The sequence below is a fragment of the Stenotrophomonas sp. ATCM1_4 genome (assembly GCF_004348115.1).
GTDB lineage: Bacteria > Pseudomonadota > Gammaproteobacteria > Xanthomonadales > Xanthomonadaceae > Stenotrophomonas > Stenotrophomonas capsici.
On record NZ_QPFB01000001.1, the window covers coordinates 139411 to 194652 of the forward strand.

A 55242-nucleotide genomic window follows, 5' to 3' on the forward strand; every position below is an offset into this window, starting at 1 on the left:
ACACGGTGCTGCTGGAGGCCGCGCTGGCATTCACCGATGGCCACCGCGCCGATGCCGCCGCCCGGCTGGGACTGGGCCGTAACACCGTCACCCGCAAACTGGGCCCGGGCCGTCGCCGCGGCAGCTGAGCGCACGACACCGGGCAAACGTTCGTAGCAAGGAGATTCCAATGCGCATCCATCTTCCCCTGACTGCCCTGGCCGCCACCGCGCTGCTGGCCGCCTGTGGCTCCGGCCCCGCGCCCCGGCCGCAGGCGCCGCCGCCGCCACCGTCGGTCAGCACCGCACGCATGGCCGAAGCCAACCTCGCGCCGGCCTCGGCCAGCCTGGTCAGCGGCCGCCTGGCGCTGGTGCCCGAAGCCGGCGGCGTGCATATCACCGGCGTGGTGGGTGGCCTGCCGCGCGGCCGGCCGTCTGCCTTCCACGTGCACGAGAAGGGCGATTGCAGCGCGGTGGACGCCAGCAGTGCCGGCGGCCACTTCAACCCCACCGCGCAGGCGCATGGCCGCGCCGGCGCCGGCGCGCACCATGCCGGGGACATGGACAACCTGCTGGCCAATGCCGAAGGCGTGGCCAATGTCGACATTCACCTGCGCGGCGTCACCCTCGGCGGTGGCGCAGTCAACGACATTGCCGGTCGCGCCCTCGTGGTGCACGCTGCACCCGACGACTACCGTAGCCAGCCTGCCGGCAATGCCGGTGCCCGTGTCGCCTGCGCGGTGATCCGCGTCGTACGCTGAATGCGCCTGTCGCTCTGATCCACCCATTCATAGGGAGCAAGACCATGCGTTTGATCCACACCACGTTGTTCCTCGCCGGCGCGCTCGCGCTGACCGCCTGCAACCAGGGCGCAGAACCCGATGCCGCCCCGGCCGAACCGGCCGCCGACGCACCTGCCGCCGCGGCCCCGGCCGCTGATCCGGCCGCTCCGCCGGCCATGGCCATGGCCGCGCCGGTCGCCGTCGCCCAGCTGGAGCCGACCAAGGACAGCACGGTCAAGGGCAGCATCAGCTTCACCGTGGTTGACGGCCAGCTGCGCGCCAGCGGCGACATCAGCGGCTTGCAGCCGGACAGCGAGCACGGTTTCCACATCCACGAGAAGGGCGATTGCAGTGCGCCGGACGGCACCAGTGCCGGTGGCCACTTCAACCCGGGCAGCAGCGAACACGGCAGCATCGACGCCACCGCCCACCACGGCGGCGACATGCCCAACATCAAGGCCGATGCCCAGGGCAACGCCCACATCGACGGCCCGGTGGCCAGCAACGTCAATGCCGGCAAGGGCGATGCGTTCGACATCATCGGCCGCGGCCTGATCGTCCATGCCGACCCGGACGACTACAAGACCCAGCCGACCGGCAATGCCGGCGCACGCCTGGCTTGCGCGGTGATCAACAAGGCACCGTAAGCGGGCGCGCTGCTCCAAACCCCCTCCCTTGCGCAGCAGGGGAGGGCGGGGGAGGGGTTTGCCTCCGGGCCGAACCGCTCCAGACAAAAGGGCCGCTTGCGCGGCCCTTCTGCATTCACCCCGGCAAGGCGCTCAGTGCGCCAGCAGCGCCTTCGCGTCCTGGCCGGCATGCACATGCACGTACAGCACGTCGATGCCATGCGCCTCCAGCACCGCGGCCATCTGCCGCTGGCGCATCAGGTACTGCTCGTACACCCGCTGCAGGCGGTCGCAGGCATTGCGCTCATGGCCGTAGTGCGCGCACCAGCCGGCCGGGTCGAACAAGGCCATGCGCACTTCGCCACCGACATAACGCAGCAGCGGTTCCGGCGGGGCTTCCAGCCATTGCTCCTGGCCGGGCGCGAACATCGCCGTCTCCAGCAGCGGCCACAGGTCGGCCAGGCCCTGGTTGTCGTACTGCATGGCCATCATCGCGGCCAGGTCGTTGAAGGTGAAATAGCGTGCGTGCTCGATCTGCGCGGCAAACCCGGTCTGCGCCAGCAGCGCGGTGTCCGGCTGCGCCATGCCGTTGGCCAGCAGCACCTCTTCCAGCGCATCACGCGCTTCCTGCAGCAGCCCGGTATCGGTGCCGGTCAACACGAACGGCACCACCCGCAGCCCACCGCCGACCAGGCCCGGATCGGCCTGCAGCGGCAGCGGCACCTCACCGTTGGCATCGGCACCGAAGGCCAGCAGGCGCGGCCCCTGGTTGCGGCCGGGCGCACGCGCCTGCAGCTCTTCCAGGCGGCGATGGATCGGCAGGCCCGGGCGCAACACCTCGGCCGGGTCGAAATGCGCCGCAGCGAACACCAGGTCCAGGCCGCTGACCTGCGGCACCAGCTTGGCCAGGTCACGGCCGACCAGCGCGGCCAGTTCGCCGGCCTGGTCCGAGGACAGCGCGGCCTTGCGTGGTTGCTGGCCACCGGCCAGTTCCAGTGCCAGTACGCCCAGTGCGTTCATGTCGGGGTTGGAATTGCTCATGGTTCGCGGTTGGCCCGTCACGGGCTCGAAGCTACACTCAACGCCATTATGCCTGCTATCGCGTGCAGGCCACGTTGCACTCACATTCCAGTCATCAGGTACCCGCATGACCAGCGCTCGTCCCGTAGCCATCCTCGGTGGTGTCCGCATTCCGTTCTGCCGCCAGAACACCGCCTATTCGGATGTCGGCAACCTTGGCATGTCGGTCCGTACGCTGGGCGCCCTGGTTGAACGGTTCGGCCTGCACGGCCAGCAGCTGGGCGAAGTGGCGATGGGCGCGGTGATCAAGCATCCCAGCGACTGGAACCTGGGCCGCGAGGCCGCGCTGTCCTCCGGGCTGTCGCCGCTGACCCCGGGCATCACCCTGCAGCGTGCCTGCGGCACCTCGCTGGACACCATCATCACCGTCGCCAACAAGATCGCGCTGGGCCAGATCGAGTCGGGCATCGGCGGCGGCTCGGACACCACCTCCGACGTGCCGATCGTCTATGGCAAGAAGCTGCGCGCACGCCTGCTGGCGGCCAACCGCGCCAAGAGCACCGGCGACAAGCTCCGCGCGCTGACCAAGGGCTTCAAGTTCTCCGAGCTCAAGCCCGAGTTCCCCGGCGTGGCCGAGCCGCGTACCGGCAAGAGCATGGGTGACCACTGCGAGGACATGGCCAAGGAGTGGAACATCTCGCGTGACTCGCAGGACGAGTGGGCGGTGTCCTCGCACAAGAAGCTGGCCGCCGCCTACGAGCGCGGCTTCTTCAACGACCTGATCGCACCGTTCCGTGGCGTGGAGCGCGACAACATCCTGCGCCCGGATACCTCGCTGGAAAAGCTGGCCACGCTCAAGCCGGCCTTCGACAGGACCTCCGGCCGCGGCACCCTGACCGCCGCCAATTCCACCCCGCTGACCGACGGCGCCGCCGCGGTGCTGCTGGCCAGCGAGGAATGGGCACGCGCGCACGGGCATGCACCGCTGGCGTATCTGCGTGACGCGCAGGTGGCGGCGGTGGATTTCGTGCATGGCGAGGGCCTGCTGATGGCCCCGACCGTGGCCGTGCCGGAAATGCTCAAGCGCAATGGCTTGACCCTGCAGGATTTCGACATCTACGAAATCCATGAAGCCTTCGCCGCGCAGGTGCTGTGCACGCTGCGTGCGTGGGAGAGCGAGGACTACTGCCGCAACCGCCTGGGCCTGGACGCACCGCTGGGCCGCATCGACCCGGAGAAGATCAACCCGCTGGGTTCGTCGCTGGCCACCGGCCATCCGTTCGCGGCCACCGGTGCACGCATCATCGGCACCGTGGCCAAGGAACTGGCCGAACGCGGCGGTGGCCGCGCGCTGGTGTCGATCTGCACTGCCGGCGGCATGGGCGTGGTGGCCATCGTCGAGCGCTGATCCGGCGCACCCCAACCGGTAGGCACGGCGGATCTGCCCCCTCCCTTCTGCGCCGCAAAGGGGAGGGCCGGGGAGGGGTGTCTTTGCGCCTTCGAGATATATCCCGACTTCGCGGCCAAGGCCTTTTCTGGCTGCCTGGCAAGCCTGTATCTTCGCCGCACCAAGGACGAGGGAACATGGATGAGGCGCATCGCGATCGGGTTGGGGATGATGGTGTCGGTGTTGGCTGCCCCGGCAGCGGCGATGACGTTCATGAAGGTGGACTACGTCTGCCCGATCGGTGGCGAACGTTTCAGCGCCCGCACGATGGGCTCGGGCACCTCTTTCGGACACTTCCTCGATGGCCGCGCCTATGGCGCGATCAAGTCGCCATGGCCGCTGGTGCAATGCCCGGGCAATGGCTTCGTGATATTCCGGGAGACATTCAGCGCCGATGAGGTCCGGGCGCTGGACGCCTACGTGCAGGGTGAGGAGTACCGGCGCATGCGCGAGAGCGAAACCAGTTACTGGCTGGTTTCACGTCTGATGCAGGCGATCGATGCCCCGGCGGACGAACAGGCCGGCGTGCTGCAGCGTGCCACCTGGCAGGCCTCGCCGGCGCAGTATCCGCGCTACGTGGCCGCGGCCGCGGCGGCCTTCGCCGAACAGTGCCCGGACCAACGCCCCGCCGCCCGGCGTGACCAGCGCTGGCTGCATTGCCAGATGATCCTGGGCGAATGGGAGCGCCGCCTGTCGCGCTTCGATGCGGCCCGTGCACGCTTCACCAGCCTGCAGCCGCAGGTGGCAGCGCTGGTGGTGGGCGAGGACAGCGAGCGGAATGCCCGGCAGTTCCGCGCCGAGATCGCCCAGCAGCTGCAGCTGATCGAGCAAGGCGACAACGCCGACACGGTGGCAGTCGATGCCAACGCACCGGCGCACAGGAGTGCTGAGGCCGCCACGCAGGAAAGCGCCGCCGCGGCCCAGGCGGCGGCCCAGGCGGCCGATGCGGCCGCCGCCGCAGGTGGCCGCAGGGATTGAGCGGGCGCGGGGGCGCCTTTCATTGGCCATGACACAGGGGAAAACCCGCAGTGAATGACGACAATCCGTATGCCGCGCCACAGAGTTCGCCGCAGCCGCCACCACTGCAGCACGCGCATGGCGACGACCGCTGCTGGCGCGACGGCGCGGAACTGCTGGTGCGCCCCGGCGCGGACCTGCCGCGTTCGTGCGTGAAATGTGGCGACCCGGCCAGCGAATATCGCAGCCGTACCTTCTACTGGCATTCGCCGTGGCTGTACCTGCTGATCCTGCTGCACATGGTGGTCTACCTGATCGTGGCGCTGATCGTGCGCAAGCCGGCCAGCCACCAGGTGGGCCTGTGCGCCAGGCACCAGGGCCAGCGTCGCAATTTCATCCTGATGGCGTGGTTGTCGCTGGTGCCGCTGATCGGTGGCTTCATGTTCGAGCGCGGCGGCATGATCCTGCTCGGCGTGCTGCTGTTCCTGGTGATGCTGTTCTGGGGCCTGCTCGGCATGCGTGTGCTCAAGCCGAAGAAGATCACCCCGGAACTGGCGGTCTATGCCGGCGTCTCGCCCCGGTTGCTGGCCTCGCTGCCCCGTTATCCCCACCGCCGCGATTGACCGCAGGTGCGTCCGGCCGCGTTGCCGGGCGATGCAGGCCGGATCTCAGCCGCCGCCCGTGGTGGGCGCGTGGTCGAGCAGGAACTGGCTGATTTCGCGGCGCAGCGGCAGGTCGTCGGTGGCGCGCGCGTAGGCGTCGGCCTGCAGCGCGTGATCGCGTGCGGCGTCGAGCTCCTCCAGGTTGGAGTAGCGCTCGGCCAGCGCCAGGCAGATCGAGGCCGCGTAGCCGGCGGCATTGGCCGCCGTCGCCAGTGGCAGGGCGCGCAGGTAGAAGCCGATCGCGGTGGGGTCATCACCGGTGAAATCGGCCAGCGTCTCCCACAGGAACGGGTGGTCACAGCCACTGCGGGCGGTGGCTTCGCAGTAGCGGGCCAGTTCGGCGTAATGCACCTGGACCGCCTCGTCGTCGCCGGCCTGGCCGGCGTCGATGATGGCATCGGTCAGTGCCACGACATGCGCGTGCATGTCCGGAGGGATGTTCATGGCGTCTGGAAGAAGGCGTGGGTACTGGTTTCCATGGGCTCAGCCGGGCAGGCGCGGGAAGCCATGTTCGTCGCGCTCCTCGGCCACGGCCTGGTCCTGGATCTGCTGGCGCAGGTCACGGCGTTCCAGTGGCAGCGGGGTATCGCCACGGCGTTGGTGCAGGGCGTTGAGCAGGCATTGCCGCGCCAGCGCGTCCTCGCCCTGCGCGGCGAAACCCTCGCCCAGGGCTTCCCAGGCATCGGGGCCGGCGCCCTGCGCGATCGCGCGGTGCAGGAATTCCTCGGCCTGCGTCCATTGCCCCTGGCCGCGTGCCAGACGGGCCAGGGTCAGCAACAGCGCCGGGCTGGAAGGGTGCGACTGCAGCCAGCGCTGTGCACTGGCGCGACGCGAGTCCAGCTTGTCCACCGGCAGGGTGCCGTACAGCGTGACCAGCGCCTCGTCCCAGCTGCTGTCCAGCGTCTGTTCGATCACGCGCAGCGCCACGTCGTTCCAGTTCAACGCCACCGCGCGGCTGGCATAGCGCGCCACCGCCTGCGGCGACACGCGCAGCGTCTTGGGCAGCACTTCCCAGCGCGCGGCCAGCGCGTTCACGTCAACGGCCTCGTCCAGCATCTGCAGGGCCAGCCGGGTTTCCAGCGCGGCCACCGCCGGCGGTGGCAGGGCCTGTTGCTGGCGCAGCGCGCCAAGTTGCCCGTAGGCCTCCTCGGCGCGACCGGCGCGGGCCAGCGCCTCGGTGCGCAGCGACAGCCCGCGTGGCGGCAACGGCTGGATGCCGGGCAGGTCCAGCGCAGTGATCGCTTCCAGTGGCTTGTCCAGTTCCAGCCAGCGCTCGGCGCTGTGCAGTGCGTGCAGGGTGGGGTCGACCGCGCCCAGCTGCTGCAGGTGCTGGCCGGCACTGGCGGCATCATCGCGGGCTTCGGCCGCGCGCATCGCCGCGACCAGTGCGATCGGTCGCACCTCCTTCTCGGTGGCCGCGCTCTGCAGCAGCTTTTCGGCACGCTGCCACTGCCCGCCATCGAGCGCCTGCAGGCCATCGATCAGGCGGGCGCGTCCCTTGCCGCGGCGATGCCGTGCCCAGACGCGGAACGGCGTGCTCACCAGGGTCCACAGCAGCCACAGCAGCAACAGGACGATCAGCAGCGCCAGCACCGCCTGCGGCAGCGTGGCGATGTAGTCGTGGTTGCCCGCACGGACGATCACCTCGCCCAGCGCACGCACGGACGCCTGGCCCATCCACTGCGCGCCGAAGATGCCCAGCGCGGCGACCAGCAGGACGATCAGCAGGGAACGGAAGGCTTTCATGGCGACTCCTTGGCCGCGCGCATGCTGCGCAGCTGCTGCAGGGTGCTGCCCAGTTCGGGAAGGGCGGGGCGCAGTTCCACCGCGCGCAGGGCCTTGAGCTCGGCACGATGCTGCTGGCGTTGCGGCGAATCCGGCCACAGCCGCTGCAACCAGCCATCGATGCGGTCCAGCGCCTGCTGCCAGGCGGTGTCGTCGCCGCGTTCAAGGGCGGCACGGGCCAGGCTCAACTCGATCTGCAGCGAGTCGGTGGCGGCCAGCCGCTCGGAGCGGGCGACCAGCACCGAGGCATCGGCCGGGCGGATCTCCACCAACGGGAAAAGCAGCTGCTGCCACCACGGCTGTTCGGCATCGGTCGCCGCGCGTGCCTGCTCGGGCAACTGCTCCAGGCTGGCCGCCCACTGGGTGAGCCGGTTGGCGGTGGTGGTGCGGACGCCCGGACCCAGCGCATCGACCGCGTTGCGCTCCTGGATCAGGGCCTGGCGCAGGTTGAGGTAGGCCGGGTCGTCGATGCTCTCCAGCACGCCGGCGGCCAAGGCATACAGGCGGCGTGCGCCGTCCAGGTCATCGGCATGGCTCATCCGCTGCCCGGCCTGGCTGAGCAAGAGCTCGGCCTCCTCGCGGCGCAGCGCCTGCGCACCCTGGCGCGAGCTGTCGGCCAGGCGAGCCAGGTTTTCCTCCAGCAGCGCATTGCGCTGGCTCAGGCCCAGCACTTCGTCGCGCAGCACGCGGTTGGTGGCGGCCGCGTCCTGGATGCTGCGGGCATTGGCGCGCTGGTCGCGGCGCAGGGCTTCCATGCTGTCCTGCAGGGCGGTCAGCTGGCGCGCGGCGTCATCGCGCGCCTGATGGGCCTGTTGCTGCTGGGCCTGCCAGCCGCGATAGCCGAACCAGCCGGCGGCGGCGAGCACGCCGACCACGGCCAGTGGGATCAACCAGCGCAGCGGGCGCCGGGGCGTGGGAGCGGGGGAAACATCATTCATCGGGGCACAGCATCCTTGGCGGGCTCACCGGGGCCACGGACGGCGCGGCACCGGGTCATGCTGCAACAGGATGGCGGCGCGGGTGGATGCCTGCAAGCCACGCGCCGTACAGGCTCAGGCGCTGGCGTGACCTGCCGCCATCGCGGTGATCGCGCGCTGCGCGGCGCTGGCCAGCTGTGCCGGCAAGGGGCCGGCCGCCACGCTGGCATGCGTGAAGCCATGCGTGCGCGCCAGGGCGGCCAGGCGTTCGCTGGCGGCGACCACCGGCATCCGTTGCCAGCGCCGCAGCACCGCCGCCGGCAGCTGCGGCAACACCGTCTCCAGGGCCTCGCCACTGCTGAGCGCAAGCACGGTCGGGCCCTGCAGGGCTTCAAGCCGCTCGATGACGGCGGTACTGAGCGGCAGGCCGACGCGTTCGTACACATCCACCCGTTGCAGCGTGGCGCCGCGCTCGACGATCTGCGCGGCGATCATGCCGCGGCCACCGGGGGCGGTGACCAGCGCCACGCGCAGGCCCTGCAGGCCCTGCATGCGCGGCAGCGCCAGCAGGCCCTCGCTGTCCATGCGCTGCGGTGCCTGCACGTCGCGTGCGCCATGGCGGCGCAGCACCCGCGCGGTGCCTTCGCCGACCGCGACCACGTGGCCTTCGCCCAGTTCGGGCAGTGCCAGCAGGCGCGCGGCGGCCTCGGCGGCGGTCGGGCTGGTGAACACCAGGCGGTCGGCGGTCGCCGCATGGGCCAGCTGCGCACGGGTCAGGGAGTCGGTACGCAGGGCCACGCGCCAGGGCGAAAGTGCCAGCGTATGTCCTCCCAGCCGGGCAGCGGCGCTACGCAGGGTGTCGTGCTGCCCCTGGGGGCGCAGGGAGATCAGGTGCCAGGCCGTGTCGGCTGGCACATAGGCGCGGCGGTTCATTCCATGCATTATGCGGGCGCTTTCCTGTCCGTGTGTTGCTTACTTCTTCCATGTCCGACGCTTCCGATTCCGCTGCACTGCTCGCGCAGGTGCAGGCCACCCTGGATGCCATGCCGCCGGTGGCCGCGATGAACATCCGCATCGCGGGTTATGAAAATGGCGTGCTGCGCATGCAGGCACCGCTGGCCGCCAACGTCAATGACAAGGGCAATGCCTTCGGCGGCAGCCTGGCCTCGGTGATGACCCTGGCCGGCTGGGCGCTGGTCAGCCTGCGCCTGGCATTGGCCGGCAAGCAGGCCGAGGTCTACGTCGCCGACAGCAACATCCGTTACCGCGCGCCGGTCTACGGCGACCTGCTGGCGGTCGCGCGGGCCGCGCCGGACCAGGATTGGGACGACTTCCTGGCCCTGTTCAACAAGCGTGGCCGGGCACGGATGACCGTGCGGGCCGAGATCGAGGGCGGTGCCGCCGAGCTGGAAGGGCGCTTCGTGGCCCTCGCCAAAGGCTAGGATGAGTGCCGTTACCCGGGGATTCCATGATGCTCAGACGCCTGTTCCAAGCCGCCCTTGTCCTGTCGTTGCTGGTCGCGGCCGGCGCCAGCGCCGCTGACGGCCCCAGCCGCAGCCAGCGCGCCAAGCTGGTGCCGACGCAGGCTGCCTACACGGCCGCGGTGCGCTGGAGCGATTTCGAGGCCGCCGAGGGCTTCCTAGACCCGGTCTACCTGCAGGCCCACCCGCTCGGTGACCTGCAGCGCCAGCGTTACCAGCAGGTACAGGTGTCCGGTTACCGCGAACGCGGCAGCAGCGTCGCCGCCGACGGCAACGTCGAGCGGCGCATGGAAATCAGCGTGATCAACCGCAACACCCAGGCCGAGCGCACCGTGGTGGTCACCGAACGCTGGCGCTGGGACGCGGAGGGCAAGCGCTGGTGGCAGGCGGGCGGCCTGCCGGACCTGTGGCAGGGCCAATGAGCCCGCTGGGCGCCCCGTTGCCGGCATATGCGACAATCCCCGCCCGCTTAATCGACCCGTGACCTGAGTGAATTACGAAGAGTTGCTGGCCTTCGCTGGCCGAAATCCGATGCTGTCGCTGGCCCTGGTCGGCCTTACCGTGGCCATCATCGCCACCGAGGTCGCGCGCCTGTTCCGCGGCTACAAGTCGCTCAAGCCGTCCGAGCTGACCCACCTGATCAATGCCGGTGGGGCCGTGGTGATCGACCTGTCGGCCGCCAGCGATTTCGAGAAGGGCCATATCGTCGGCAGCCGCAACCTGCAGCCGGCCCAGGTGAGCCCGACCCACAAGCTGCTGGCCCCGGCCAAGCAGTCGCCGGTGGTGCTGCTGTGCCGCACCGGCAATGCCTCCGCCACCGCCGCCAAGGTGCTGAAGAAGGCCGGCTTCGAGCAGGTGTACGTGCTCGACGGCGGCCTGCCGGCCTGGCAGGCGGCGGACCTGCCGCTGGTCAAGGGCCGCGGCTGAGCAGTTAATTTGCGTTAAGGCCTTGTGGACGGCGTGGACCGCCCCCATCGCTGGTCTGGTAACAATCCCAATCATTGAACAATCTGTTCTGGAGTCTTGAGAAATGTCCGAAGAGAACACCAACGGCGTAGTCCCGGCTGACGAAGCTGCCAACGGCCCGGCTTTCACCATCGAGAAGATCTACGTCAAGGACGTTTCTTTCGAATCCCCGAACTCGCCGGTCATCTTCAATGAGAACGTGCAGCCGGACCTGCAGCTGAACCTGAACCAGAAGGTGCAGCGCCTGTCCGACACCGCCTTCGAAGTGGTGCTGGGCGTGACCCTGACCTGCAAGGCCGGTGACAAGACCGCCTACGTCGCCGAAGTGCAGCAGGCCGGCGTGTTCGGCCTGATCGGCCTGGAGCCGCAGGCGATCGACGTGCTGCTCGGCACCCAGTGCCCGAACATCCTGTTCCCGTACGTGCGTTCGATGGTGTCGGACCTGATCCAGGCCGGCGGCTTCCCGCCGTTCTACCTGCAGCCGATCAACTTCGAAGGCCTGTACGCCGAAACCCTGCGCCAGCGCCAGGCCCAGGGCGAAGCCTCGCTGGCCGACTCCGAGCCGGCCGGCAACGCCTGATCGGCGTCCGCGACATCGGATGAGTACGACCGACGCGAACAAGATCGCCGTCCTCGGCGCGGGCTCCTGGGGCACCGCGCTGGCCACCTTGCTGGCCCGGCACGGTCACCCGACCGTGCTGTGGGGACGCGATGCCGCCGTCATCGAGGCGATCGACCAGCGTCATGAGAATCCCCGGTACCTGCCGGGGATTCCCTTGCCTGATTCCCTGCGCGCCAGCACCGACCTGGCTGCCACCGTTGCCGGTGCCAGCTGGATCCTGGTGGTGGTGCCTTCGCATGCCTTCGCCGAGACCGTGCGCGCGCTGGCGCCGCTGCGGCCGGCCGGGGCCGGCGTGGCCTGGGCCACCAAGGGCTTCGAGCCCGGCTCGGGGCGTTTCCTGCATGAAGTGGCCCGTGAAGTGCTGGGCCCGGACGTGCCGCTGGCCGTCGTCACCGGCCCGTCCTTCGCCAAGGAAGTGACCCTGGGCCTGCCCACGGCGATCACCGTCCACGGTGATGACGACGCTTTCGCCCAGCAGGTGGCCGATGCCATGCATGGCCCGTCCTTCCGTGCCTACACCGGCGATGACATGGTCGGTGCCGAGCTGGGCGGTGCGATGAAGAACGTGCTGGCCGTGGCCACCGGCGTGGCCGATGGCATGCAGCTGGGCCTGAACGCCCGTGCCGGCCTGATCACCCGCGGCCTCAACGAGATGCTGCGCCTGGCCGCCGCCATCGGCGGCAAGCCGGAAACCCTGATGGGCCTGGCCGGCCTGGGCGACCTGGTGCTGACCAGCACTGGTGACCTCTCGCGCAATCGCCGCCTGGGTCTTGCCCTGGGGCGTGGGCAGAGCCTGCCCGACGCGGTGAAGGAAATCGGCCAGGTGGTGGAATCGGTGCAGACCGCCGACGAGGTGATGCGCCAGGCCGAGCGCCATGGCATCGATCTGCCCATCTCCAAGGCGGTGCAATCGGTACTGCACGGTGAGCTGAGCCCGACCGAGGGCCTGCAGCAGCTGCTGGCACGCGAGCAGAAGCCGGAGTATCCGGACACGCTGTTCAAGTAAGTTGACCGACGTTGAAAGAGAAAGCCCGGTGATTGCCGGGCTTTTTTGTTGGGCCAGTGGAACCTGCTCCTGCCCCAACGGGTGGACAGGAGGAAGCATTTCGCCGGCCCCGGAAAAGGTGAAGCCCGGTCGGGGAGAACCGGGCTTCAGGCGCGGGGGAGAGAGAGCACGCGCCTTTACAACACGTTGTTGCCGCTACGGCTTACCAGGTGAAGCGCGGGCCGACGAACCATTCCTTGTCGCCAGCCTTGGCCAGCTTCACTTCGCCGGTCAGGCCCCAGTTGGCGTTGAACTTGCCGGTCGCGCCGACGCGGCCGTAGAACTCGCCATCCGGGTTGTAGCCGTTCTTCTTGCTGTAGTCCTCGTAACCGGCCAGGGCATAGCCCTCGAAGTTCGGGGTGAAGGCGGTGCGCACGCCGACTTCAGCGCTGTAGCCGTTGAAGGTCGGGCCGTAGTCCGGGTCGAACTTCTGGTACGCGGCGCGGGCCAGCAGGTCGGTGTTCGGGGCCACGGTGTAGTTGTAGCCAACACCCAGGCGCCACTGGTCCACGTCAACCTTGCCCTTGTCGGTTTCCTGAGCGTTGTATTCACCGAAAACATGGAAGTTCGGGTGCACGGCAACCGAGCCCTTCAGAGCCCAACCATCGGCGTCGCCGCCGCGGGTGTCGGTGTTCACGTAACCGCCTTCCACATAGTTGTAGGACAGGCCATCGGCAGCCGAGGCAGCGAACGGCAGGGCGGCCATCAGGCCCAGTGCGATCAGGGAAGTCTTCATTTCGGCATTACCTTTTTTATTGGTTTGATCGATGCGGCGTGATGCTTCGGGCCGTTCGATGGTTGTGAATTATCCGTTAGCCAATGGAACTGACCCTGAATATCAAACTGACCAGTACATAAATTAGGCGGCGAATCGGGGAACTTCCTTGCCGGAACAAGGCCACTTCCCGCTCCGCCCAAGAGACCGGAAGGCATGTAGCGGCGGGGATGGGGTCCTGCGCTTACTCGCCGCGTCGCGCGGCCAGTTCATCCCAGAGGCGGCCCTGTCGCTGGGCCGGGGTGGTGACGTTGATGACTGCCTGTTCGCCCAGGCGATCATGCAGCTGCTGCAGGTACAGGCTGCGCGGCGTTACCACCGCATGCGGGGACTGCACGATGCCGGCCGGTTCCTCCGGGGGGAACCGGCCCGGTGCGCGCTCGCCGATCTGGCCCACGCTCCAGTTCATCGCATGCGGCGGAGCCTGCAGGACGTAGTGGGCGCTGTCGGTGTTCCAGAACATCTGCTGGGCGCCGGGCCATCCATGCCCGGTGGTGCTCCCGCGCCGATGCTGCACGCGCAGTTGGCGGTCGCGGGTGCAGCGGCGAATCTCCTAAACTTCGGGTGGGGTAAACACGGGAAAATCAGTAAATGGACGTCATGCCCAGCGATAGGCCGGCACTGGAACCGCTCCACTACCACCGCCAGTTGGTGGCGTACCTGAAGCAGCACGAGCCGGAGGTATGGCGCTGGGCAGCCTCGCAGCGGATCCGCGATGAACACATCGCGCAGGTACGCAGCGACCTGCTGCGCGATACCTACCGGCTGGAGGCCGAGGCCCACCCGGAGGTGCATGCAAGCCTGCAGTTGGCCATGCAACGGCTGGGCATGCAGGCCCCGGCGACGCTGTACCAGGCCGGCAGCCAGGACATGAATGCCGCGCTGGTGTTCGTGCCCGGCGAAGTGCACATGGTGCTGCAGGGGCCGCTGCTCGAACGCCTGAGCGATGACGAGCGGCTGGCGCTGTTCGGGCATGAACTGGCGCATTACGTGCTGTGGTCGCTGGACGGCGGCGACTTCCACGTCGCCGACCGCATCCTCAATGACGCCCTGGCCTCGCCGCAGGCCAGCCCCAGCCAGGCCGAAACCCTGCGCCGGTATGCCTTGCATACCGAGCTGTTCGCCGACCGCGGCGGCGCGGTGGCCGCCGCCGCCCCCGGGCCGGCGGTCAGCACGCTGCTGAAGGTGCAGACCGGCGTGGCCAACCCGGACCCGGTGGCCTACCTGCGCCAGGCCGCGGAGGTGGATGCCAACGAGAAGCAGGGCAGCACCATGCGCACCCACCCGGAGACCTTCATCCGCGCGCGTGCGCTGGAGCAGTGGTGGCAACGCACCGACCGGCTGGACGGCTGGGTCCGCGACAAGCTGTGCGGTGCCTTGTCGCTGGAGGCACTGGACCTGCTCGACCAGCAGGCCCTGCAGCAGATCACGCGCGGCTTCCTCGGCCACTTCCTCGACGAGGTGCCGCTGCGCAGCGCGCTGGTACTCAACCAGGTGCGGCAGCTGTTCCCGGACTGGAACCCGGGCGAGGCCACGGTTGCGCCCCAGGCCATCGTCGAACGCAACATCGATGACAGCGTGCGTGGCTACCTCAACGCCTTGATGCTGGACCTGGCGCTGGTTGACCCCGACGTGCAGGATGCCGCGCTGCTGCGCGCCAGCACGCTGGCCCACGCGCTGGGCAGCGCGCAGGCACTGCAGGCCAACCTCAAGCGCGATGCACGGCTGGGCAAGCGTGAGCTGGACAAGCTGAAGAAGAACACCGAACGGGCCCTGAGTGCATGAGCGAGATGACTGAAACCCCGGTGCCGGCGGGCAACTTCGCCGCGCTGGTCGATGCCCAGGCCGGCGCGGCGCTGTCCACCGATGACGTGCTGGTACTGGTGTTGCCGTTGTTCGCGCAGGTGGCGTCGCTACATGCCGGTGGCCGCGTCGCCGCGCTGTCGCCCGAAGCGATCGTGCTGGACGCAGCGGGCGGGCTGGCCCTGCGCAACCCGTCCGGCCAGGCGCCGGCGATGGCGCTGGCGGCGATCAGCCGCGTACAGCCCGGTTCGGCATCCACGCTCAACATCGTCGGCACCCTGCGGGTCGCGCATGACGCGCAGGGCTACGAGCGGCTGGACGACCTGGCGGTGCAGGCCGACCTGGAGGCGGCGATCGAGCATCCGGTGTACCTGCCGGGCTATCGCAGCTGGGAACTGGCGTTGGGCCACCATGACGAGCTGACCGACATCTTCCAGCTGGGCATGGTGCTGGCGGCGTTGGCCTGCGGCCTGGACTTCGACGACGTCGACGACCTGCGCAGCTTCGCCGGCAACCGCGAGAACCTGTTCCAGCTGGCCCCCCGCCTGCATCCGGTGCTGGCCAGCGTGATCGTGGAGATGACCGCGCTCAACCGGCACGACCGCAGCACCGAGCTGGACAGCCTGGCCACGCGCCTGCGCACCTGGCGCGACCAGCCGGACGTGCTGGACGTGGCGCGCGCGCTGTCCGGCGTCAGCGGCCTGGCCTCGCGCCGTGGCGCGGTGCTGTCCTACCTGCGCGACCGCCTGTTCGACCTTTCGCGCCGCAACCGCCTGCTGTTCTTCCGGCCCACCGCCGGCTCGGTCAACCTCACCGTGTCCAGCGTGCCGCTGATGCTGCAGGTGGAGAGCATCCGGCCGGAGCACATCTGCACCTGGGGCGGGCCGTTCGCGGCGGACATGACCGCCGGCAAGGCGGTCGACCTGCAGCGCTGGCTGCGCTTCGACGACCAGCCGTTCCTGCCGGCCGCACTGGACAAGCTGATCCAGGAAACCCGCCGTGATCGCGCCGAGTATGGCTTCAGCCACCTGCGCCTGGTGGTCGCGTTCCTGCGTTGGCACAACCTCAAGGAATTCCCGGAAGAACGCATCACCACGCCGTTGCTGTGGTTGCCGGTGGAGCTGGTCCGGCGCAAGGGCGTGCGCGACCAGTACGTGCTGCAGGCCGAGGAAGGCGAGGCCGAGTTCAACCCGGTGCTGCGCCACCAGCTGCGCCAGCTCTATGACATCCAGCTGCCGGAAACGGTGGACCTGCAGAAGACCTCCATCGCGCAGGTGCATGCCGACCTGTTGGCGCAGATCCGCCGTACCGAACCGTCGGTCGAGCTGCGCCTGATCGAGAAGCCGCAGGTGCGGCTGGTCCGGCAGAAGGCCCTGCAACGCCTGCAGCAGTACCAGCGTCGCCGTCCGGCCGGGCGTGGCACGCGTGCCGTGGCCGGGCGCCTGCCCGATTACAGCTACGAGCGCGAGGATTACCGTCCACTGGGCCAGGCATTGTTCGAGCGCTGGGTGCGCCCCAGTGCGCTGCCGCAGCGGTTCGAGGCCGGTGCCGCGCCGGTGGCCGGGCCGCGCCATGCGTGGATGGTGGAGGAGGTGGCCGATGCCGAGCGCGTGGGCTATGCGCTGCAGGAGGCCGAAGGCCATCGCTACGCATGGGACCTGGACCTGACCCAGGTCACGCTGGCCAACTTCAACTACAAGAAGATGTCGCTGGTGCGTGACTACACGCAGCTGCTGGACGACAACACCGACAACCCCGCCTTCGACCGCGTGTTCTCCATCGAGCCGCGCGCCGTGGACGCCGCGCCGCCGGCGCCGTTGCCGTTGCGCGAGCAGTGGAACGTGATCGCCTCCGATGCCACCCAGGGCGCGGCGGTGGGCCTGGCCCGCAGCCAGCGCAGTTTCATCATCCAGGGGCCACCGGGCACCGGCAAGTCGCAGACGATCACCAACCTGATCGCCGACTACGCCGGGCGCGGCAAGCGCATCCTGTTCGTATGCGAGAAACGCGCCGCGCTGGACGTGGTGTTCCACCGGCTCAAGCAGGCCGGCCTGGACGCATTGTGCTGTCTGATCCACGATTCGCAGGCCGACAAGAAGGCCTTCATCGCCGACCTGCGCAGCTGCTACGAGAACTGGATCGCGCAGCCGCACAACAGCGAGCGGCTGGCCCAGCAACGCGATGCGGTGCTGGATACCCTGCAGCGCCTGCAGGCGCGCGTCGATGCGTTCGAGCAGTCGATGTCCGTCGTCCCCGAACCGCTGGGCACCAGCGTGCGCCAACTGGTACGGCGCATGGCCGAGCTGCCCGGTGTGCCGGAGCTGGATGCCGCGCGCCGCGAAACCCTGCCCACCCTGGCCGCGTGGGATGCGCAGCGTGAACTGGCGTTGCGCGTGGAGCGCAACCTGCGCGAACGCTTCGGCATCGACAGCCTGGCCGTGCATCCCTTTGCGCGCCTGTCCGCCGCGCTGGTCGGTGACGAGCGCGCCTATGGCCGCGTGCAGCACCTGATCGACGATGGTGAGGCATTGCTGGAGCAGCTGGACCCGGTGCTGGACGACAGCGCCGGCCTGATCAAGGCCGGGCTCACGCCGGCGCAGGCCCTGCAGCTGGCCGAGCAGGCCCGCTGGTTGCTGGACAATGGCATGGCCGGGCAGTTGTCGTTGCTGGAAGAGGACTCCTCGCAGGCGCTGGAACTGCGACGCGCGCGCGAACGGCTTGAACAGCAGCAGGCAGCAGTGCAGCAGGCCGCGCAGGCCACGACGCACTGGCGCGACAAGCTCGATGCGGGCGACACCCAGGCCGCGCTTGCCTTGGCCCAGCAGCTGGAAGGCTCGCTCATGCGCTGGCTGCAGCCGGCCTGGTGGCGGTTGCGCGGCGAGCTGCGCCGTCGCTACGACTTCGGCAAGCACGCGGTACATCCGGGGTATGCGCGGGTGCTGCAGTCGCTGGCGGCCGAGCAGGCCGCCACCGTGGCGCTGGCCGAAGCCGATGCCAGCAGCTGCAGGCAGTTCGGCGTGCAGAGCATGCGCGGGCTGCTGGATGCGGTAACCCAGTTGCGCGAACGCCAGGCAAGCAGCGGACCGATGCGGGCGATGCTCGACCACCTCCGCGCTGCGCTGGACCCGGTGACCGCCGCCCGCAACGAAGCCGTGGCCGCCGAACCGCTGCGCAAGCTCGGCCAGCGCCTGGACGAGAACGTGGAGGGCCAACCGGCATTGAGCCTGGCGCAGGTCGGCGAGCTGCTGCGCGACCTGCGCGAAGGGCTGGAAGAACTGCCGGACCTGTTGCCGCTGCTGCGTGCCGTGCACGCCGGTGATGCCGCCGTCAGCGCCGCGTTGCGGCAGCTGCCCTTGCCGGCGCTGCAGATCGAGGCGGTGGTTGCCGATGAAGCGTTGCGTCGCCTGGAGCGTGCGCATCCGGAGCTGGCCCGCTTCGATGGCGCGGCACTGGCGGTGGCCGCACGGCGCATCGGCGAGGGCCAGCGCGAGCTGCTGGGCCTGAACGCCAAGGTGGTGCAGGCCACGCTGCATCGGCTGTTCGCCGACCACGTGCAGACCGCGTCGCTGTCGGCGACCCAGCTGGACGCCGAAGGCAAGGCATTCAAGAAGCTCTATTCCACCGGGCGCCGGGAGCTGGAGCATGAGTTCGGCAAGAGCATGCGCCACCGTTCGATCCGCGACCTGTCCGACGACGAGACCGGGCTGGTGGTCAACGACCTCAAGCCGATCTGGCTGATGAGCCCGTTGTCGGTGTCCGACACGTTGCCGCTGTCGCCGGACCTGTTCGACGTGGTGATCTTCGACGAGGCCAGCCAGATCCCCACTGAGGAAGCGGTGCCGGCGCTGAGCCGGGCGCGGCAGATCGTGGTGGTGGGCGATGAGATGCAGCTGCCGCCGACCAGTTTCTTCGCCGCCAACGGCGAGGACAACGAGGAGGTCATGGTGGAGGAGGATGGCGAGCGCATCGCCATCAACATGGAGTCGGACAGCCTGCTCAACCAGGCCGCGCGCAACCTGCCGGCGACCCTGTTGGCCTGGCACTACCGCAGCCGCCACGAGACGCTGATCAGCTTCTCCAACGCCGCCTTCTACGACGGCCGCCTGGTCACCATCCCCGACCGTCGCATCGAGCCTTCGGCCGACGCGCCGGCATCGATGCCGTCCACCCAGGACGATGCCGGCGCGATCGGCGCCGATGCCCTGCAGGAGCGTGCGGTCAGCTTCCACCACATCGCCGACGGTGTGTACGGTGCGCGTCGCAATGCCGCCGAGGCGCGCTACATCGCGCAGATGGTGCGCGAGCTGCTGCGCCGGGGCGGCGGCCAGAGCATCGGCATCGTCGCCTTCTCCGAGGCACAGCAGGGCGAGATCGAGACCGCGCTGGAAACGCTGGCCGGCGAGGATGCCGAGTTCGCGCTGCAGCTTGAACGCGAGTACGTGCGCGAGGACGAGGACCAGTTCAATGGCCTGTTCGTGAAGAACCTGGAGAACGTGCAGGGCGACGAGCGTGACGTGATCATCCTGAGCATCTGCTACGCACCCGGTGCGGACGGCCGGATGCTGATGAACTTCGGCCCGATCAACCAGCGTGGCGGCGAGAAGCGCCTCAACGTGATCTTCAGCCGTGCCCGGCTGCGCATGGCGGTGGTGTCCAGCATCCATGCCGAGGCCATCACCAACACCCACAACGACGGCGCGGCGGCGTTGCGTGCGTTCCTGCAGTTCGCCCAGGCCAGTGCGCGGGGGGATTTCGAGCGCGCGCAGCTGGTGCTGGGTTCGCTCAATGCCGGCGCACGGGAGGCGTTCGCGGCACCGCCGTCGGCCGATGCCATCCGCCAGGCCATGGCGGAGGCGTTGCGCCAGCGTGGGCACATCGTGCACGAGCAGGTGGGGCGTTCCCAGTTCCGCTGCGACCTGGCGATCGTGGACCCGGCCGGCGGCGACTACCAGCTGGCGATCCTGCTCGATGGGCCGGACCAGGCAGTGGCCGATACCCGCGAACGCTACGTGTTCCGTCCCGGCGTGCTGCGCGGCTTCGGCTGGCAGGTGATCGACGTGCCCGGCCGCGATTGGCTGCGCGCGCCCGAGGCGGTGCTGGCGCGCATCGATGCGGTGTTGCAGGGCCGGGAGGTCGATGCGCAGACGGCGCTGGATGCACTGGAGTCATTGCCGGTGATGGAGGCGGCGGTGGTGGAGGCCGCGCCCGAGGTGCCGGCGGCGCTGGCCGAGGATGTGCTCAGCCGCGAACTGGTGTTCAAACAGGGCACCTCCAACAAGTTCTGGCGCGTAGCTGTCAGCGGCGGCGAACTGGTGGTGACCTACGGGCGCATCGGCAGCGCCGGACAGCGCAACGTGAAGCAGTTCGACAGCCCCGCGCGCGCGCGTCGCGAGATGGACAAGCTGGTTGCCGAGAAACTGGGCAAGGGCTATCGCGACGCGTGATGCAGGTGCGTGGCCACCGGCTTCGCGGCTGAAGGCGCTCCTGCCATGGGAGCGGCCTTGGCCGCGAAGCCGGCGTCGTGACCGACGGCCTGCTCAGCAGACCAGCACGAACCGGCCGAGGAAGAGCCCGAAGCCGAGGATCCACAACGCAAGCATCGCCGGGAAGCTGGCCGCGCGCAGCCACCAGCGCATCACCCGCGGCGCCTGCCGCGTGGCGCGGAACATCAGGATCGGCAGCAGGATGCCTGCGATCACGAACAGCGCGAAGATCGTCCAACCCAGCAGCCAGAAGCCGGTCGATTTCTCGCCGAACTCCGGTGGGCATTGCCGCATCGCCCAGGCCAGGCCCGGCCAGGACAAGCTGATGACTAGCAAGGTGATGGGTAGGCAACGCAGGTGTCGCAACGCCAGGTTCCCGCAAAGTCGTGGTTGGCGAGCATCCTGCCATGGAAATGCCGGCCATGCGTTGCGGCGCCCGGGCACGCAGGCACCCAACCGATGCTGTGCAACCCCGCACGCTGGCGTGATGCGGCGGCGGGCGAGGCGGTCGATTGCCTTACCGGACACGCCACGGGCCACCGCGCCCGCCTCCCGCCGAACGCGGTGAAACCGGGCACTTCTGCGCCGCCGGCTGATCGCATAGGCTGTGCGTCCGATCATTGCTTGGGGGTTGTGATGGGGATCAGGAGCACGATGTTCCTGTTGTTGGCCGTGTTGGGAAGCACGGCACCGTTGCCGGTCATGGCACAAACCGTTCCAGTGGAAGCCTTCGCCAAGGCCAGTCCGTTCTCGATGCCGCGGCTCTCGCCCGATGGGCAGTACCTGGCATTCGCCACCGACTTCGGCGAAGGCAACCATGCACTGCAGGTGGTGCGACTGTCGGACATGCACCGCACCGCGGTGTTGCGCCTGCCGCGCTACGAAAGCCCGTACCAGATCATCTGGGTGGGCGACCGTCGCCTGGTGGTCGCCAAGGGTCGTCGGTACGGCTCGCTCGAGAAGCCGATTCCGACCGGCGAGATCATCGCCAGCGACTTCGACGGCGAGAACCAGCGCTACATCTATGGGTACGAACAGCAGAACGCTGCGGCAGGCCTTGACCGTGGCTTCGGCTTCATCGAGGGCATCGGCCAGGGCAACGATGGGCGCTTCTACATGCGCCAGCTCAAGCGCAGTCCCACCAACTCGATGTTGTACCTGGTGGATGCGGGGCTGCGTCCTTCGTTCAAGCTGGTCGCCAGCGTCAACGTGCCGAACCTGGAGTTCGTGATCGATCGCAACGGCGTGGCGCGTTATGCGTGGGGGCGCGATGACCAGGACAACTACCAACTGTTCGCCTCCGGCGATGGACAGCACTGGCAGCCCATCGCGCAGGAACAGGTGGGCGGCGTGTGGACGCCGATGGCCTTCAGCGACGACAACCAGCGCGTCTACGGGCGCTTCAGCCGTGCCGATGGACCCTCGGCGCTGGTGCTCAGCAACCCGGACGGTGGGCAGCGTGAGGTGCTGGTCGAGGATGGGTTCGGCAGCATCGGGCTGAGCCAGTGGACGCGCACGCCCGCCACGCCGTTCGCGGCCGCGCCGTTGGCCGGGCGCCCGCAGCTCCGGTACTTCGATCCGGGCCGGCCGGAAGCCGAGTTGCACAAGGCGCTGGCCGACCTGCTGCCGCAGCAGCACGTCACCTTCGACGATGTCAGTCGTGACGGCCAGACCGTGCTGGTGCACCTGGCCAGTGACCGTGACCCAGGCAGCTGGTACACCTTCCGGCGCGGCACCAACAAGCTGGAGAAGGTGCTGTCCCCGCGCGAGGGCATTGATCCGACGCAGATGGCCGAACGCCGTCCGGTGCGTTTCAAGGCCAGTGATGGCCTCGAGCTGGAAGCGGTCTTCACCGTGCCGAAGAACGCCCAGGGCCCGCTGCCGACGGTGATCCTGCCGCACGGTGGCCCGCATGGGGTCCGGGACGACTGGTTCTACGACACCGATGCGCAGTTCCTGGCCAACCGTGGCTACCTGGTGGTGCAGGTCAACTACCGCGGCAGCGGCGGACGCGGCCAGGCGTTCGAGGAACGGGGCTACCTGCAATGGGGCACGCGCGTGCAGCAGGACCTGGTCGAGGGGCTGCGCGAAGCGGAGAAGCAGGGCCTGGCCGACACCTCGCGGGTCTGCAGCTATGGCGCCAGCTTCGGTGCGTACTCGGCGATGATGCTGGCCGCGCGCGAGCCGCAGCTGATCCGTTGCGCGGTGGGACTGGCCGGCCTGTACGACCTGAAGATGATGTACAAGAAGGGCGACATCAAGGACAGCGCCTACGGCCGCAATTACCTGGGCCGGGTGATCGGGCGCAGTGACGAGGAACTGGCGGCCAACTCGCCGACCGGCGTGGCCGCGCGCATCACCGTGCCGGTGTTCCTGGCCCACGGCGAGCGCGACGAGCGCACGCCGATCGCCCAGGCCAACGCCATGCGCAGCGCGTTGACCGCGGCGGGCAGGCCGCCGCAGTGGATGGCGGTGGCCGGTGAGGGGCACGGTTTCTACAACGACAACAACAGCATCGCCTTCTACCGTGCGCTGGAGACGTTCCTGCAGGAAAACATCGGCCAGTAGGCGCCGATGGCTGGGCCAGCGGCTGGTGCCGCTGGCCCTACTTCTGCTGCGACAGGTACTCGATCACCGCCTGGCGACGGGCGGGGTCGGAGGTGGCATTGAGCATGCGCGTACCCGGCACCTGCCGGGTCGGGGATTTCAGGAAGGCATCCAGCGTCTGCGCATCCCAGGTGATGTCGCTGGCCTTCATCGCATCGGAATAGTGATAGCCCGGCGCGGTGCCGGCCCTGCGGCCGATCACGCCCTGCAGGTTGGGCCCGACGCGGTGGCCCAGGTCGGCGCGGGTGTCATGGCAGCCGGCGCAGATCGCGAAGGCGCGCTCGAGCTGCTGCTGGTGCGGGTCGGCGTTGGCGGTGTGGTTGAAGGCGTCGCGCTGGCCACAGGCGGCCAGCAGCAGGCCGAGGCACGACAACGACAGCGGGCGGAGCATCAACATGGGGTGGTCGTCCAGGGGCGGCAGGTGCTGCCGCAGGTGCCCCGCCCATGCCAGGTGCTGCCCGGCACGGCGAAGCACCTGCAGCAGGGGCTGCTTACATCGCCGGGTAGTTCGGGCCGCCGCCGCCCTGCGGGGTCACCCACACGATGTTCTGGGTGGGGTCCTTGATGTCGCAGGTCTTGCAGTGGACGCAGTTCTGCGCGTTGATCTGCAGGCGCGTGTCGCTGCCTTCGCCGACAAATTCGTACACGCCGGCCGGGCAGTAACGCGCTTCCGGGCCGGCGTAGGTGGCCAGGTTGACCGTCACCGGGATGGACGGGTCCTTCAGCGTCAGGTGGCTGGGCTGGTCTTCCTCGTGGTTGGTCGAGGACAGGAACACCGAGCTCAGGCGGTCGAACGTCAATACGTTGTCCGGCTTGGGGTAGTTGATCTTCGGCTGGGTGGCGGCCGGCTCCAGGCACTCGTGGTCGGCCTTGGTGCGGTGGATGGTCCACGGTGCGTTGCGGATGCCCAGCTTGGGCAGCAGCCACTGTTCGATGCCGGTCATCAGCGTGGCCAGGGTGCGGCCCTTCTTGAACCACTGCTTGAAGTTCTTGGACTGCAGCAGCTCGGCCTTCAGCCAGCTGTTCTCGAACGCTTCCGGATACGCGCTCAGTTCATCGCGCGAACGGCCGGCGACCAGCGCGTCGAACGCGGCCTCGGCGGCGAGCATGCCGGTCTTGATCGCGGCGTGGCTGCCCTTGATGCGGCTGACGTTGAGGTAGCCGGCCTCACAGCCGACCAGCGCGCCGCCCGGGAATACGGTCTTGGGCAGCGACAGGATGCCGCCGGCGGTGATCGCGCGTGCGCCGTAGGCGATGCGCTTGCCGCCTTCCAGGTGCTTGCGGATGGCCGGGTGGGTCTTGAAGCGCTGGAACTCCTCGAACGGGCTCAGCCACGGGTTCTTGTAGTCCAGGCCGACCACGTAGCCGATCGATACCTTGCCGCCCTCGGCGTGGTACAGGAACGCGCCACCGTAGGTGTCGTTGTCCAGCGGCCAGCCGGCGGCGTGCACCACCAGGCCCGGCTCGTGCTTGGCCGGGTCGATCTGCCACAGCTCCTTGATGCCGATGCCGTAGGACTGCGGGTCCTTGCCGGCGTCGAGCTTGAACTTGCTGATCAGCTGGCGACCGAGGTGGCCGCGCGAGCCTTCGGCGAAGATCGTGTACTTGGCGTGCAGCTCCATGCCGCGCTCGAAGTTCGGGCCCGGGGTGCCGTCCTTGTGGATGCCCATGTCGCCGGTGGCCACGCCCATTACCGCGCCGTTGTCGTCGTACAGCACCTCGGCGGCGGCGAAGCCCGGGAAGATCGCCACTTCCAGCGCCTCGGCCTGCTGCGCCAGCCAGCGGGTCACTTCGCCCAGGCTGATGATGTAGTTGCCATCGTTGTGGAAGCACTCCGGCAGCAGCGCGTGCGGGGTGGCCTTGGCGCCGGTCTCGTCCAGGAACAGGAACTCATCGCGGGTGACGGCCTGCTTCAGCGGCGCACCGCGCTCGGCCCAGTCCGGGAACAGCTCGTTGAGCGCACGCGGGTCCATGATCGCGCCGGACAGGATGTGCGCGCCCGGCTCGGAGCCCTTCTCCAGCACGCAGACCGACAGCTCCTGGCCCTTCTCCACGGCCAGCTGGCGCAGGCGGATGGCCGTGGCCAGGCCGGCGGGGCCGGCACCGACGATGACGACGTCGAACTCCATCGCTTCGCGCGGCGGCAGGGCGGAAGTGGCTTCAATGTTCATGCAGGGGCTCTTGGGTAAAGGCCGGCGCACGGGGCGACGACGGTTGCCTGGAACCGCCACCTCGACACGAGGCGGCGACGATCTCCGAGGGCGCAGTATTCCAGATCGGCCCGGCGCGGTTGCCCTGCTGGGCGGACCTGCGTTCCAGGTGGCTGATGCGGTGTCGCTGGCCCATCACCCACGCGGGGCGGTGGGCGCGAACAGGCGACCGGGTCAACTGCGCCGCGTTTCCTCCGCTGGGAACTCGCGGGCATTGACCCTCGGACGCGCATGCTCGGCCTCGGCCCGTGGATTTTCACCGACGTTGACGCGATCTTCCAATGCCGGTGGCAACGGCGGGACGATCAAGGGGCCCTCGGCGGGCGGGAAAGCGCGCGCAAGGTGTCGTTGCCGCCACGCGCAAACCACGCCAGGCCGGCCTTTGCCACGTTTCGGGCCCGTTCCCGGTTTGCCGGCGGGCAGGGATCGGGCGGTCGGCGGGAGCCGGACGAAGGCCGCGTCGGCTCGCCCGGAATGCGCGGGAGGCATTCAGTTGCGCGACGAGGCGACGCTGGCCGGCAGGCCGACCATACGTTTCCCGTGCATCGGGTATGCGCAAGCGGCGGGCTGTACGCCGGAGAGGATGGCGATGCCCGCGCTCCCCCGACAGGTCCTCAGAAGGCCCGTCCGTCCACGGCGATCCGTTTCACCGTTTCCAGATCAAACCCTTCCAGGCAGCGCAGGTTGATCGCCGCCGTCTCGGTCCCGTCCGGCTGCTTGCCCAGCCCGAACGGCTGGCATCCGCAGGTCGGGCAGAACTGATGTGCAATCACGTGCCGGTTGAACAGGTACGTCGTGAGCGCACCTTCGCCGGCGGTGACCCGCAAGGCCTGCCGCGGCACGAACCACAGCACGAACCCCTTGCGGCTGCAGTGCGAGCAGTTGCACTCGTAGCCTTCGGTCGGCACGCCATCGCACTCGAAGCGCACCGCACCACAATGACAGCTGCCGTTGACCATGGGCCTCTCCACGACGTTGGATGCTGTCCAGCCTAGCGCCTGCCGGCGGGAACGCACGCTGCACAGCGCAACTCAGCGCCGGCGCAGCTCCTGGCCATCGACGGTCATCTTCCATACGCCGCCATCCTCATGCGGCGGCGCCGAGACCACGAACCGCGTGGTCAGCGGCCCGACGCCGACCACCAGGTCATCGCCCTCGAAGGACTTGATCGGCGCATCCAGCGACTTGCTGACGTTGGGCGTGGGCTGGTGCTTGTAGCGCACACGGCCACTCGGCTCGATGACCAGCAAGGTGGTGTCCGATGCCCAGCTACCGACGTAGTCGCGCTTGGCCGCGGGCACCGGCATGCCGCAGGCGGCCAGCATCATCGCCAGCACCGCGGCCAGGAGCATGGGGCGCGCGCTCATTCCCGACGCCCGTTTCATCGCCGGAACTCCGTGCGCTGCTCCAGCTGGTAGATCGCATCCTGCAGGTCTTCCATGCGCGCGCTCAATGCGGCCTGTGCATCGTACAGGCCATGGTTGTAGTAGTACGCACCGATCTCCTTGCCGATGAAGTCCAGCAGGAACTCAGCGTCAAACTGCCCGATCTTCTGCTGCAGCTCTTCGGAAAAGTACCCCTGCAGCTTGCGGACGAGGATGGCTTTCTCGTCCTTGTTGAATTCGATGTTGGCCATGCTGTCGTACACATCAACGGAGATGGCCGGCAGTGTACCGGTCCGGCCGCCGGCACCCACTTCCCGGCGGCGCCATTCAACCGCTCGTGAATGAGGCACCACACGACGGAGAGCACCGGCAGCTTGAATCCGTGAGGGGCGCGGGGCTGGCATCCGGCCGAGCTGCTGCCCATGCCTACGTCAGGAGATCGCGAACACGTTGAGTCGATTCGTGAATGACGTACGGCGGTAGCGCACGACGAAGCCAAGGCGGGGCGCGGTCACGGGGAAGTCCGGCATCCGGTTCTCCGCAGCTAGACGTCGGCAAGCCGGAACAATGGCAGGTAGATGAGCAACAGGGCGACAGGAACGGCAACGAAGGGAGCGACCAACCCCAGCACGCCGGCAATGACCGGGGCATTGGGGCGCGGCCAGCAGCGGCCGATGGCGAGCACGCCTGCCGGCAGCAGCCAGGCCAGGCCGAAAAAACGCATGAACAGCTGGGAGGTCGCGGGCATCTGCGCGCCGAAGCTGCGGTAGACCGACTCGAACTGCGGCACGACCGCCAGCCCGATATAGCTCACCACCAGCGCCGCGGAGACGCTGCCGGCCAGGCCGATCAGCAGCCACACCCGTCGATTGGGTGCAGGCGGTTGTGGACGGGTCAGTGGCGGGGGAAGGGGGCCGGGCATGTGGATCTCGCGTCGAGGGCACGGAGCTGCGTTTTCATCCGCCGGCAAACATCACCACCACCGCGAGGCCAGCCAGCAGTGGCAGCGAGAACACCAGCAATTCGGCCAGCCGCCACCCCGAGCGCGGGCGTGGCATCGCCCGGTACGCCAGCCCTCCCAGCAGCAGTGACGTCAACGACAGCAGTGCCGCCAACATCAGCCCGAACAGGAACAGCCCCAGCACCGACATGCCGCAGGCCCAGCCTCGTTCGGCTACCTGGGCCGCGGTATCGGCGCGGCTCTGGCTGCCGACCCACAGCGGAATGCCTATCAACGCAATGGCGGTCAGCAGCCAGGCAAGGCAGCGCTTGAGGAACGTACCGCGCGGCGGGCGGGCGGTGGCAGGTGAGGGCGAGATGTCCGTCATCGGGCGACAGCGTGCGCTCACTGGCCCTGCGGCGGTTGCCACAGTTCGACCTTGTTGCCTTCCGGGTCGATCACCCAACCGAACTTCCCATACTCCGAATCCTCGCTGCGCTCGAGCACCTGGCAGCCTTCCTCGCGCAATGCCGCCAACAGGGCATGCAGGTCATGCACCCGGTAGTTGATGACGAACGGTGCGCTGCCGGGGGCGAGCGCCTCGCTGCCGGCAGCGTTGACCGACCAGACCGTGGTGCCAGCGAAGGGCTGGCCATCGGTGTCGGTCCAGGTGAATGCAGCGCCGCCCCAGGGCTGCACCTCGATGCCCAGGTGGCGCTGGTACCACGCACGCAGCACGGCGGGGTCCCGCGCCTGGAAGAAGATGCCGCCAATACCGGTCACGCGCTTCATGGGCCGCCTGGGTGCTTCATGGGAAGGGAAAGCAGAGCATGCGCGCGGTGATGGGCGCGTGTCATGCGAATCCGGGTGCGCGCATGACCGCCGCGATGCTGCTGCGATCACTGCGCAGGCGCGTCGCATTCAGTTGCGGGAAGCGGCCGATGATGCGGCTGGCTTCGTCCCAGTGGTCTTCCAGCGATGCATCGTCGATGGGCGCGAACACCGCCGGCGCGTCGCCGAAGCGGAACTCGATGCCGCGCGCGGGGGCGAACCGGCGCGTGATGATGGTGGGCACCCGGCCATGCCGGAGGTGCCAGACCAGCTCGTCGATCACCGTGTTCCAGGCTTCGTTCTCAAGCTCGTTGATCCATTCCATGCACACCGCCGCCCGAACAGCGCCGTGCCCCGGGGGAGCCGACGTGAGTGAAGGGTCAGGCGAGCCATGGCCAACCACCGAATTCCAAGCCGAAGCCGCCCGGTCTGTGTTGCGCAAAGCGAGCCGATCATGCCACACCCGGTAGTGCCGGGCCACGCTCGGCGCCACCCCATCGGTGGCCATCCCTGCGTCACCGCAGCGGCTCCCCCTTCAGCCAGCAAACCACGAGCAACAGCAGGATAATGCCCCCCGTCGCTCCCATGAACGGGCCCGGGGCCCGGGTCGGCGGCACCACGAAGAACAGTGCCGCCAACGAGGCGAAGGTGATGCCGTACGCCAGCCAGCCCTGCCATCTCAGTGGCCATCCCCAGCCATGTTGCTTGGCCTCGAACCAGTACCGTTCATTGCGCATGTCGTTTTCGATCTCCAGGAGTAGGGCGATCAACCAAGGCTATTGTTGCCCGCGTTTTTTCAGGAAGTGCAGCGGCTTCCACTACCAGACCAGCAGCACACCGTCGGGCCAGTCCCCGGACCAGCCGCACGGGAAATGCCCGGCGCGATACACCTGGAGCAGCTGGAGGAAGAACGTCGGGCGCCCGGAGCAGTCCCGATACGCGTGTTCCATCACGGCGGCCAGGACATCCCAGGAGACGGCGTCCGTGAACGCCTTGCCAAGCCCCTGTTGCTCTGCGAACGGGCGCCAGATCAGATCGCACACCGGCGCATCGATGCGTGTCTTCGCAGCGGCGGCGATGTGGTTCCATTGCTGGTACGCATCACGATGACGCATGTGCAGGAACTCCGTCAGCCGGTTCCTGGCCTCGAGGGTGACGTCCTCCCACGCTTGGTCACTGCACAGGCTGAGGGCGTGTGACCAGCCCGAGACCTGCGCGACGGGAAAGGGCAGTGACTGCGGGAGTGGTTGCCCGCAGGACTGGAACCAATGGATGTCTTCGAGTTCCCTTGCGAATGATTCGTCCATGTCGCTGTAAGTACCAAGGCCTCAGCCTATCCGCGCTGCGGGATCGGCCTGAATGAATTGCTAGGCCAAGGCCTATGGATGTGCTGCATGATGGATGCGCAGGGCTTCATCTTTGTCACTCAATGGACGCATGAAAACACCGGGCTTCACACCGACAAAGTCGTTGCCTTCAAGGAGCACGAGCCGGGCAGCCGTATCGCCGTCATGTGCGTCAGCGATCTGTCCGAGCCGGTAATGCAGATGGCTTGCCAGTGGCACCGGTAGAACGTTCGGCACAGTGGCGACATTTGTGACAAGAACCTCATCCACCGCAATGAGGAGCCTGATGGTGTTGTCGAGCCCGTGGCCAGTCGCCGCCTCTCTGTCCAGCACGGCCTCGCCTCTGCTGTTGATCATGTCAACGCCGATGATGCGACCAATCAGAATGTGATCCGCGCCCTCCGCCATCTCCTGAAGCGTAGCCTCGAAGGGAAGCCCGGCGAAGGAGGTGGATGGAATCAACACGGCAAGCAGAACAGAAAGTATGCGTTTCATGCTTTTCCTCGGCCTGGCTCTGGTATCACGCTGCGCCGCGGAGTGGCGTCGACCTGACTGATCCGTCAGGCGTCGTCCTCGTCTGGTGGGGTGTAGCCAACGGCGTCCTCCCATTCCGGGCAAACATTGAAGATCACTTCGCAATCGCAGCCCGCGCCGTTCTCCCCAAGCCATTCGAGCGTCGCCTCGACGGGCAGATTGTTCTTCTGCAGGAAGGTACTTGTGAGCGCAAAAGTATGATCACACTCGTAGCCGGTCATGCTCGTACGGTCCAGGTGATCGAAGATGTCCCCGAGGGAAGAGAGAGGGATGGGGGGGCGTCTGTCATGTGATGTGTCCGATTGCGAGTTGCGAGTTGCCGGAACCATGTCCGGCCACGAAGCAGCTTTGGTCCGACTGAACTGCCAAGCCTTGGTCCATGAGAAGCATATTTCAACAAGGCGACAGCACGTGTGATGCCCAGGTACAGAGCCTGCCGGCACCGTGAAGCGGTGTCGGTTTGAATGAGCTGTCAGGCCGCTGCCCGCGACAACTACCAAACATGGGCCGAATCCTCGATGTAAAGCGGGAGGTCATTCTCTGCGCACCATTGGCTGAGTTGTGTCTGGAGTGCGGTCCAGTACCCTTTCGTCCAGGTCGGTGCTTTGACGGGCCATTGATCCTGTGATGGCAGATATACCGAGACAATTCCCATCGGCATCTCCAGGACGAACGAACCTTCGGAGCATGAACATAGTAGCTCCTCTTTCCAGCGGGGTTGGAATGTAAAGACTGGATCGCTCATGGGGATGACTATTTTTGTCTAACGCCTGAGCTAAGTCGGCACTGCGAAGCGGCTTCGGCTTGGAGGAAGTGTTAGGGCGCGCGTCAGTCACTCGACAACGCCCGTTGCAACGTGGAACACATAGGAAGGCAATCCGGAGCTGAGAGCGAGTTGCCCCGTGACCTTGACCCGAATGCCGCCTCGATTTGGCGCGAGAGTACCCCAAAGCGCGCCCGAAAAATCAGAGCTACCTCCGTTGCCCTCAAGGCCAAGGCCCAAACTTGGGCAAGCTGGGTCGGAGAGCGTGGTCCCATGGCGGGACACCTTGGCCGTCCCGGAAATTGTGAGGGGAGTTCCCAGGAAGCGATCCGGAGCGCGCGCAACGTTACAGAGGGACTCGGGCATAGGGGCACCAGAGCAAGAAATGAGCGAGACAAGCAGAAGCGTGACAGCAACTCTCATGGTGTCCCAACTCTTGAATTTAGCCGCGCCGCGAAGCGACGTCGGTTTGAATGAGCTGTCAGGCCGGTTACCCATGGCCATGGCTAAAGGAGCCTTTGGCATCAGAAGTTGGATCGCTCAGCTCATCATGGAGCGATTCCATGATTGCGGAAATGGTGTCAGATGCAGGCTGCCCATACTGCTCTTGAAGCGCATTAGCGATGTGTCGAATGGTATCTGCGAGGAAAATACCCCATGCAGGGGCCTCATCACGCCCGTTGTCCTGCCAAAGCCCCACCTTGATCGTGCAGTGCTGGCCATGCTCAGCAATCCAAGCACTGAGCATCTGGATCGCTTTGTCGTCACGTTGCGCTGCAGGTGGGATTACTAGTGGCTTCATAGTAGGCCTAGCTCCGGAATTAAGCTGGCGCGCGTAGCGGGATCGGCTTGAATGAACTGCTAGGCATCGGCCGCAGACTCAAAGTGCTGGTCGAATGCCAAAACGGCCGCCTCAATCGTTGATGGCGCCCCGAACCGGTGATGTGGATCCTGCTCTATCAACAGTTCCAAGAATTGTGCTTCCAGCGATGCCGCAGCACCAGTCGGTGCGTCCGCGTGGAAGAAGTCCTTGCTTTGAACAGTGAATCCACTGCCGATGACCTCAAAGACACGATAAAGAACTGCGCCGCTCTGTACACGACGCCAGATTGGTATGTAGCGATACAAATGGGTCATATAGGCTGACGGTAAGTTGGTCTGTTGTGTGGCGGGAACGCTTATGCGATGCCCAATTCTGGAAGTAAGCTAACCCGCGAAGTGGCTTGAATGAGTTGTCATGGGGTACTTTTGGGCCACTTTGAGAGAGCGCCGACAAGCTTGACGCGCTCCAGGAACGTGCCGGCTGGATTTCGTGGGACGAATACGCGGATGCTGTTGTGGGGACTCGCGTCAGGGAAGATCTCTGCTTGGTAGTCACGGTCGGAACCTTGCTCATACCACCTTACGGGCTGCCCAAAGGCCATGCCAACTTCCGCTCGGGTTAGGCCTTCTGACACGAGAGGTGGTGTGCTTCCGCGAAATAGAATGAACGCAGAAGTGCCATCTGCCTCCACGGCGAGGCATACAACCTCATCACCCGGTCCATAGTGGCCTTCCCAGTGAACTCGAACACTTGGAGGCAATTCCGGGCATCGCAGCTCGGCGGCAACCGTGAGAGGATATAGCGCAAGCGCAAAGAGAGCGAAGATGTTCATGTGAGCCCTAACGCCAGAGTTAAGGCAAGCGCGAAGCGGCTTCGCCTTGAACGAATTGTTAGCCGCCATATGGACGGTATCCATCGAACTCCCACTGCAACTCGTGATTGAGAGTTTGGGCAACCTCCTGCCAACTTGAGCGAGACGCTTGTGCGAGCAGGCGGTTGAGCGAGTGCTCCACCTGGAGCCAAGAGAACGAATCCACAATTAATGTGCCACGCCCCCAGCCAAATCGCTCTGATTCGGCCAATGCGCTTGGCGTGGCAACGGTAAAGGAAAAATCGTCACCAGCATTGCCTGTGTCTGGCCCGACCGTGGCAAGCATATGAACAAGGCAGTGTCTTGGATTCGCAGGAGGCTCTCCTCTGGCCAAGTCGGAGCATGAGAGGTTGAGCAGCTTAGGAACGATCATTGACGGCTAACTCCGGAATTAAGCAGACCCGCGCAGCGGGGGCGGCTTGAATGAATTGTTAGCGCTCAACCCGTGCACTCGCGACTGTCCGAGTACAGGTAGTAAGTGTCGAGATCTAGTCGCAAACCGTAGAAGGCGAGCCGAGACACGGTAGTCTTTGAAACACGGAGTCCCGCGCCAATGTCATTGAAGTTGCCAACTAGTTGCATGGTGCCGCCTAAGCGATGGCTGACAGCGGCAAAGGCGCCTGAGTTGGCGTCCATTTGAAGAAGAACGTCCTCCAGATGCTCCTCCAAAGCCGCGGTACGCTCAACCCTGGAATAGAGCGACCATTTACCCGTCCGCCGTTCCCGGCGCCGGGGGTCTAGGTCTCCCTTGCGCCAAGCGCGTGTCGGAGTGGCGCCAAGCTCAGCAGACACGGCCGAAGGGTCAAGGTCGTCGTCGTACACCGCGAAGTAGGCATAGCAGTTGTTGGGATCTGTCATTGAGCGCCAACTCCGGAATTAAGCCGAGCCGCGAAGCGGCTTCGGCTTGAATGAGTTATTAGACGCGCCTGCAGGAAGACTCAACTTCTGCCTCTTTGTACATTGAGTCGACGGGGATATAGCGCGAAGTGTTGCCGTCAAAATCCAGTATGCGGGATCTATAGACGGATTTCTTCTTGAGCTGGGCCTCCTGGATCTGTTGCCCGAGTTCATTGCTGAACGTGGGGTCCGAGGAGGAAAGGAACTGAACTCGCTCGACTGAAGAAGTAACAATGTCAGCCTCCAAGCGCCAAGATCCATAGGAAATGTCCTTGTTTGTCACAGCGGACTGGCCATGAGGAGTGATTACTGACGTGGTGAGGCTTGAATAGGTGTGATCAGCGTTGTTGGTGGTGCGAGTAATAACCACCAACTCAAAGTTAGGGCCTTGCATAGTGGTGGAGTCGCACTCCCAAGTGCCAACAAGTGACTCCTCGGACAAAGAGGCGCGAGCAGTAGCGCAGCTTGTGAGGAGTGCGGCTTTCAGAAGTATCAGTCTCATTGCAGCTCCGTGGCGAGTCTAACTCTGGAGTTAAGCCACGCCGCGAAGCGGCGTCGGCTTGAATGAATTGTTAGGTGGCAGCCGATCGCTTGAGCGCTACCACCGGAAGCAGGGCGAGCTTGCCACAAGACTTGCAGAATGCATCAGGACTGTTCCACCAGCGACGCTCAGTGGCGAGCAGATGACGGCAGGATGGGCAGAGGAGCTGATAAGACGCAAGCACAGACCATTGCAGTTGGCGCACAGCTAAAAGGGCGAGTACGGGCGCCGCAATAACAACTAGAGGAAAAAAGCTGGATAGTCCTAGGCGAGGGAGCGCAAAGAACGCAATTACCAAGCAGCCAAGGAGGCAAGCGGCGATTGCGACGAGCCCGCGGTGGAGTGAGGCTCGTGCGGCGATCTGGGTCGCTACGTCCTCTCGGCTGGGTTGGATGGAATCTTCTTTCACGTCGCGACTCACTTTTCCTGCCACCTAACGCCAGAATTAAGCCGACGCTGCGAAGCAGCGGTCGGCTTGAATGAATTGTTAGGTGGCGGCGCATGGTGGCGCAACTGCCGCCAGAACATCCGTGCCACAGTTTGTGCAACAGAACCTAGGCCTGCCAATCGTGTTGTAAGCAACTCCGTCTATAGCCAGACGGCAACGAACGCAATGAAATGTCTCCACAGGCGTTTGGCCGGCCGCCGGAACATGTCTAACTCCTTGTTCGTCAAACTCAACCACCCACCATCGACGCTTGTGGTCGTACTGCGCGCTGCCGTGCCCCTCTAGGTCCTCAGTCTCATCGGACGCATCGTAGGTTACGAGCGGCAAGCCAACTGACAGGACGGTCCCAGCATTAGATAGATCCCGAATGCTACCGAACGTGTCCAATACGACGGCAGTACGACTGGGGTCAACAACGCCGCAAGCGAGGCCGTTGAAGTCCGCGTAGATCCGCACTTTCATCGAAGTTTCCATCGCCACCTAACGCCTGAATTAAGCCGACCCGCGAAGCGGGTTCGGCTTGAATGAATTGTTAGGTGCCATCTCTGGTAGCTCCGGCGCGATCGTACCAAGACTCAGAGTGAACCTCGGTTTTGGCGGCCGCAATTGCGTCCTCCAGTGCCCGGACTGGGATCCTCAAGCACTGACCAGCTCGGTATAGCTCGAGGAAGATCTCCTCGGTGCGTTCCTTGGCCAGGAATGTTCCGATGTGAAGTCGGGTCTCCTGAAGCGTGCACCAGAGCTCGAGTTGCATCCCTCCCTCATGGACGCTAGCCCATACAGCGGTTGGCTCCACCTCTATCGCGGGATGCTTTCCCATGGCACCTAACTCTAAGTAGACCGCCGAACAGCGGTGTAGCGCGAGTATCGCCTGTTCTTGGCGGGTTTCAAGCCAATAAATTTCCCCATGGAATCAATCAATTAAACCATTCCGGCGGCGCCTTGACGGCCCCAAGCTCGCGGAAAACTACCGCTTTGGAGCCGTGATATGGATTACGCCCCTGTTTCATCCGGCATAACGCAAGGTCTGCCCCCCAGGTTGTTGGAGCAGGTGCGCCGCCAGATCCGGGTCCTGCACTACAGCCGGCGTACCGAGCAGCCCTATGTCGGGTGGATCAGGCGCTTCATTCTGGCTAACGGCAAGCGGCATCCTCGTGAGATGAGAGCGGATGAGGTCGCCGCGTTCCTGACCGCACTGGTGATGGAGGGCAACGTGGCCGCGGCGACACAGAACCAGGCCTTGTCCGCGTTGTTGTTCCTGTATCGGAACGTGCTGGGGGTCACGTTGCCGTGGATGGAGAGTGTGGTCCGGGCCAAGCGGCCCAGGCGTCTGCCAGTGGTGCTTTCCAAGGAGGAGGTGAGTCAGCTTCTCGGCGCGATGCCGGACGGTACCCCCGCGATGATGGCGCGGTTGCTGTACGGGACCGGTATGCGGTTGATGGAATGCCTGCGGCTGCGGATCAAGGACGTGGATTTCGCCCGCGCTGAGATCTGCGTGCGCAGCGGCAAGGGCAACAAGGACCGGCGTGTGCCGCTGCCGATGTCCTTGAAGGCCGCCTTGTTGCGGCAGCGGCACTGGGCGGTGTCACTGCATGCGTCCGATCTTGCCGGTGGAATGGGGCAGGTGCATCTGTCGCATGCACTTGCACGCAAGTACCCGAACGCGGATACGGCGCCGGGTTGGCAGTATCTGTTCCCTTCGCGGATGCATTCGCGCGACCCGCGCACGGGGCGTCGTGGCCGGCATCACCTCAGCGAGGAGGTACTGCAGCGGGCGGTGAGTTGTATACGCATGTGTTGGGGCGCGGCGCCGGCGGTGTCTGCAGCCCGCTGGACCTGTTGCCCGTGCCGCCATCGCAGGCGGAGGGGATGGCGGCCGACGCTCAGCGGCCCCCGATCGGCCTGAAGCGGGCCACGCCATAGCGGTCACTTTCAAAGGTGTAGTGCGCCGGGTTCACTACGCTGGCGATGCGCGCGCGTGCATGGGCTTCGTCGCTGCGGCCGCAGGCGATCGTGCCGAAGTCCAGCGGTGCATCCAGCACGATGCGCGCCGGGCCGTGCATGCCATCGCAGTGTCCGTGCAGGTGGATCCACAACCGGCCGTCGATCTCGCGCAGCTCGAAGGCGCCGTCGGTCAGGCCGAGATGCTCGCCGGTGTAGACCAGCACTTCCGGTTCGTCCTCGCCGGTCAGCGCAATGTGCTTGCCCGCGATGTCATTCCAACGCGTCACTTCGCCCGGGCCGCTGTGGAAGGCGGGGCAGTCGTGGATGCGCAGGTGCAGGCTGTCCGGTGGCAGGTCGTCTTCGTCCAGCAGCACGTCATCGGGGTCGATGCGTTCGGCCTGGATGTCGAAGTCCCAGATCAGGGCAGGGATGTGCTCATCGACGAACGCACCCAGCTGCGCCTCCGTCAGCCGGTAGGGCTGGTCGTTCCAGTGGCAGATCGCGCGGGGTATCAGCGGGGGCGGGGCGGTGTCCATCGCACCAGTCTGCCGCCCCCGCGCGGGGCGTCAACCGTCGAGCAGGGCCTTGTCACGCACGGCGCCCTTGTCGGCGCTGGTGGCGAGCAGGGCATAGGCCTTCAGTGCGGTGCTGACCTTGCGTGGGCGGGCCTGCGCCGGCCTCCAGCCCTTGGCCTCCTGCTCGGTGCGGCGACGGGCCAGCTCAGCATCGTCCACCAGCAGGTTGATGCCGCGCTGCGGGATGTCGATCAGGATGCGGTCGCCGTCGCGGACCAGGCCAATCGTGCCGCCGCCGGCTGCTTCCGGCGAGCAATGGCCGATGCTCAGGCCCGAGGTGCCGCCGGAGAAGCGGCCGTCGGTGAGCAGCGCGCAGGCCTTGCCCAGCCCCTTGGATTTCAGGTAGCTGGTCGGGTACAGCATCTCCTGCATGCCCGGGCCGCCCTTCGGCCCTTCGTAGCGGATCACCACCACGTCGCCGGCCTGCACTTCGTTGCCGAGGATGCCCTTGACCGCGGCGTCCTGGCTTTCATAGACGCGGGCGTTGCCTTCGAACACGTGGATGGATTCGTCCACGCCGGCGGTCTTGACCACGCAGCCATCGGCGGCGAGGTTGCCGTACAGCACGGCCAGCCCGCCTTCGCTGGAGAACGCATGCGCCACGTCGCGGATGCAGCCCTCGGCACGGTCGGTATCCAGCGACGGCCAGCGGGTGGACTGGCTGAAGGCCACCTGGGTCGGGATGCCGGCCGGGCCGGCCTTGTAGAACTGGTGCACCGCCGTGTCCTGGGTCTGGGTGACATCCCAGTCGGCGATGGCCGCGCCCAGCGTGCGGCTGTGCACGGTGTGCACGTCGGTATGCAGCAGGCCGCCGCGTGCCAGCTCGCCGAGGATGGCCATGATGCCGCCGGCACGGTGCACGTCCTCGATGTGGTACTTCTGCGTGTTCGGCGCCACCTTGCACAACTGCGGCACGCGCCGTGACAGGCGGTCGATGTCGCGCTGGTCGAAGGCCACCTCGGCCTCCTGCGCGGCGGCCAGCAGGTGCAGGATGGTGTTGGTGGAACCGCCCATGGCGATGTCCAGCGTCATCGCGTTCTCAAACGCCTCGAACGTCGCGATGCCGCGCGGCAGCACGTTGGCCTCCTCGCCGCCGTACCAGCGGTGGCACAACTCCACGATCAGGCGGCCGGCGCGCTTGAACAGCGCCTCGCGGTCGCTGTGCGTGGCCACCACGGTGCCGTTGCCCGGCAGCGACAGCCCCAGCGCCTCGGTCAGGCAGTTCATCGAGTTGGCGGTGAACATGCCCGAGCACGAGCCACAGGTGGGGCACGCGCTGCGTTCGATCACGGCCACCTGTTCGTCGCTGATGGCCTCGTTGCCGGCGGCCACCATCGCGTCGATCAGGTCGAGCTTGTGGTCGGCCAGCTTGGTCTTGCCGGCCTCCATCGGGCCGCCGGACACGAACACCACCGGGATGTTCAGGCGCAGGGCGGCCATCAGCATGCCGGGGGTGATCTTGTCGCAGTTGGAAATGCACACCAGCGCATCGGCGCAGTGCGCGTTGGCCATGTACTCCACCGAGTCGGCGATGATCTCGCGGCTGGGCAGCGAGTACAGCATGCCGTCGTGGCCCATCGCGATGCCGTCGTCCACGGCAATGGTGTTGAACTCCTTGGCCACGCCGCCGGCCGCCTCGATCTCGCGCGCCACGAGTTGGCCAAGGTCCTTCAGGTGCACGTGGCCGGGCACGAACTGGGTGAAGGAGTTGACCACCGCGATGATGGGCTTGTGGAAATCGCCGTCGGTCATGCCGGTGGCGCGCCACAGGGCGCGGGCGCCGGCCATGTTGCGGCCGGCGGTGGAGGTTTTCGAGCGGTATTCAGGCATGGGGGCGAGCAGGTACGGGCTGGCAGAAGCGTGTGTGGGCGATTCTGCATCAAGATCCCGGTTGCTGTTGCAACCATCCGGCGGGGTGGAACGGTTGGACGACACCGAGGCGGCGCAGGCGCGCAGGCGCGCAGGAGCGGCTTCAACCGCGAAGCCAGGAGCCCTTCCGTATGCCTGGCGCCTGCAATTGCAGTCATGCCTTCGACCGGTACCTTCACCAGCCTCGCGGCAGAGGCCGCTCCTGGCCGGGCGCACCTGAAAACCGGTTCAGTTTTGGGACTGCGCCGATTTACGCCTCCCAGGCCGGATCAGGCATCATTCGGAAACAACTTTCACGGGGAATCGACCATGAAGCGATCCAGGACCACCGCGCTGCTGCTGATGAGCGCCGCGCCGCTGCTGTTCACCGCCTGCCAGAAGGAAGAAACGGTGCAGGTCAAGGAAGGGCTGTACACCTCGGTGGAGGCCTGCAGCGAGGCCACCGGTGACCCGTCCGCTTGCCGCACGGCGTTCGCCACCGCGCAGCAGCAGTCGGCCGATGCAGCGCCCAAGTACGCCAGCAAGGAAGAGTGCGCCAAGGAGTACCCCGCCGAGCAGTGCGTGCAGCAGCACACCAGCGCCGGCACCTCGTTCATCGGCCCGATGATGATGGGCTTCTTCATGTCGCAGATGCTCAACAGCGGCCGTGGCGCCGTGGCGGCACCGCCGGCCGCACAGCCGGCCTTCAAGGACAACGCCAATGGTTGGGCCAAGCCGGCCGGTACCGGGGGCCTGAACACCGGTAGCGGCATCGGTGCCGGCAAGGCCGGCCTGGCCCCGGTCACCAGCGAGCCGAACCGTGCCGTGACCGCCAGCCGTGGCGGCTTTGGTGCACGCAGCGGTGGCCGCAGCAACAGCGTCGGCGGTTGATCAGGTGCGGCGTGTAGCAATCGCCGAGCGCGACAACTGGCGAGCACGTGCCGCCGAGGCAGGTTTCCGGTTCCACACCATCGACGGTGCGCCGTACTGGGACGAAAGCGCGTATTACGCCTTCACCCTGCGGCAGATCGAGAACGACCTGGAAGACCCCAGCGCCGAGCTGCATGCGATGGCGCTGGACCTGGTCGGCGAGGTGGTGGCCAGCGAGGCGCTGATGGCGCAGCTGGCCATTCCCGAGCCGTTCCGCGACTGGATCGCCGAGAGCTGGCGCCGCCGCGACCCGCACCTGTACGGCCGGCTGGACTTCGCCTATGACGGCAAGGGCCCGGCCAAGCTGTACGAGCTGAACTATGACACGCCGACCTCGCTGTACGAGGCGTCGTTCTTCCAGTGGCAATGGCTGGAAGACCAGCGCAACCGTGGCGTCCTGCCGCAGCAGGCCGACCAGTTCAACTCCCTCCACGAGACGCTGGTGGAGCGCTTTGCCGAACTGTCGGCGCGCCTGCCGCCGCCGCTGTACTTCAGCGCGGTGCGTGAGTCCGAGGAAGACCAGGGCACGGTGGCCTACCTGCGTGACTGCGCGGCGCAGGCCGGCCTGCATGGCGCGGCCATCGCCATCGAGGATATCGGCCTGTCGGCCGACGGCCGCTTCACCGACCTGGACGACGTGGTGATCGGCAGCCTGTTCAAGCTGTACCCGCTCGAAGACCTGATGCAGGAGGAGTTCGGTGCGGCATTGCCCCGTTCCGGCGTGCAGCTGCTGGAGCCGGCGTGGAAGGCGGTGTTGAGCAACAAGGGCATCCTGCCGCTGTTGTGGGAACGCCATCGCGGCCATCCCAACCTGCTGGAATCGTACTTCGACGATGGCAGTGCCCTGCCGGCCGGCTGGGTGCGCAAGCCGCTGCATTCGCGCGAGGGTGCGAACGTGGCCATGCATATGAGCGACGGCAGTTGGCAGGAGAGCGAGGGCCCGTACGCGGGGCCGAACATCCGCCAGGCGTTCCACGCACTGCCCATGTTCGAGGGCAACTATCCGCTGGTCGGCAGCTGGGTGGTGGGTGACCGCGCCTGTGGCATCGGCGTGCGCGAGGACAACAGCCGCATCACCCGCGACAGCGCCCGTTTCCTGCCGCACGCCATCATCGATGACGCGCCGCAGGGGAGCACGCGGATCTACGTCTGACATGGCATTGCGCCGCCCCCCGGGAAGCCAGGGCCGCACGCAGGCGGTGCCCGGCCGTCATTTCGACGATGGCCGGCATCTGGCGGCCTATGCCGACCGGATCGCGGTGCGCTGCCATCGCTGTGGAACGGCAGGCTGGGTGTTGGCGCAGTGGCAGCCCTACCGTTGGACGGCGCGCTTCCGTTGCGCTGGCTGCAGCCTGTCGCTGGATAGCGCCGAAGGCACATGGGTGGGGCAGGTCAGGTACAGCGGGCGCAGTCCCTGTGGCTATTGCGGCCACCAATGGGTTTCGGTGTGCGAACAGCGCGCCTGCGCCGCCCATGCCGGGCTGACCCATCTGCCCGGTACCTGCAGGCAATGTGGGCGGCAAAGCGATGTGGCGGTCGGCATGAGCCGCGTGCGTGACGGCTCGCCGGCGGACCCGCATTTCGGCCTGCCGTTGCACCTGGTCGAATCCACGCGCGCCGGTGTGGTGTGGGCGTACAACGCGGCCCATGTGCAGGCGCTGCAGGCATTCGCGGTATCGAAGCTGCGCGAACGCGGTGGCGTGCACAACGCCTCGATGATCTCGCGCCTGCCCACCTGGATGAAGCTGGCGCGACACCGTGCCTTGCTGCAACGTGCGCTGGAGAGGCTGCTGCAACGGCTGCCGGAGTGATTGCCGGCGCACGCCAGCAGCGGCCTCGGCCGCGAGGCAGCAATGGTTTCTACGTGCGGTGGTTCCCCTCAGTGGAAGCGCTATCGGCTTCGCGCCTGAAGGTGCTCCTACGGCGTGGGCGTAGGCGGAGAGGCGACCCCTCCCCAACCCTCCCCTTGGCTGCGCCAAAGGGAGAGGGGGCAAGAGCGGCATGCCTCGCATTCTGAAAGGCCATGCATGACCGCCCCCTCCCTTTGGCGCAGCCAAGGGGAGGGTTGGGAAGGGGTGCTCTTCAGTGCCGGTGACGACACCCACTTCGCGACCGGAGCCGCTTCTACCGGCTACAGCAGGCCGTCGCGCTTGACCGCCAGGTAGCGCTCGACCAGCGCGGCGGGCAGTTCTTCGGCGGTGACGTCCAGCACCATCACGCGGTGGCTGCGCAGGGCTTCGTGGGCGTCGGCGCGTTGTTGCAGGTAGCGGGTGTTGGCACCGGCCTGGATGGCATCGGACACGGTCTCCACGTCGCGGGCCAGCGCGTCGTCCAGTTCGCTTTCGCGCAGGCTGGCCACGCAGACCAGGTGGCGCTTCTGCAGCAGGCGTACGGCGGCAAGCAGGTCCTCGATGTCCTCGTCGCGGACGTTGGTCACCAGCATCACCAGGGTGCGCCGCGAATGGCGCAGGCTCAGTTCGGTGGCAGCGGCCAGGTAGTCGGTGGCGACCGGCCGCGCCTGCAGGTCATAGCTGGCGCGCAGCAGCGTGTCGATCGCCCCCAGGCCGCGTTGCGGCGCTACCCAGCGGCTGTCGCCGCCGGTGGCGAACAGGCCCACGCCGTCGCCCTGGCGCAACGCCAGGTAGGACACCACCAGCGCGGCGTTGAGCACATGGTCGAAATGCGACAGGCCACCTTCGTGCGCCATCATCCGGCGACCGGTGTCGATCATCATCACCAGCTGCTGGTTCTTCTCGTCCTGGTACTCGCGCGAGATCAGCTTGCGCGCGCGCGAGGTGGCCTTCCAGTCGATCTGGCGCAGGCTGTCGCCGACGCGGTACTCGCGCATCTGGTGGAAGTCGGTGCCTTCACCACGGCGGCGCTTGAGGTGCGCGCCGACCAGGCGCGAGGCCATTTCCGCGCTGAGCAGGGCCAGCCGGGTGAGCGGGGCGAAGTTGGGGTAGACGCGCACGGTCTGCGGCGGCCCGGCGATGCGCGATTGACGCCACAGGCGCAGCAGCGAATGCAGGCGCAGTTGCACGCCGTCGAACACGAACGTGCCGCGGTTGGCCGGGGTGAGGTGGTAGCTAAAACGGGTTTCGCTGGCGCGTGGCAGGGTCAGGCGACGCGGCAGGCCCGGCGTTTCCCAGCCATCCGGGACCAGGTCGTACACGTCCACGCGTTGCCGCCCGAATGCATCGATCTGCAGCCAGGTTTCGCGTTCGACGCCCAGGGCGAGCGAGTCGGGCAGTTCACGCCGCACCTGCGGGGTGGGGCGGCGCCACAGCAGCAGGGCATCGATCAGGGCCAGCACCGCGATCGCCGCCGCCGTCAGCGTCCATGCCTGCAGCGGCAGGTAATGCAGGGCCACCGGCACACCCAGCAGGCCCCACAGCACCAGCAATGTGATCAGCAGCGGTGACGGTCTCACTGATGGGGTTCCGTGGCGGGGCAGGGGGTGGAAACAGCGGGAGCAACGGCACCCCTCCCCATCCCTCCCCTACGCACTGCGTGCGCAAGGCAGGGGGCAACGGCGTGCGCGGTGGCCGTGCGTGGGCTCACTTGCGCGGGGCCTCGACCTTGGCGAGCAGGGCGGTGAGTGCGTCATCGGCGGACTGGCCTTCGATCTGCAGCTCCGGGGCCAGCGTGATGCGGTGGCGCAGGGCCGGCTTGGCGATCTCGCGCACGTCGTCGGGGGTGACGAAATCGCGGCCGGACAGCACCGCCTGGGCGCGTGCGGCGCGTACCAGCGCGATGCTGCCACGCGGGCCGGCGCCCAGCGCGATGCCCGGCCACTTGCGGGTGGCCGCGACGATGCGCACCGCGTAGTCGATCACCTGCGGGTCGACGGTGATCTCGGCCACGGCCTTCTGCAGCGCGACCACGTCGCTGCCGCTGAGCACGCGCGGCACCTGCGACAGGTCGAAGTCGCCGGCGGTGCGGCCGACGGTGATGGCCTGGACCATGCGCTTCTCGTCTTCCAGCTGCGGGTAGTCGATCAGCACCTTCAGCAGGAAGCGGTCCAGCTGCGCCTCGGGCAGCGGGTAGGTGCCCTCCTGCTCGACCGGGTTCTGCGTGGCCAGGGTGAGGAACGGCGGGTTCAGCGGGAAGGCCTTGCCCTCGATCGTGACCTGGCCTTCCTGCATCACTTCCAGCAGCGCCGACTGGGTCTTGGCCGGGGCGCGGTTGATTTCATCGGCCAGCAGCAGGTTGGTGAACACCGGGCCGCGGCGGATCTTGAAGCTCTCGGTCTTGGGGTCGTACACCGCGTGGCCGCTGACGTCGCTGGGCATCAGGTCCGGGGTGAACTGCACGCGCGCGTAGTCCAGCTCCAATGCCTGGGCCAGGGCGCGCACCAGCAGCGTCTTGCCCAGGCCGGGCACGCCTTCGATCAGCACGTGGCCACCGGCCAACAGCGCGATCAGGATCTGCTCGAGCACATCGGCCTGGCCGATGAAGGCCTGCCCGACGGCTTCGCGGATGCGCTCGACGCGTTCGATCACCTCGGCGTTGCCCGGTGCAGGCGCGGGTGCCGCGGCAGGTGCGGGCGCGGCGGCGGGAGCCTCGCCGGGAAGGGCGGGCGGAAACGGCGTCTCGTTCATAGCTGGTTTCTCATCTGGATGAGCAGGCGGATGCGTTCACGCAGGGCGTTGTCGTCCCGCGAGGGGGGAACCTGGAGCGCGCTCTGCACGCGGGCGAGCGGCCATTGCAGGTGATCGGCGATGGCCTGGGCCTGGGCGTCGCCAACCAGGGCCGCGGCCACCGGTGCGCGGCGGCGCAGGCGGGCCAGGAAGGACTGGCGAACCGCGTCGTACAGCAGCGGTGACTTGCCGTAACGATGCAGGTGTTCGCCGGAGGCGCGCACGTGCTCCAGCAGCGAGCGGCGGTCGCCGCGCGGGGACGGCTGCAGCGCGCCGAAACGCTGGCTGCGCGCCCACAGCCACGCCAGCAGAGCGAGCAGCAGCGGCAGCCAGACCGGCCAGCCCTGCTTGAGCAGGGTCCGCCACAGCGACGGCATCTGCATCTCGTAGACCAGGTGCGTGGTGCCCTTGCCGTAGTTGGGCGCCAACACCAGCCGGGCCAGGTCGCGGTGCGGGATGTCGCGCAGGCCGGTTTCATATTCGCCGCGCCCGTTGCGCAGGAAATCGGTGCTGCCCAGCACGTCGACGCGGCCGGTGCCGTAGCGCAGCCGCGCCCAGGCCAGCGTGGCATCCGTGCCGTCGCCCCAGCGGCGTTCGACCCGGGTGCTGCCATCCACGGTGAAGCGGTTGCCGGAGCAGAACTCCTGGTGCTCCTCCTGGCCGTTCACGCGCCATGGCAGGCAGCGTGCCGGGACCTCGCTGGTCTCCACGCCCAGCTGCTCCAGCAGGCCCGCGTCGTTGCCATCGAGTTCCTCATCGGCCCCGGGCATCTGCAGGACCAGGTGCCCGCCGAACTGCACCCAGTCGAGCAGGCCGCTGACCTGCGGCGGCGAGAGCAGGCGCGGGTCGTCCAGCATCACCACGGTGTCGCCGGGCTGCAGCTTCATGTCGGCCAGGTCGAGCTGGCGCCGCGATTCGGCCTTCTGCCCGTCGCGGCGCAGGGTCTCGCGCAGGGCATACAGCGGGTTGTAGGTGGGCTCGCCGTAGGCGGGCAGGATGATCTCCTCCTTGCGCCGTTCGACGGCGGAGAACACCCATGCCACCACCAGCGCGCTGACCAGCACGCCGATGCCCGCGATCAGCCCGTAGCGCAGGCGCGCGCTCACGTGCGCCACCCGTACTGCCGGTGCAGTTCACCCATCAATGCCTCGAACTCGTCTTCGCTGGGCAGGCGGCCGGCATAGGCGGCGTACTGCCAGGTGCGCACCATGCGCGCGAACAGGGTGCGGTCGGCTTCCTGCGGCATGCGCCGCGAGGCGCGCAGGCACTGCGCCTCGGTGGCGCCGGGTGGCAACACGATGTCGGCACGCTGGCCCAGCACCTCCACCGACGCGCGGTACAGCAGGGCCAGTGCATGACGCGGCTTGCCTTCGCGCCACAGGCGGCGCGCGCTGCCCAGGATGTCCGGCGGCAGCACTTCGGGCACCAGCAGCGCGTCGTGCTGCACCGGGGTCTGTGCTTCGCGCGTGCGCCGGCCACTGCCACGCAGCCACGGCAACCACCAGCGGGCGGTGAGCGCCAGCACAATCAGCAGTGCGGCCAGCACGATCCACAGGATGCTTTCGCCGATCAGCGCGAGCACCTGCGAGACGAACGTCATGAACGACGGGTCACGCGTCTGGTCGCTGTTGTCCTGCGTGGGCTTGTCCCGTTCCTTGAACACCCACTTGTCCACCGTGCGCTTGGCGCCCAGCTGCGGATCCTCGTAGGCGCGTGCGGCGGCCTGGCGGAAGCCGTCGGTGTCGGCGTCGCCCTGGCCGAACACCGCATGCGGCGTGGCCGGGATGATCGCGTTCGACGGCGCGGCGGTTTCCTTGTGGTTGCTCAGCACCGAGTCGGGCAGGGCGTTGCTCTGCTGCGCGCGCAGCGGCGCGATGCCGACCAGCAGGAACAGCACCATCAATGGCGCCAGCCGGGCCAGGCGCTCGCGCAGGCGGCGGAAGGCGATCTCCACGTCCCAGGCTTCCAGCTGGGTGCGGCGGTTGAGGTACAGGCCGAAGCCGGCACCGCTGTAGAACGGGCCGATCAGGGTCATCGCGCCCCAGGCCAGCAGGTTGAAACCGATCCACGCCCACGCGGGCGTTTCGTCGCCGATCAGCGACCAGGACGCACGCAGCGATTCGGGCAGGTCTTCCACCGGCATGAACATGAAGATCAGGGCGATGCCGGCCAGCTGCAGCATGGCCTCGAAGTGCCAGCACACCGAGGTCAGCAGCGTGGCGTGGCCATAGCTGGCACCGCCCAGTGCACGCCGGCGCATGCCGCGTTGCGGGCCATCGCCACCTTCCAGCAGGTCCACCGGCATCAGCAGCGAGCGTGCCGGGCTGAGCCGGCGCCAGCCCAGGTAGGCGCCGATGCCGCGCCAGCCCCAGCGCAGCTGCGCGCGCAGTGTCTGAGTGGTGGTCGGCACCGCGCCGAAGGCACCGCGCGAGATCACGTACAGCGGGATCCGCTCGAATGCCGGTTTCAGCCACCACATCACCAACGCCGGCAACCAGAAGTTGTCCAGCCACAGGCCGAGCAGGTTGAGCAGCGCGAACACCGGCAGGGTGATCAGCAGCCAGGGTTTCCAGATGGCCCAAGCATGCCGGCGCACCAACGCCGTGCCCAGCTCCATCGCCTCCCACTGCGAGCGGGCGCGCAGCACCACGTCGAGCTGGTCAATGCGCATGTGCGCTCCCGCGTCCACCGCGCCACAGCCAGAGGATCACCAGCGTCCACAGGATGCCGGAGACGGTCAGCTTGCCCCACATCGGCACCCATGCGATCGAGGACCAGAACGCCTCGATGAACGCGGCCACCAGCAGCATGAAGGCCACGCCCAGGCACAGCCTGGCGCCGACCCGGCCACCTTCGATCAGGGCATCGATGCGGCGCATGCGGCCCGGTGCCAGCAGGCGCAGGCCCAGCTGCAGGCCGGCGCCGCCAGCGATCACGATGGCGGTCAGCTCGAACGGCGCATGCCCGACCACGAAGCGCCAGAAGGGCTCGCCGAAGCCGGCCTGCTGCAGGTGGCCGGCCACCGCGCCGATGGTGATGCCGTTGAACAACAGCACCAGGACCGTGCCGATCCCCGCCAACAGGCCACTGGCAAAGGTGCGCAGGCCGATGCTGATGTTGTTCATGATGTAGTGGCCGAACATCGCCCAGTCGGTGCCGCTGTCGCGGCCCAGGTGGTCGGCGGCCGGGTCGTACATCTTTTCCATCTGCGCGATCTGGGTGGTGCTCAACAGCATGTGGACCAGGTCCGGCTTGAGCTGCAGCAGCACGAAGATGCCCACCAGCGGCACCGCGAACAGCGCCAGCGCGGTCCACATCGCGCCGGCCTGGCTGCGCACGGCCAACGGGAAATCGGCGAACAGGAACTCCACCGCGCGCGACCAGCGCGGCGGCGGGGTGCGGTAGAGCAGGTTGTGGCCGTTCTGCGAGAGCTGCTGCAGGCGTTCGACCAGCTGCGGGCTGTAACCGCGGTGGCGGGCCAGCGCCAGCTGCTGGCACAACCGCCGGTAGCGCTGCGGGATGGTCTCATCGCCGGGCAGGTCGGCGTCCACGGTGCCGCGCACGCTGCGGGCATGGCCCCCGCGCCGCTGCAGCCACTGCTCGAACTGCTGCCACTCATGCTGGTAACGGGTGACGAACTGCTCCTGCTTCATCGCCGCCCCAACAACCAGTTGGCCATGGCATACAGGCGCAGCACGCCGGCCGCGCCGCTGGCCTGGCTCAGGCCCGAGGCGATGTCGGCCAGTTCGTTCTGGCGCGGCCCGGACAGGGCCGGCGCGCGGTCGGCGAAGGCGATCAAGGCGATCTGTTCACCGGGTTGCAGCGGCACCGGCGGGGCAAGCACGGTCTCGATCCGCGCCGGCGGTTCAGCCGCGCGGGGCGGGGCATGCACCACCAGCGAGCCGGCGACCAGGTCACCCAGGCGCCGGCCATAGGGGTCGCACAGGCAGCTGATCAGGCCCACCGCGTAGCCGAACGGCAATGCGTCCACGGTGCGCAGCAGGTTGCGCACGATGGCCGGCATCCAGCCCAGCGGCGCACCGTCATTGGCGACCACGCGCAGGCCGAGCACGCGCTTGCCCAGTGTCTGGCCGAACCAGACTTCCAGCACGATCGGGTAGGCCCAGAACATCAGGAACATCAGGCCCAGGTACAGGCCCTGGCCGAAGTCGCCCAGGGCCAGCAGCACCGGGCTCATCACCATCAACACGCCGAAGCGGACCAGCAGGTCGATCAGCCAGGCCAGTGCACGCGGCACCGGGCCGGCGGCGGGCAACTGCAGCGGCACGCCTTCGGGCGTGATCACTTCGCGATAGGTATCGAGCATGGGCGCGCCCGCGGGCATCACGGCACCGCCTGCGCAGCGTGCTGCGTTGGCCCTGGCTGGCGGGAAGTCCGGTGTCCGGCCCGGACGGATGCCTGTGGCATTCGTGTCTCGACTGCGTCCTGTCAGGGTGCAGACTTTAACTGGCGCCCATGTGAAAGCCCAGCCTGCTGCCCGTGGCGGCAGGCTGGACGGGGGCGGCTCAGCGGACCGTGCCGCCTTCGCGCTTGCCGCTGAACAGCTTGCGGACGCCGGCCCCCAGCGCGATCACGCCGATCAGCAGCAGCTTCCAGAACTTGGCCAGCAGCAGGCCCACCTTGGCGAACAGACCGGCCTTGGCGGCCAGGCCACCACCGATCAGCGTGGCCACGCCGTAGGCGGCCACCTTGTCGGTGCTGGCGTTGTGGTCGGCGTAGCGCGCGCCTTCGTTGAACTCGGTCATCGGCAGCAGGCGGTCCATGCCGGTGCGCACCGCCGACAGGTCCGACATCGCCGACACCGCGTTGAGGCTCAGGTAGCCATAGCGGCCGAGCACGCGGATGTCGTAGTTCAGCGAGTGCGCTGGCTCGTTGTTGAAGGCCAGCTCACGCGCCCAGTACAGCTTCTTGCTGTCGGCGTCGTAGCGCGGCGGCACGGCCCAGCCGATCAGGTCCAGCGAGCCATAGCCGGCCTTCACCCGCTCCGGGTTGGCCTCGCGGATGCTGGTCTGCATGGTCTCCAGCAGTTCGCTGTAATCGATGTCCTTGGCGTCGCCATCGGACACGTAGCCGTCATCGGAGTAGGTGACCACCACCGCCCAGCTGCCGTCCTCGAGCAGGCCGGGGCTGCGCGGCACGATCAGGCCGAGCACGCTGTCATCGGGCGGGTTGCCCCACATGTCTTCCAGCACGCGGCGGGCGTCGGCCTTTTCCAGGTACTGGAACTCATCGCCGAGGTTGAAATGCGCCTTGGCCGCCGGCACCGCGATCGGGCCGGTATGGAAGTCCAGCGACTTCACGAACTGCTCGGCGCTCATGCCCTGCTCTTCCTGGGCGGCGGCGGTGGCGGGCAGCAGGCACAACAGCGACGCAGCGGCCAGCAGGCCGAGCGCGACGGATTTGATCGACTTCATTTCTTGATCCTTCAAGGGGGCGTCCCCACGCCCAGGGCGCGCAGTTTGCGCGCCATCGCAACTGACGGCAATGGGCCGTTGGTCAGCCCTGCATGCCGCGGTACTGGTCCTTGACCTTGACGTAGTGGTCGGCCGAGTAGCGCAGGCCTTCGATGTCCTTTTCGCTGAGCTGGCGCATCAACCGCGCCGGGTTGCCCGCCCACAGCTCGCCGCTGCGCACCACCTTGCCAGGGCCGACCACCGCACCGGCGGCGATGAAGGCGTTGGCCTCGATCACCGCGCCATCGAGGATGCATGCGCCCATGCCGATCAGGCAGTAGTCGCCGATGGTGCAGGCGTGGATGATGCAGCCATGGCCCACGGTGACGCCTTCGCCGATCAGGGTCGGGTAGCCGCCCTTGTTGTAGGGGCTGTCATGGCTGACGTGGATGATCGTGCCGTCCTGCACGTTGGTGCGCGCACCGATGCGGATGTGGTTCACGTCGCCACGGATCACCGTGCCCGGCCAGACCGAGGCGTCATCGCCGATTTCCACGTCACCGATGATGGTGCACGCCGGGTCCACGTAAACGCGCTCGCCGATGACGGGCATCTTGTCCAGGAAGGGGCGCAGGGCGGTCATGCGTGGTATCCGGTTCTGAAAAGCGTGACATGCATGATACCGCGCGCTCCCGCGGCACGCGGCGGCATGGCATCAGCGTGGTGCGTGGCGTTCCAGCATGCCTCGGAACAAGGCATCGAGTGCTTCGCCATCCCCTTGTCCTGCCGGCAATGACGGAGCACTGCCGCTGCGTTGCTGCAACTGCTCGTCGATGTAGTCGCTGATGGCGGCGATGCGCGGCCCGTCCGAGACCTCGGTGCTGCGACGCTTCACCTGCAGCAGCTGGTCGATGGCGGTTCGCACCGGGCCATTGGGCAGCAGCCGATCAAGCAGGGTTTCGAAGGCCATTGGTGGCGGCGAGGGATCGCTCTCGATCCATTGGCAGGCGAGCAGCGGGCGCAGCACGTACAGGTACTTCTTGGTGCGTACCCGCTCGCCCTTCAGGTAGCCGCGATGGTTGGTGGTGGCCATGTTGAAGTAGTGCCACCAGCTGCCGAGCGGTGAGTGGAAGGTTTCCACCGCTTCGCGCAACGACGCGATGGCCTGCATGTCGCCGCGGTACAGGATGGGCGAGCGCAGCCACTCGGAGAGTGTCGGATTGGACTTGGAGACCAGGCGTAGCGCCTTGCGCAGGTCCCAGCCGCTGATGTCGAGTTCGTCGTCGATCGGCAGCTCGATGACGTCGCGCTGCGGTTCGCCGGGACCGGTGCGTTCGTTGACGCTCAGGTACCACGGTTGCCGATGCACGTAGATGAAGCGTGCGTCGTAGTCGCTGTCCGGAGAGGAAAAGCCCCAGCCCCGGCTGCCGGACTCACAGGCCATCAGCACGCGGACGTCATGCTGGCGCTCGATCTGCTCCAGAGCGGCGAGCACCGCTTCACGCTTGTCGGGGTCGATCGGATGGATATCCATATCCTGCAGTACTCATCGTCGTGGGGTGATGAGTGTAGGCGGATTCTGCTTCTGGCTCCGTCCCTTGCGCCGAAGCCGGCGGGGACGGGCAACGCCCCTCAAGCCACCTTGCCGCGCCGTGCCCGCTCCAGGTGCACCAGCAGCAGCGAGATCGCCGCCGGGGTCATGCCCGGGATGCGCTGTGCCTGGCCGATGGTCTGCGGGCGCACGCATTCGAGCTTCTGCAATGCTTCGGCGGACAGGCCGCGCACGGAGCCGAAGTCGAAGCCTTCGGCGATCACGGTGTTCTCGTGGCGCTGCTGGCGCTCGATCTCCTCGCGCTGGCGATCCAGGTAACCGGCGTACTTGACGCTGATCTCCACCTGCTCGGCCACCCGCGCGTCGGCCACGCCCGGGCCCAGCGAGGGCACCCGCATCAGCTTGGCGTAGTCCAGTTCCGGGCGCTTGATCAGGTCCAGCACGTTGGTTTCGCGGCTCACCGCCACGCCGGTGGCCTGTGCCACTTCGCGGCCCAGGGCATTGGCCGGCGTCGCCCACAGGGCGCGCAGGCGCGCGCTTTCGTTGTTCACCGCTTCCTGCTTGGCCTGGAACGCCGACCAGCGACGCGCATCGACCAGGCCCAGCTCGCGGCCGGTCGGGGTCAGGCGTACGTCGGCGTTGTCCTCGCGCAGCTGCAGCCGGTATTCGGCGCGGCTGGTGAACATGCGGTACGGCTCGCTGGTGCCGTGGGTGATCAGGTCATCCACCAGCACGCCGATATAAGCCTCGTCGCGGCGTGGGCACCAGCCGTCGCGGCCCTGCACGAACAGCGCGGCGTTGATGCCGGCCAGCAGGCCCTGCGCGCCGGCTTCCTCGTAGCCGGTGGTGCCGTTGATCTGCCCGGCGAAGAACAGGCCGGCGACCTGGCGGGTCTCCAGCGTGTTCTTCAGCCCGCGCGGGTCGAAGAAGTCGTACTCGATGGCGTAGCCGGGGCGTGTGATATGCGCGTTCTCGAAGCCGCGGATGCTGCGCACCAGCTCCAGCTGCACGTCGAACGGCAGCGAGGTGGAGATGCCGTTGGGGTAGATCTCCACCACGTCCAGACCCTCGGGCTCGACGAAGATCTGGTGGCTGTCCTTCTCGGCGAAGCGCACCACCTTGTCCTCGATGGACGGGCAGTAGCGCGGGCCGATGCCCTCGATCTGGCCGCTGTACAGCGGCGAACGGTGCAGCGCGTTGCGGATGATCTCGTGGGTGCGCTCGCTGGTGTGGGTGATCCAGCAGCTGACCTGGCGCGGATGCTCGCGCACGTCGCCCAGGTAGGACATCACCGGCAGCGGGTCATCGCCGGGCTGTTCCTCCATCACGCTGTAATCCAGCGAGCGGCCGTCGATGCGCGGCGGCGTGCCGGTCTTCAGGCGGTCGATGGCGAACGGACGCTCGCGCAGGCGCGCGGCCAGCGTGGTGGCCGGCGGGTCGCCCATGCGGCCGGCGGTGTACTGGGTCTCGCCGATGTGGATCTTGCCGGCCAGGAAGGTGCCGGCGGTCAGCACCACGGCGGCGGCATGGAAGGTCAGCCCGGTCTGGGTGATGGCGCCGCGCACGGCGTCGCCTTCGATCACCAGGTCGTCCACCGCCGCCTGGAACACGGTCAGGTTGGGCTGCGACTCGACGATGCCGCGGATCGCCATGCGGTACAGGTTGCGGTCGGCCTGGCAGCGGGTGGCGCGCACGGCCGGGCCCTTGGAGGCATTGAGGGTGCGCCACTGGATGCCGGCGCGGTCGGCGGCATGCGCCATGGCACCGCCCAGGGCGTCGATCTCCTTGACCAGGTGGCCCTTGCCGATGCCGCCGATGGCCGGGTTGCAGCTCATCGCGCCGACGGTCTCGACGTTGTGGGTCAGCAGCAGGGTGCGGGCGCCGCCGCGGGCCGCGGCCAGTGCGGCCTCGGTGCCGGCGTGGCCGCCGCCGATGACGATGACGTCGTAACGGTAGAAGGAGTCGCTCATGGGCGTGAGATTGGTCGAGAAGTGTGAAGTCCGTTGCCGGGCATGCCTCCGGTGCCAGGGCGGCCCGGTTGCTGATTTTACCGCCAACGAAAATTCTTGAGACGAAGGCCTAAAGTTGGCACGCAACCTGCAGCTAATACATTGCACCCAACGTGGCATGCGACACAGGCGCAACAAGGTCGGAATTGGAACAGGGGCCGACCGAAGCGCACGTTGGGGTAGCAGGGGCCGGTAGTCGGGGGACTACCGGCTCTGGTATCCGACAATGCCTTGCAAGGCATTGAAAGCAGCAAGGCAGTAAAGACGAAGCCCCGGCCTAGGCCGGGGCTTCGTCTTTTTTAGGCGCCGATGCCCGACAGGGCCGGAACAGGGGGGATCCAGATTTCCTGGCGGACATCGACATTGAGGCGGTTGGGCGGGACCGGTTTAGGTCAGTTTGCGACGCAACCGGTCACCCGTGGGACAAAGGATGCCTGCATTTTCCGCAAATGCAACCTTTTTATCTCTCCACATTCCTGACTTCGCGCGGAAGGCGGTTCTGTGACGGCTGTCGGGCCGGCATCGGCCGGGGCTGCATGGCCGGCCGGGACGGCATGGCCTGGGCACGCGGCACCGCGCGTGGCTCGGTCATCGCGCGGGGCTGCGGACGCTGCAGGCGGTCCATGTCCCGCCAGGGCGACTTGCTGCCACCGCCGTTGGCCGGCGGCATCGGACGGGTCGGCGGGTTGGGGCGGTTGTCACCCGGACGCGGCGGACGCGGACGGTTGTCGCCATGGCCATGGCCGTTGCCCGGCGGGGGCGGCCGGTGGCCGTGCGGCGGACGCTGCGGGTACGGGCGGTAGTACGGGCGATAGACCGGGTAGCCACCCCCGTAGTAGCCGCTGCCGTAACCGTAATAGCCGGAGCCATAGCCGCCGTAGGCACCGTAAGGGTAGCCATACGGATAGCTGTACTGCACCGACGGCGAGCCATGGTAGTAGCCGCCACCGCTGCCGCCGACGTAGTCATACGTGGCGCAGCCGGACAGGGCCAGCAACAGGCCGGTGGAAACAATCAGGCGCTTGATCATGTGTCGTCCCCCCCAATGGGTATGGCGCCAGCTTCGTGCTGGTGGATTGAATCGGCCCTTAATCGGTACCGATTTGGCTGAACACATTCCATGCGCGAATGAGATGGTCCAAGGCAGCGAGCCTACGCTAACCTTCCACCATGAACGAACATTCCTTGCCCGGGTTCGCTGACGTACTGGCCGCCGCGGCGCGTATCGCATCGCACGCGACGGTCACGCCGGTACTGCGTTCGCGCGAGCTGGACGGGCTGGCCGGTGCAAGCCTGCACTTCAAGGGCGAGCACCTGCAGCGCGGGGGCGCATTCAAGTTCCGCGGCGCCTGCAATGCGGTGTGGTCGCTGGATGCCGAGCAGGCGCAGCGTGGCGTGGTCACCCATTCTTCCGGCAACCACGGGGCCGCGCTGGCACTGGCGGCACGTTCGCGAGGCATTCCCTGCCACGTGGTGGTGCCCGAGGGCGCGGTGGCGACCAAGCTGGCCAACATCGTGCGCAATGGCGCCACGTTGTGGCGCTGCGCGCCGAACCAGGCCGCGCGCGAGGTCGAATGCGCGCGCGTGCAGCGCGAGACCGGGGCGACGCTGGTGCACCCGTATGCCGATGCCAAGGTGATCGCCGGGCAGGGCACGGCGGCGTTGGAGCTGGTGCGGCAGGCCGGGGCGACGCTGGACGTGCTGGTGGTGCCAGTGGGCGGCGGCGGGCTGGCCGCGGGGACGTTGTTGGCCCTGCAGCAACTGCTGCCCGACTGCGCGCTGGTG

55 protein-coding genes and 1 pseudogene (2 of these 56 cut by a window edge) are annotated in these 55242 nt (G+C 67.3%); 19 read left to right on the forward strand and 37 right to left on the reverse strand.

Translation table 11 applies throughout. The annotated features are described in order from the left end of the window. The 3 genes in view from ntrC to ATCM_RS00610 are tightly spaced (at most 44 nt apart) and all read left to right on the forward strand, a layout consistent with a single transcriptional unit that may run on beyond the window. Positions 1-128 carry the 3' portion of a nitrogen regulation protein NR(I) gene (gene ntrC, locus ATCM_RS00600; protein ID WP_132862365.1) on the forward strand. 1315 nt of this gene lie to the left of the window's left edge, so the window shows 128 of its 1443 coding nt (coding positions 1316-1443); the start codon falls outside the window, past its left edge; its stop codon occupies positions 126-128. A 41-nt stretch (positions 129-169) separates the two neighbouring features. Continuing rightward, entirely contained in the window at positions 170-739 is a 570-nt protein-coding gene (locus ATCM_RS00605; RefSeq protein WP_132862366.1) for a superoxide dismutase family protein, read from the forward strand. A gap of 44 nt (positions 740-783) precedes the next feature. After that, positions 784-1407: a superoxide dismutase family protein gene (locus tag ATCM_RS00610; RefSeq protein WP_132862367.1), complete on the forward strand. Its 624-nt coding sequence runs from the start codon at positions 784-786 to the stop codon at positions 1405-1407. Positions 1408-1539: 132 nt separating this feature from the next. Here the strand turns inward: ATCM_RS00610 and ATCM_RS00615 are convergent, their stop codons facing one another. Then, positions 1540-2427 carry a hypothetical protein gene (locus ATCM_RS00615; protein ID WP_132862368.1) on the reverse strand — a complete coding sequence of 296 codons (888 nt, stop codon included), beginning with the start codon at positions 2425-2427 and terminating at the stop codon, positions 1540-1542. Positions 2428-2533: 106 nt separating this feature from the next. Here ATCM_RS00615 and ATCM_RS00620 point away from each other — a divergent pair, with 106 nt between their 5' ends. From ATCM_RS00620 to ATCM_RS00630, 3 genes are all read left to right on the forward strand, one after another. Further along, the gene (locus ATCM_RS00620) at positions 2534-3814 is read left to right on the forward strand and encodes an acetyl-CoA C-acetyltransferase (RefSeq protein WP_132862369.1); all 1281 of its coding nucleotides are present in this window, start codon (positions 2534-2536) and stop codon (positions 3812-3814) included. 180 nt (positions 3815-3994) lie between these two features. Further along, positions 3995-4831 carry a hypothetical protein gene (locus tag ATCM_RS00625; RefSeq protein WP_132862370.1) on the forward strand — a complete coding sequence of 279 codons (837 nt, stop codon included), beginning with the start codon at positions 3995-3997 and terminating at the stop codon, positions 4829-4831. 50 nt (positions 4832-4881) lie between these two features. Beyond that, positions 4882-5433: a hypothetical protein gene (locus tag ATCM_RS00630; protein ID WP_132862371.1), complete on the forward strand. Its 552-nt coding sequence runs from the start codon at positions 4882-4884 to the stop codon at positions 5431-5433. Positions 5434-5478: 45 nt separating this feature from the next. On the opposite strand, the gene ATCM_RS00635 is transcribed toward ATCM_RS00630, so the two are convergent. From ATCM_RS00635 to ATCM_RS00650, 4 genes are all read right to left on the reverse strand, one after another. Then, positions 5479-5916, reverse strand: a complete 438-nt coding sequence (locus ATCM_RS00635; protein WP_132862372.1) for a hypothetical protein — start codon at positions 5914-5916, stop codon at positions 5479-5481. Between the two features lie 39 nt (positions 5917-5955). Next, positions 5956-7218 (reverse strand): heme biosynthesis HemY N-terminal domain-containing protein, encoded by a 1263-nt coding sequence (locus tag ATCM_RS00640; protein WP_132862373.1) that lies wholly within the window; start codon positions 7216-7218, stop codon positions 5956-5958. Beyond that, a complete protein-coding gene (locus ATCM_RS00645; protein WP_132862374.1) occupies positions 7215-8195 on the reverse strand; it encodes a uroporphyrinogen-III C-methyltransferase in 981 nt (326 codons plus the stop codon). The genes ATCM_RS00640 and ATCM_RS00645 overlap by 4 nt, the downstream gene beginning before the upstream one ends. Before the next feature lie 114 nt (positions 8196-8309). Next, complete coding sequence (locus ATCM_RS00650) at positions 8310-9116, reverse strand: uroporphyrinogen-III synthase (RefSeq protein ID WP_243693931.1); 807 nt, start codon at positions 9114-9116, stop codon at positions 8310-8312. 41 nt (positions 9117-9157) lie between these two features. Here ATCM_RS00650 and ATCM_RS00655 point away from each other — a divergent pair, with 41 nt between their 5' ends. The 5 genes from ATCM_RS00655 (at position 9158) to ATCM_RS00675 (ending at position 12249) form a co-directional block, all read left to right on the forward strand. Further along, positions 9158-9616 (forward strand): YiiD C-terminal domain-containing protein, encoded by a 459-nt coding sequence (locus ATCM_RS00655; RefSeq protein ID WP_132862375.1) that lies wholly within the window; start codon positions 9158-9160, stop codon positions 9614-9616. A 26-nt stretch (positions 9617-9642) separates the two neighbouring features. Then, positions 9643-10077, forward strand: coding sequence for a hypothetical protein (locus ATCM_RS00660; protein WP_132862376.1), 435 nt, complete (start codon positions 9643-9645; stop codon positions 10075-10077). Positions 10078-10144: 67 nt separating this feature from the next. Then, on the forward strand, positions 10145-10582 hold the full coding sequence (locus tag ATCM_RS00665; RefSeq protein ID WP_132862377.1) for a rhodanese-like domain-containing protein: 438 nt from the start codon (positions 10145-10147) through the stop codon (positions 10580-10582). A gap of 103 nt (positions 10583-10685) precedes the next feature. Then, positions 10686-11201, forward strand: coding sequence for a protein-export chaperone SecB (gene secB, locus ATCM_RS00670; RefSeq protein WP_132862378.1), 516 nt, complete (start codon positions 10686-10688; stop codon positions 11199-11201). Positions 11202-11220: 19 nt separating this feature from the next. Beyond that, positions 11221-12249: an NAD(P)H-dependent glycerol-3-phosphate dehydrogenase gene (locus tag ATCM_RS00675; protein ID WP_132862379.1), complete on the forward strand. Its 1029-nt coding sequence runs from the start codon at positions 11221-11223 to the stop codon at positions 12247-12249. Positions 12250-12451: 202 nt separating this feature from the next. On the opposite strand, the gene ATCM_RS00680 is transcribed toward ATCM_RS00675, so the two are convergent. Next, the gene (locus ATCM_RS00680; protein WP_132862380.1) at positions 12452-13024 is read right to left on the reverse strand and encodes an Ax21 family protein; all 573 of its coding nucleotides are present in this window, start codon (positions 13022-13024) and stop codon (positions 12452-12454) included. Positions 13025-13247: 223 nt separating this feature from the next. Beyond that, a complete protein-coding gene (locus tag ATCM_RS00685) occupies positions 13248-13526 on the reverse strand; it encodes a hypothetical protein (protein WP_132862381.1) in 279 nt (92 codons plus the stop codon). A gap of 128 nt (positions 13527-13654) precedes the next feature. Here ATCM_RS00685 and ATCM_RS00690 point away from each other — a divergent pair, with 128 nt between their 5' ends. Together ATCM_RS00690 and ATCM_RS00695 are read left to right on the forward strand one after the other, a co-directional pair. Further along, entirely contained in the window at positions 13655-14848 is a 1194-nt protein-coding gene (locus ATCM_RS00690) for a M48 family metalloprotease (RefSeq protein ID WP_132862382.1), read from the forward strand. Next, positions 14845-20310, forward strand: coding sequence for an AAA domain-containing protein (locus tag ATCM_RS00695; protein WP_132862383.1), 5466 nt, complete (start codon positions 14845-14847; stop codon positions 20308-20310). Before ATCM_RS00690 ends, ATCM_RS00695 begins: the two co-directional genes overlap by 4 nt. A 93-nt stretch (positions 20311-20403) precedes the next feature. Here the strand turns inward: ATCM_RS00695 and ATCM_RS00700 are convergent, their stop codons facing one another. Further along, positions 20404-20970 carry a hypothetical protein gene (locus ATCM_RS00700; RefSeq protein WP_132862384.1) on the reverse strand — a complete coding sequence of 189 codons (567 nt, stop codon included), beginning with the start codon at positions 20968-20970 and terminating at the stop codon, positions 20404-20406. A gap of 33 nt (positions 20971-21003) precedes the next feature. Between ATCM_RS00700 and ATCM_RS00705 the strand changes: the two genes are divergently transcribed. Then, positions 21004-22917, forward strand: coding sequence for a prolyl oligopeptidase family serine peptidase (locus tag ATCM_RS00705; protein WP_225591935.1), 1914 nt, complete (start codon positions 21004-21006; stop codon positions 22915-22917). 37 nt (positions 22918-22954) lie between these two features. On the opposite strand, the gene ATCM_RS00710 is transcribed toward ATCM_RS00705, so the two are convergent. The 16 genes from ATCM_RS00710 to ATCM_RS00790 all read right to left on the reverse strand — a co-directional run bounded on the left by ATCM_RS00710 (position 22955) and on the right by ATCM_RS00790 (position 33517). After that, on the reverse strand, positions 22955-23353 hold the full coding sequence (locus ATCM_RS00710) for a c-type cytochrome (protein WP_225591934.1): 399 nt from the start codon (positions 23351-23353) through the stop codon (positions 22955-22957). A gap of 94 nt (positions 23354-23447) precedes the next feature. Further along, the gene (locus tag ATCM_RS00715; RefSeq protein WP_132862385.1) at positions 23448-25127 is read right to left on the reverse strand and encodes an electron transfer flavoprotein-ubiquinone oxidoreductase; all 1680 of its coding nucleotides are present in this window, start codon (positions 25125-25127) and stop codon (positions 23448-23450) included. Between the two features lie 653 nt (positions 25128-25780). After that, on the reverse strand, positions 25781-26125 hold the full coding sequence (locus tag ATCM_RS00720; RefSeq protein WP_132862386.1) for a GFA family protein: 345 nt from the start codon (positions 26123-26125) through the stop codon (positions 25781-25783). Between the two features lie 72 nt (positions 26126-26197). Continuing rightward, entirely contained in the window at positions 26198-26533 is a 336-nt protein-coding gene (locus tag ATCM_RS00725; RefSeq protein WP_243693932.1) for a hypothetical protein, read from the reverse strand. A 14-nt stretch (positions 26534-26547) separates the two neighbouring features. Further along, the gene (locus tag ATCM_RS00730) at positions 26548-26802 is read right to left on the reverse strand and encodes a DUF2164 domain-containing protein (protein WP_132862387.1); all 255 of its coding nucleotides are present in this window, start codon (positions 26800-26802) and stop codon (positions 26548-26550) included. Positions 26803-27095: 293 nt separating this feature from the next. Beyond that, positions 27096-27473, reverse strand: a complete 378-nt coding sequence (locus ATCM_RS00735) for a hypothetical protein (RefSeq protein ID WP_132862388.1) — start codon at positions 27471-27473, stop codon at positions 27096-27098. 34 nt (positions 27474-27507) lie between these two features. Further along, on the reverse strand, positions 27508-27900 hold the full coding sequence (locus tag ATCM_RS00740; protein WP_132862389.1) for a hypothetical protein: 393 nt from the start codon (positions 27898-27900) through the stop codon (positions 27508-27510). Further along, positions 27897-28283 (reverse strand): VOC family protein, encoded by a 387-nt coding sequence (locus tag ATCM_RS00745; RefSeq protein WP_132862390.1) that lies wholly within the window; start codon positions 28281-28283, stop codon positions 27897-27899. Before ATCM_RS00745 ends, ATCM_RS00740 begins: the two co-directional genes overlap by 4 nt. A 61-nt stretch (positions 28284-28344) precedes the next feature. Further along, positions 28345-28647 (reverse strand): hypothetical protein, encoded by a 303-nt coding sequence (locus tag ATCM_RS00750; RefSeq protein ID WP_132862391.1) that lies wholly within the window; start codon positions 28645-28647, stop codon positions 28345-28347. 190 nt (positions 28648-28837) lie between these two features. Next, positions 28838-29092 carry a hypothetical protein gene (locus tag ATCM_RS00755; protein ID WP_132862392.1) on the reverse strand — a complete coding sequence of 85 codons (255 nt, stop codon included), beginning with the start codon at positions 29090-29092 and terminating at the stop codon, positions 28838-28840. A gap of 48 nt (positions 29093-29140) precedes the next feature. Further along, a complete protein-coding gene (locus ATCM_RS00760; protein ID WP_132862393.1) occupies positions 29141-29629 on the reverse strand; it encodes a hypothetical protein in 489 nt (162 codons plus the stop codon). A 72-nt stretch (positions 29630-29701) separates the two neighbouring features. Then, positions 29702-30163 carry a hypothetical protein gene (locus tag ATCM_RS00765; protein WP_132862394.1) on the reverse strand — a complete coding sequence of 154 codons (462 nt, stop codon included), beginning with the start codon at positions 30161-30163 and terminating at the stop codon, positions 29702-29704. Between the two features lie 65 nt (positions 30164-30228). Next, a complete protein-coding gene (locus ATCM_RS19405; RefSeq protein WP_132862395.1) occupies positions 30229-30531 on the reverse strand; it encodes a DUF2695 domain-containing protein in 303 nt (100 codons plus the stop codon). Positions 30532-31455: 924 nt separating this feature from the next. Then, positions 31456-31767, reverse strand: a complete 312-nt coding sequence (locus ATCM_RS00775; protein WP_132862396.1) for a DUF5076 domain-containing protein — start codon at positions 31765-31767, stop codon at positions 31456-31458. A 59-nt stretch (positions 31768-31826) separates the two neighbouring features. Beyond that, positions 31827-32102 carry a hypothetical protein gene (locus ATCM_RS00780; RefSeq protein ID WP_132862397.1) on the reverse strand — a complete coding sequence of 92 codons (276 nt, stop codon included), beginning with the start codon at positions 32100-32102 and terminating at the stop codon, positions 31827-31829. A 995-nt stretch (positions 32103-33097) separates the two neighbouring features. Continuing rightward, on the reverse strand, positions 33098-33517 hold the full coding sequence (locus tag ATCM_RS00790) for a DUF4279 domain-containing protein (RefSeq protein ID WP_132862399.1): 420 nt from the start codon (positions 33515-33517) through the stop codon (positions 33098-33100). 2016 nt (positions 33518-35533) lie between these two features. On the opposite strand from ATCM_RS00790, the pseudogene ATCM_RS00795 reads away from it, so the two are divergent. Beyond that, a pseudogene (locus ATCM_RS00795) lies at positions 35534-36468 on the forward strand (integron integrase). Here the strand turns inward: ATCM_RS00795 and ATCM_RS00800 are convergent. Together ATCM_RS00800 and ilvD are read right to left on the reverse strand one after the other, a co-directional pair. Further along, the gene (locus ATCM_RS00800) at positions 36429-37025 is read right to left on the reverse strand and encodes a hypothetical protein (RefSeq protein ID WP_132862401.1); all 597 of its coding nucleotides are present in this window, start codon (positions 37023-37025) and stop codon (positions 36429-36431) included. The pseudogene ATCM_RS00795 and the gene ATCM_RS00800 overlap by 40 nt on opposite strands. Positions 37026-37055: 30 nt before the next feature. Next, the gene (gene ilvD, locus ATCM_RS00805; protein ID WP_132862402.1) at positions 37056-38894 is read right to left on the reverse strand and encodes a dihydroxy-acid dehydratase; all 1839 of its coding nucleotides are present in this window, start codon (positions 38892-38894) and stop codon (positions 37056-37058) included. 348 nt (positions 38895-39242) lie between these two features. Here ilvD and ATCM_RS00810 point away from each other — a divergent pair, with 348 nt between their 5' ends. From ATCM_RS00810 to ATCM_RS00820, 3 genes are read left to right on the forward strand one after another with little or no spacing between them, the layout of a single operon-like run. Beyond that, the gene (locus ATCM_RS00810; protein ID WP_132862403.1) at positions 39243-39803 is read left to right on the forward strand and encodes a DUF1190 domain-containing protein; all 561 of its coding nucleotides are present in this window, start codon (positions 39243-39245) and stop codon (positions 39801-39803) included. Positions 39804-39807: 4 nt separating this feature from the next. Then, positions 39808-40995 (forward strand): glutathionylspermidine synthase family protein, encoded by a 1188-nt coding sequence (locus ATCM_RS00815; protein ID WP_132862404.1) that lies wholly within the window; start codon positions 39808-39810, stop codon positions 40993-40995. A gap of 1 nt (position 40996) precedes the next feature. Next, positions 40997-41653 carry a hypothetical protein gene (locus ATCM_RS00820; protein ID WP_132862405.1) on the forward strand — a complete coding sequence of 219 codons (657 nt, stop codon included), beginning with the start codon at positions 40997-40999 and terminating at the stop codon, positions 41651-41653. A 320-nt stretch (positions 41654-41973) separates the two neighbouring features. On the opposite strand, the gene ATCM_RS00825 is transcribed toward ATCM_RS00820, so the two are convergent. The 11 genes from ATCM_RS00825 to ATCM_RS00875 all read right to left on the reverse strand — a co-directional run bounded on the left by ATCM_RS00825 (position 41974) and on the right by ATCM_RS00875 (position 54487). Next, a complete protein-coding gene (locus ATCM_RS00825) occupies positions 41974-43272 on the reverse strand; it encodes a DUF58 domain-containing protein (protein ID WP_132862406.1) in 1299 nt (432 codons plus the stop codon). A gap of 127 nt (positions 43273-43399) precedes the next feature. After that, positions 43400-44443, reverse strand: coding sequence for a MoxR family ATPase (locus ATCM_RS00830; protein WP_132862407.1), 1044 nt, complete (start codon positions 44441-44443; stop codon positions 43400-43402). Beyond that, complete coding sequence (locus ATCM_RS00835) at positions 44440-45588, reverse strand: DUF4350 domain-containing protein (protein WP_132862408.1); 1149 nt, start codon at positions 45586-45588, stop codon at positions 44440-44442. Before ATCM_RS00835 ends, ATCM_RS00830 begins: the two co-directional genes overlap by 4 nt. Next, positions 45585-47153, reverse strand: coding sequence for a DUF4129 domain-containing protein (locus ATCM_RS00840; RefSeq protein ID WP_132862409.1), 1569 nt, complete (start codon positions 47151-47153; stop codon positions 45585-45587). The genes ATCM_RS00835 and ATCM_RS00840 overlap by 4 nt, the downstream gene beginning before the upstream one ends. After that, positions 47143-48135, reverse strand: a complete 993-nt coding sequence (locus ATCM_RS00845) for a stage II sporulation protein M (RefSeq protein WP_132862410.1) — start codon at positions 48133-48135, stop codon at positions 47143-47145. Before ATCM_RS00845 ends, ATCM_RS00840 begins: the two co-directional genes overlap by 11 nt. After that, positions 48132-48809 carry an RDD family protein gene (locus ATCM_RS00850; RefSeq protein WP_132862411.1) on the reverse strand — a complete coding sequence of 226 codons (678 nt, stop codon included), beginning with the start codon at positions 48807-48809 and terminating at the stop codon, positions 48132-48134. The genes ATCM_RS00845 and ATCM_RS00850 overlap by 4 nt, the downstream gene beginning before the upstream one ends. 199 nt (positions 48810-49008) lie before the next feature. Then, positions 49009-49917: a DUF2167 domain-containing protein gene (locus ATCM_RS00855; RefSeq protein WP_132862412.1), complete on the reverse strand. Its 909-nt coding sequence runs from the start codon at positions 49915-49917 to the stop codon at positions 49009-49011. An 82-nt stretch (positions 49918-49999) separates the two neighbouring features. After that, entirely contained in the window at positions 50000-50539 is a 540-nt protein-coding gene (locus tag ATCM_RS00860) for a gamma carbonic anhydrase family protein (protein ID WP_132862413.1), read from the reverse strand. A 72-nt stretch (positions 50540-50611) separates the two neighbouring features. Then, entirely contained in the window at positions 50612-51430 is an 819-nt protein-coding gene (locus tag ATCM_RS00865; protein ID WP_132862414.1) for a nucleotidyltransferase domain-containing protein, read from the reverse strand. 98 nt (positions 51431-51528) lie between these two features. Beyond that, positions 51529-53418 carry a tRNA uridine-5-carboxymethylaminomethyl(34) synthesis enzyme MnmG gene (gene mnmG / locus ATCM_RS00870; protein WP_132862415.1) on the reverse strand — a complete coding sequence of 630 codons (1890 nt, stop codon included), beginning with the start codon at positions 53416-53418 and terminating at the stop codon, positions 51529-51531. Between the two features lie 499 nt (positions 53419-53917). Then, entirely contained in the window at positions 53918-54487 is a 570-nt protein-coding gene (locus ATCM_RS00875; RefSeq protein WP_207911756.1) for a hypothetical protein, read from the reverse strand. Between the two features lie 140 nt (positions 54488-54627). Between ATCM_RS00875 and ATCM_RS00880 the strand changes: the two genes are divergently transcribed. Continuing rightward, positions 54628-55242, forward strand: the 5' portion of a protein-coding gene (locus tag ATCM_RS00880) for a pyridoxal-phosphate dependent enzyme (protein ID WP_132862416.1). 348 nt of this gene lie beyond the right edge of the window; the window shows 615 of its 963 coding nt (coding positions 1-615); it begins with the start codon at positions 54628-54630; its stop codon lies beyond the right edge, outside the window.

Coding starts and splice junctions, on each gene's coding strand:
- ATCM_RS00605 (WP_132862366.1), top strand. CDS start 170: ATGCGCATCCATCTTCCCCTGACTGCCCTGGCCGCCACCGCGCTGCTG.
- ATCM_RS00610 (WP_132862367.1), top strand. CDS start 784: ATGCGTTTGATCCACACCACGTTGTTCCTCGCCGGCGCGCTCGCGCTG.
- ATCM_RS00615 (WP_132862368.1), bottom strand. CDS start 2,427: ATGAGCAATTCCAACCCCGACATGAACGCACTGGGCGTACTGGCACTG.
- ATCM_RS00620 (WP_132862369.1), top strand. CDS start 2,534: ATGACCAGCGCTCGTCCCGTAGCCATCCTCGGTGGTGTCCGCATTCCG.
- ATCM_RS00625 (WP_132862370.1), top strand. CDS start 3,995: ATGAGGCGCATCGCGATCGGGTTGGGGATGATGGTGTCGGTGTTGGCT.
- ATCM_RS00635 (WP_132862372.1), bottom strand. CDS start 5,916: ATGAACATCCCTCCGGACATGCACGCGCATGTCGTGGCACTGACCGAT.
- ATCM_RS00640 (WP_132862373.1), bottom strand. CDS start 7,218: ATGAAAGCCTTCCGTTCCCTGCTGATCGTCCTGCTGGTCGCCGCGCTG.
- ATCM_RS00645 (WP_132862374.1), bottom strand. CDS start 8,195: ATGAATGATGTTTCCCCCGCTCCCACGCCCCGGCGCCCGCTGCGCTGG.
- ATCM_RS00650 (WP_243693931.1), bottom strand. CDS start 9,116: ATGCATGGAATGAACCGCCGCGCCTATGTGCCAGCCGACACGGCCTGG.
- ATCM_RS00655 (WP_132862375.1), top strand. CDS start 9,158: ATGTCCGACGCTTCCGATTCCGCTGCACTGCTCGCGCAGGTGCAGGCC.
- ATCM_RS00660 (WP_132862376.1), top strand. CDS start 9,643: ATGATGCTCAGACGCCTGTTCCAAGCCGCCCTTGTCCTGTCGTTGCTG.
- secB (WP_132862378.1), top strand. CDS start 10,686: ATGTCCGAAGAGAACACCAACGGCGTAGTCCCGGCTGACGAAGCTGCC.
- ATCM_RS00675 (WP_132862379.1), top strand. CDS start 11,221: ATGAGTACGACCGACGCGAACAAGATCGCCGTCCTCGGCGCGGGCTCC.
- ATCM_RS00680 (WP_132862380.1), bottom strand. CDS start 13,024: ATGAAGACTTCCCTGATCGCACTGGGCCTGATGGCCGCCCTGCCGTTC.
- ATCM_RS00685 (WP_132862381.1), bottom strand. CDS start 13,526: ATGTTCTGGAACACCGACAGCGCCCACTACGTCCTGCAGGCTCCGCCG.
- ATCM_RS00690 (WP_132862382.1), top strand. CDS start 13,655: ATGGACGTCATGCCCAGCGATAGGCCGGCACTGGAACCGCTCCACTAC.
- ATCM_RS00695 (WP_132862383.1), top strand. CDS start 14,845: ATGAGCGAGATGACTGAAACCCCGGTGCCGGCGGGCAACTTCGCCGCG.
- ATCM_RS00700 (WP_132862384.1), bottom strand. CDS start 20,970: ATGATCGGACGCACAGCCTATGCGATCAGCCGGCGGCGCAGAAGTGCC.
- ATCM_RS00705 (WP_225591935.1), top strand. CDS start 21,004: ATGTTCCTGTTGTTGGCCGTGTTGGGAAGCACGGCACCGTTGCCGGTC.
- ATCM_RS00710 (WP_225591934.1), bottom strand. CDS start 23,353: ATGTTGATGCTCCGCCCGCTGTCGTTGTCGTGCCTCGGCCTGCTGCTG.
- ATCM_RS00715 (WP_132862385.1), bottom strand. CDS start 25,127: ATGAACATTGAAGCCACTTCCGCCCTGCCGCCGCGCGAAGCGATGGAG.
- ATCM_RS00720 (WP_132862386.1), bottom strand. CDS start 26,125: ATGGTCAACGGCAGCTGTCATTGTGGTGCGGTGCGCTTCGAGTGCGAT.
- ATCM_RS00725 (WP_243693932.1), bottom strand. CDS start 26,533: ATGAGCGCGCGCCCCATGCTCCTGGCCGCGGTGCTGGCGATGATGCTG.
- ATCM_RS00730 (WP_132862387.1), bottom strand. CDS start 26,802: ATGGCCAACATCGAATTCAACAAGGACGAGAAAGCCATCCTCGTCCGC.
- ATCM_RS00735 (WP_132862388.1), bottom strand. CDS start 27,473: ATGCCCGGCCCCCTTCCCCCGCCACTGACCCGTCCACAACCGCCTGCA.
- ATCM_RS00745 (WP_132862390.1), bottom strand. CDS start 28,283: ATGAAGCGCGTGACCGGTATTGGCGGCATCTTCTTCCAGGCGCGGGAC.
- ATCM_RS00750 (WP_132862391.1), bottom strand. CDS start 28,647: ATGGAATGGATCAACGAGCTTGAGAACGAAGCCTGGAACACGGTGATC.
- ATCM_RS00760 (WP_132862393.1), bottom strand. CDS start 29,629: ATGGACGAATCATTCGCAAGGGAACTCGAAGACATCCATTGGTTCCAG.
- ATCM_RS00765 (WP_132862394.1), bottom strand. CDS start 30,163: ATGAAACGCATACTTTCTGTTCTGCTTGCCGTGTTGATTCCATCCACC.
- ATCM_RS19405 (WP_132862395.1), bottom strand. CDS start 30,531: ATGGTTCCGGCAACTCGCAACTCGCAATCGGACACATCACATGACAGA.
- ATCM_RS00775 (WP_132862396.1), bottom strand. CDS start 31,767: ATGAAGCCACTAGTAATCCCACCTGCAGCGCAACGTGACGACAAAGCG.
- ATCM_RS00780 (WP_132862397.1), bottom strand. CDS start 32,102: ATGACCCATTTGTATCGCTACATACCAATCTGGCGTCGTGTACAGAGC.
- ATCM_RS00790 (WP_132862399.1), bottom strand. CDS start 33,517: ATGACAGATCCCAACAACTGCTATGCCTACTTCGCGGTGTACGACGAC.
- ATCM_RS00800 (WP_132862401.1), bottom strand. CDS start 37,025: ATGGACACCGCCCCGCCCCCGCTGATACCCCGCGCGATCTGCCACTGG.
- ilvD (WP_132862402.1), bottom strand. CDS start 38,894: ATGCCTGAATACCGCTCGAAAACCTCCACCGCCGGCCGCAACATGGCC.
- ATCM_RS00810 (WP_132862403.1), top strand. CDS start 39,243: ATGAAGCGATCCAGGACCACCGCGCTGCTGCTGATGAGCGCCGCGCCG.
- ATCM_RS00820 (WP_132862405.1), top strand. CDS start 40,997: ATGGCATTGCGCCGCCCCCCGGGAAGCCAGGGCCGCACGCAGGCGGTG.
- ATCM_RS00830 (WP_132862407.1), bottom strand. CDS start 44,443: ATGAACGAGACGCCGTTTCCGCCCGCCCTTCCCGGCGAGGCTCCCGCC.
- ATCM_RS00840 (WP_132862409.1), bottom strand. CDS start 47,153: ATGCGCATTGACCAGCTCGACGTGGTGCTGCGCGCCCGCTCGCAGTGG.
- ATCM_RS00845 (WP_132862410.1), bottom strand. CDS start 48,135: ATGAAGCAGGAGCAGTTCGTCACCCGTTACCAGCATGAGTGGCAGCAG.
- ATCM_RS00850 (WP_132862411.1), bottom strand. CDS start 48,809: ATGCTCGATACCTATCGCGAAGTGATCACGCCCGAAGGCGTGCCGCTG.
- ATCM_RS00855 (WP_132862412.1), bottom strand. CDS start 49,917: ATGAAGTCGATCAAATCCGTCGCGCTCGGCCTGCTGGCCGCTGCGTCG.
- ATCM_RS00860 (WP_132862413.1), bottom strand. CDS start 50,539: ATGACCGCCCTGCGCCCCTTCCTGGACAAGATGCCCGTCATCGGCGAG.
- ATCM_RS00865 (WP_132862414.1), bottom strand. CDS start 51,430: ATGGATATCCATCCGATCGACCCCGACAAGCGTGAAGCGGTGCTCGCC.
- mnmG (WP_132862415.1), bottom strand. CDS start 53,418: ATGAGCGACTCCTTCTACCGTTACGACGTCATCGTCATCGGCGGCGGC.
- ATCM_RS00875 (WP_207911756.1), bottom strand. CDS start 54,487: ATGATCAAGCGCCTGATTGTTTCCACCGGCCTGTTGCTGGCCCTGTCC.